The organism is Litchfieldia alkalitelluris (genome assembly GCF_002153425.1).
Classification (GTDB): domain Bacteria; phylum Bacillota; class Bacilli; order Bacillales; family Salisediminibacteriaceae; genus Evansella; species Evansella alkalicola.
Map to the genome: position 1 here is coordinate 4,014,095 of NZ_KZ119600.1, position 57,671 is coordinate 4,071,765.

The following is a 57,671-nucleotide window of genomic DNA, read 5'->3' on the forward strand; positions in this document are numbered from 1 at the left end:
CACCATTGGACCAAGACGCTCTCCGTCCCACTCATTGCCTGGAATGGGTTCAATATTCAAGACTAATCCGTTCTCCCTCGACTCTAAGACTTGGATTTTATCTCCGGTAAACTTCAAGGATTTCGATTTATATCCACTCCGAATTTCTGGATCATAGGCACTTCGAATTCGATCTTTTGGTTTTTCTTTTTTTGATAATTCTTGGTACTGGGGTTGTCCCTGTTCGGCCCCTTCGTGCTTATCCTGATCAATTGATTTAGTGTTTTCCTGTAAAATTTGATAGAGAATGGCTTGAAGTTCCAAACAACGAAGTTGTTGTTTTGATTTCTTCCATGTCCAGAATATAGGTTTTACTTTTTCATTTTCTAGCCAATGTAACAGGCTATAGGCTTCCACCACCAGGCGACTAAATAATACCAATCGTCGCTTTTCAGGTATTTGATCCGAGAGTGGCTTCATAAAGCTTTTGAGTGCACAATCCTTTTGAAGATAGGTATACAGCTTTGGATATGTACGTTCGATGTGATGAATAATTTGAAGGATTCCTTGTTGGATTAAGCGATACGACCCTACTTTGGCAATGTTAGCATACGTATGAAAGGAATCAATAAGCCAACGATCATCTTCTTTCCCCCACAGCCCTTTGTCTAAAGCTTGGGAAAGAATGTGGTGGTGACACGCATCAAATAGGGCAGAACCCATGCGATCTCGATCGAGCCCTAAGGTACTATGGTCGAAACCGTTAAAAGCAACGGGCACTCCCAAAAAACGTTTTATATGTAGATGATAAAGAATGGCCACTTCCATTTCACGATCAGAGTAATTGTGATAGCGTTGAGCAAAATGAATCTTTAATTTAAGAGAAGGAGCATAAGGACGTTGTCCTTTAGAGGAATACAAGGATGCACAGAGTTCATCTGCAAAGGAAAAGTCAATCACTTGTTCTACTCGGCTCCAGAAAGGATGGGAAGGGACTGAAGAGAAAACTTCATAATCTGCGAAAGACAACTGACCAAATGTTTTATATTGAATATGAGCCATCACGATCACTCCATATATAAGATTTGTCTTAATTTTACCTTAGATATGGAGGAAAGTGATGAGTTAATGAAAAAAGTATGTGAAATAGGAGATTATTATGAGTTAATCGACAGTCTCTATTCTCCAAGTAATTAAATAACCTATCCAGTTCTTTGCACCTAAAATCCATCTTATTCATTTGATAACCTCCATCTGAATGTATGATTTGCGACGACGAATAGTTCATATCAAAATTTTTTAAGGAGGTCCCCTAATATAAGTGGTATACGGTTATATAAAGCTAAAAATATGAAACATTTGATTTCAATCTCCCTTTTTAAATACTCAAAATAATTATAACAGAAAAGAACGGTACTTGCGTTTTCGTAAACGCAAGTACCGTCCCTCTGTTCACCTCTTTTTGCACCCTCTGTCGAGTAGCCAGTTTCCAATTGGGGTTTTGGAGGTTGGCTTTGGGAGAGTGATGTAGTGGAAGTTCCCACCTTCCAGCTACGGTTGTAAATATAAGTCTGATTTATTTATAGGAGAAAATCCTTTGATAGATGATCCATCAAACATAATCTTCCCCTCCTTAATGTCTTTTAGTTGTTCTGCTGTAACTGTTACACTCTTAATCATGCCTTCAATATCAACAAACTGTAGGTGTATCAACTCTACGCTTTTAGCCTTTATGACTTCTTCATCTGTCACCATTTTACTTGTGGATTTCACAGGACTTTGGGTTGCAGTTATCATTTTTTTCCATTTCCCCTTCCCACATATAAGTTACCTCCATGTTACTGCAGTCGAAAGCACCTGTGGGAAATCATGTGAGAAAATCTGCTACAGAAAATGAAGGGACGGTTCTTGCGTTTACAATTGTCTGACAATTGTAAACGTAAGAACCGTCCCCTTGTTCACTGGCCCATGCCCACACACGTCACTTTCAAGCAAAGTTCCGTCCTTTTCCTGAATCCGTTATTTCGATTAGCTCCTCTGGATATGGATTAAAAATCGTCTGCGAAGCAAGATACGCATTGTTAAAACGGATCACCCACGACTGCAAAACACCCATAGGACTACTTAACGGAACTGTATGATGGCGGTACTGCTCGATCAATCCTATGAAATACTTTTTTTCACCATCGCTCAAATATGAGGAGAAATACCCCATCACATGATAAAGGACGTTAATATATGCCGTAAACGCAGTTGGTTCAGCCAATATATCGTAAAGCTTCTCCCCATACAGAGCAAAAAGCTCTTTGCTTCCTCGCCTCTCATGATTAGCAACAATTCGGCCCAATTCCTTTAGCTTTAATTGATCATATGCCATGAACAAATATTTATTTTTTGTATGGAACATTAATAGATCATTGTAGTTGTGTTGCTCTTTAAGATGTCGAAACCGTGCTATTGTAAATAGTTTGGTCAAGAAATGCTCTCTGATGGAAAAATTCTTTAACCGACCTTCGTCTTCAACAGCAAGATGGGAAAACCTTTCTTTGACTTTATCTCCAAATATGCCACCTTGTTTTCTCACTGTATGAGGTTTATCTACACCTGCCATTAGTTTTGCATCATTAATGGCACAGCTCGGAGACCGATTTTTTAAGATAAAGCCGTCTACATTTTGTAATCCAGCCAGAAATACGTCAGAAAAGGCTGCCATTTTATCCGTTAGATCAGCTCCTGTTTCAGGTTGAATAAGCTTGAACCCCCTCCCTTCCTTAACTAGCCTAATCGGTTTTCGTGGCGTTCCGAGACCTATTTCCACCTCAGGACAAACAGGAATAAAAGTGACTAACTGGGCAAGCTTCTCAATAAATTTATCAGCAATCACATCTCCATTGAAGCGACAAGCATCGAATCCTAAACATTTACTAACAACGACAACAGGTTTTTCCCATTCATTCATGACAGCACCTCTTCTGTAGCTTTTACCTTTGCCAATATTAAAACAATTGAACGTTTATATTATTGCGTTTAACTTCATTTTTTATCAAAAACCTGCACGTCGTCTCCCTGCTGTTGCAGGAAACAAGCTCGCGCTGCTTCTCCTCCTTAACTCCCGATTGCCCTCATGATAATGCCCTTCCTTTCGATGTTTTGCCATAATCAAATTGGACGTGATCCTTGCTGATTCAAATATAGTAGGTAATCCGCTGCCTGGATGTGTCCCTCCACCTACTAGAAATAGACCGTTTATTTCCTTCCACTGATTATGTGGCCTTAAATACATCATTTGTTTTAAGTTATGGGCTAGATTGAAAGTAGCACCTTTATAAATGGATTTATTCGCTTCCCAGTCATGAGGCGTTACCACTTTTTCCACTTCAACGGATTTCCGTAAATCAGTGACTCCAGTTTTCTTCTCTAACTGCGACCAAACTAAATCGCGAAAACTATCTTTTTCCTTCTCCCAATCAATCTCACTACCATTATTAGGAACTGGTGCAAGGATATAAAGGGGACTTTTCCCTTGTGGTGCCAATGTGGGGTCCGAAACAGCGCATTCTGAACATAAATAGAAGGGTCATCTGACAGTGTCTTCGTTTCGGTAATCTCCGCCACATTTCTTTTATAGTTTCAGCAAACAAAATCGTATGGTGACCCATCGGCACTTCCTTGTCTACCCCTGCATAAATCATAAAGGTAGAACAAGAGTAATCTTTTTCCTCCAGTTTCACATTCGTATATTTTTTCCTATGCTTCTCGCCCACAAGTCTAGAGATACCATAAGCAAAGTCTGCATTCATAACCACTTCGTCTGCCATCACCTTATCGCCACTTTCCAACTCCACTCCACGAACCTCTTTCCCTTCAAGGATTAACTTACTAATAACCCCCGTATTAAGATGAATTTCTCCACCGTTATCAATGACTGCTTTCCCTAACGCTTCTGTAAGCTTATTCAAGCCACCTATTGGGTGAAAAATTCCATACTCATATTCCATAAAGGATAGAATGCTAAAAGCACCTGGACATTTCCAAGGAGACATCCCTAAATACTTTGATTGAAACGTAAAGGACAGGAGAAGTCGATCGTCGTGAAAGTAGTTAGACAAGACATCGTACAAGGTTTTTCCTATATCTAAAACAAAGGGACGGTTCTCGCGTTTACAATTATCAGACAATTGTAAACGCGAGAACCGTCCCCATGTTCACTGGCCGATGTTCACTGTCTTAAATCAAGTTCTTTATTTAAGCGATCGTTCTCTATTTTAAGCTTTCCATTTTCCACCTTCAGTTCCCTAATCACCGCTTCTAACTGATCTATTTCCTTTAATAGTGTCGCAGCTCCTTGTTCACTCTCACCACTCTCATTTTCATTGCTGCATGCTCCTAAAAAGACTAGAGCAAAGATTATAATTATTATAATAATTCCTCGTTTCATTTTTAACCTCCAACGATACTTTTCCTATTTAACTATTGATATATAAGCAACTTTACTGAAAAAGGGACTCTCCCCAATTATAGTTTCGGAGAGAGTCTATTAATTAATTTAGAAAAAAATCTATTGACTTAAAGAAGCTTAGTCTATACTTATAAACTTATGAAATGACAACACGTCGTCTTGTTGCATAAATTACTATACCTACAGCTAATAAGAATATACCTATTAATAAAATATTGTAGTTATATGTTGCTGTATCTGGTAGCTTTTCTTCTGTGTTTTTAGAACTTTTATCCTCAGAAACCTTAGTCCCTTCAACCTCTTTTTGTTGCTCTGGTTCTTGAACTGAATCTTCTTCTCCCGGCTCTTGACCTGGATCTTCTTCTCCTGGTTCTTGACCCGGATCTTCTTCTCCTGGTTCTTGACCCGGATCTTCTTCTCCCGGTTCTTGACCTGGATCTTCTTCTCGCGGTTCTTGACCTGGATCTTCTTCTCGCGGTTCTTGACCTGGATCTTCTTCTCGCGGTTCTTGACCTGGATCTTCTTCTCGCGGTTCTTGACCTGGATCTTCTTCTCGCGGTTCTTGACCTGGATCTTCTTCTCGCGGTTCTTGACCTGGATCTTCTTCTCGCGGTTCTTGACCTGGATCTTCTTCTCGCGGTTCTTGACCTGGATCTTCTTCTCGCGGTTCTTGACCTGGATCTTCTTCTCGCGGTTCTTGACCTGGATCTTCTTCTCGCGGTTCTTGACCTGGATCTTCTTCTCGCGGTTCTTGACCTGGATCTTCTTCTCGCGGTTCTTGACCTGGATCTTCTTCTCGCGGTTCTTGACCTGGATCTTCTTCTCGCGGTTCTTGACCTGGATCTTCTTCTCGCGGTTCTTGACCTGGATCTTCTTCTCGCGGTTCTTGACCTGGATCTTCTTCTCGCGGTTCTTGACCTGGATCTTCTTCTCGCGGTTCTTGACCTGGATCTTCTTCTCGCGGTTCTTGACCTGGATCTTCTTCTCGCGGTTCTTGACCTGGATCTTCTTCTCGCGGTTCTTGACCTGGATCTTCTTCTCGCGGTTCTTGACCTGGATCTTCTTCTCGCGGTTCTTGACCTGGATCTTCTTCTCGCGGTTCTTGACCTGGATCTTCTTCTCGCGGTTCTTGACCTGGATCTTCTTCTCGCGGTTCTTGACCTGGATCTTCTTCTCGCGGTTCTTGACCTGGATCTTCTTCTCGCGGTTCTTGACCTGGATCTTCTTCTCGCGGTTCTTGACCTGGATCTTCTTCTCGCGGTTCTTGACCTGGATCTTCTTCTCCCGGTTCTTGACCTGGATCTTCTTCTCCCGGTTCTTGACCTGGATCTTCTTCTCCTTCTCCTGGCTCTGGTTCTTCATCTCCTGGTAATGGAGCTTCAAAATGAGACTGGAATAGCAATGTAACTTCATCGTTCAAGCTTTTTCCGTCATAATCTCTTAATGTTTCTTCAATAACAAATGTATAATCTACATCCGATTCTAGAGTTATACTCGGTTTCCAAATCACATACTGCGAAAGACTTACAGTTGTGTCTGGTTCGTAATACCCTGGTTCACCACGGACTTGACGGTAACCTTCGTATCCTTCAAATATGAAGCTGCCATCCACGACTTCTCCTGATTCATTTTGCACATACATACCTTTATTCATATAACTCTCGTTCATTAAACGATCAAATTCTACAATAATATATTCATAATTTTCTTCCGTATTTAGTTTATGCTTCACACCTACCACCTCTGGATTGGAGGTTCGAACTAAAGGAATATTTAACTCAGTTTCTTCAGGTGGTGTTACGACAATTCTACTTACGTATTCACCGTAGCCCTCTTTATTAAAGATAACACGCCATGAACCTTGTGTTACATCCCAACCATAACGACCATCTACGTCCGTAATCTGAGGATTCACTTGTCCAAAGAATTCGGCATTCCAAGGAATCCAGCGTCCATCAACATCTTCTTCAACAATTGCCTGTACACCTGATAAGCGATTGTCCATACTACCTTCAAATACATATCCTGAAGGATCGATAAGGACGATTACTTCCATTAAAGGTAATTTAATTTCACGTTCCCCTATAAAATAGCTCATTTCAAACATCTGCTCACCGTATGAGCTCCAGCCTGGAGGGAACTGACCTACAAAACGATTGCCATACTTTTCTAAATCATATGTTTCACCGATAAAGTGCATTTCAACTTTATCCACTTCATCACCAAAGGTTACTTCTACATCAATCGGTGTAAATTCTACAATGGCAAATGTAGCAACACCTGTATTTGGATTTAAGGTTACAGCGTCATTCCAGCCTGCATGGATTTCCACGTTATCAATAGAAGGAATAGTAGGCTCATAGCTTACATTTACTACTTTAGAAGAATGAGTGACAGCTTCCCCTCCTTCACTATCTATAACTCTGGCTCTCAATGAATGTTCACTTTCAATCCCCTCACGTACAGGTAATTCAACATCCATATACCACCAGCGCGATTGGCCTAAAGTTGTTGTACCAATGAGTGTCGTTCCATCAAATACTTCTATTGTCGCCCCTGGTTTTGCACGTCCATATAACTTCAAGTCTTTACTTGCAGTCACTTCAGGTGCATTTAAGGTAACTGATAAAACATTTGTAGTAGCAGATAAAGTAACAGTTTCATCTTTAGATACTAAGCGGGATAGTACTGTAAATGATGCTAAGTCTGATACATTACTGTCTAATCTTGCTTGGAATCGTATCACACCAGTTTCGTCTGGATCAAGGTCACCTAACTGAATTTTTCCATTAACAAAGACTGCATCTCTTCCATTTAATGTTAATGATTCCTCTACAACTGCTAGTTCTTCTGGTAAAACTAGTTCAGCGTAAGCATCATCTAATGTACCCGAACCGTTATTTTTATAGTCCAAACGATAGTTAACACTGTTCCCTGGTGTTACTACTTGTATATTAGAAGACAGCCTTGTCCCATCTCCACTAAAGCTTCCAGTCTGATGTACAAGTGTATACGTGTAATTTGAATCATGTACAGTAACATCTTCAATCTCAATATTCGGGTAGTTAAAGCTCTCTGTTGTTAAACGATACGTTTCATCTCGAATCGCAGAGAAGCGGAAATTACCGTTATTATCTGTACGTGTTCCGTAGCTGCTCCAACGTTGCCCTTCCTCATACAAGTATACAAACACGTTTGATGCACCGTTACCGTATTCGTCCAACAGGCGCCCTTCAATAAACTTCTCCTGAATTAGTTCGATTGGCTCTTCAATCACTGTCAAACCATTTTGGTTTAAGTCATCTCTTGAAACTGAATAATACTGTGTTTCATAACCCTGTAAATACACTTCAATCGAATAATCTTTATCATTCGATAGACCATCAACGATAAATTCTCCACCATTCCCAGTCGTTGTGTACGCCCAAAAGCTATGATCATTACTAGTGACATAAACATTCGCATTAATGACAGCATTCCTTAATTCATTCAAAACAGTTCCTTGAACAGATAACCCCGCTTTTAGCGATATCTTGAACGTCCCATCTTTTTCAAGGAATACACTATTGCTTGAGAAGGATTCATATCCATCCGCTCGAACATTGACTGTATATTGCCCTTCAATCCAATCGTCTAATTCGATTACGCCGTCTTTATACTCTTCATCAAAACGTTCATATCGACCATACTCATTTTTGGTATCATTAGCGATTGCTCGATTAAAGATATTCACATACGATAAGGATTCTATTGGATTCCCATTCTTATCCTCAACAGTAATTTTTGTTGCACCCACACGATACTCTTCCATTTCAACTTCAAGTTCAAAGAGGTTGGTATCTTTTCCAACAGTAACATTAAAGAAAGAATCTTCATATCTTCCTTCTCCAAAAACAATTATTTCGTATTCACCAACAGGAAGATTGATTTCTGTCGAAGAATTGTTCCATGTTCTGTATTGACCTTGGTTATTGATATATCCGTATTGGAAAATGTCCCAATTGCGGGATTTTTCATCTATTCCTTCAATCAATACTTCTAGTGGACGATTAATAATTTGTCCATCACTACCTGTAAATTGGAATGTTACCTGTTCGTAGTCTTCTTGCGGTCGCAATGTTCGAATATAGGTAAAGTAAAAATCACTTCGCCTCTCCTCTTCTTCAAAAACTACTTCTACAACTACTTCATACCAACTGTTAGAAGCTAAGTCATCAAGTTTATACTCAGTAGCATCATTAGACAGTTCTGCAACGAGCTCATAATCTGAATAGACATTAATATTTTTTACAAGGTCTAAATTCCCATCAGTCTCCCAACGAATAAGTGCATGACTATCACTTATGTCATGTTGAAGGTAGTAAAGAGAAACTCTCTCTTCTACAAAAACATCGTAATATATATCAATGTCAGTGCCTTGGTTATGCAAGTTTCTAAGAATTGCAAGAGTCGATTCATCCTCGTAATCTAAATTAGTTCCATGTAAATATAGATCCGACAGCTGATCATACTCAGCAATTGCATCGATACTAGTTATTGGATTGTGTGATAACCATAAAACTTCTACATTTGGTAGTTCACTTAATATATCTATATTAGATATATAGTTACTATCGAGATCTAAATAGTTTAAGTTTATTAAATTTTTTAATGCACTAATATCTTGAATATTATTTCCATAAAGGTTCAAATCATTTAAATTTGTCAAATCTTTGATTGGAGATAGTTCCGTTATATTATTCCAACCAGCAAATAACGAGCGCAAATTAATCGCGTGCTCTAGGCCATTTAAGTTTTCAATTTCATATCCAGTTAGGTGCAAATACTCAACTTTTTGCAAATCACCAACCATAAGTGGGCGTTCCTTTATCCACAGATACTCCTTTATTGCTGCTTCTAAATTAGCATCTGGGAAATCAATAGATACCGCTGCCCCTTCTTCATATGTCCAAACGTCGGCATGTCCATAATATAGTGTTTTTGAACGAGAATCATAAGCCTCTACGTATACATCATAATATGTTCCTGGATTTAAGTCTGAGAAAGTATAACTAGTGTCCGTCGTCGTATCTAGCAATTCACCATTTAAGCGAATTTCAAATGGAAGTTCACTAGGAACTATATTATCCCAGATTAGAGTGAACGATGTTTCGTTAATGTCCGTATTATAAACATCAAAATACGCATATTCATCAACAAAGCGTTCTATAAAAACTTCGACTCCATTCTGCTTTAATTCCTCTAAAACTCTGGCGACTTGCGCATCTCCTCTTGTATCAAGTCCTGGTTCCCCCAAACTGACATAATAGAGATTACTTAGTGATAGTAGGACTTCGATTTCAGTGATTTCGTTGTTATACAAATATAAATAACTAATGCTAGGATGGTTTTCAATGAGCATAAGATCTTCATTTGTCAATCCACTATTACTAATTTCTAAATCATAAAGGGAGGTTAAATCTTCTAGAAAACTCCAATCATCAATATTTGCATTACCAATGTATAGTCCTTCTAGATTCTTAAATAATCTTAAATCATGTAAGGAATGAGGTTGTCTATCCTCAGAAATATTCAACCACCAGACACGCTCAAGATCACTCTCATATAGTTCGCGATGAGTGATGTTTACTCTATCTTTTATATAATCATTAAAGTTATCATTATTAAAATCTACTACATCACCTGTTGGTTCAGGCCTTGTTCTAAACCAGTCATAAGTTTCCGCTACTATTGAGTTTGTTTCAACATCTATTAATTGAATTTCTACCTCATATTCTGTGTTCGGAGTCAATCCTGTAAAATAATAGTAATCGTCATCTACGTTAGTAGGGTTAATTATTTCTCCATTAAAAACAAAGGAAAGACCATTAAATGAAGTTGATTCATCAATGTAAACCTCTAATTCTACAGTACTTTCAGACGCATTAAATAAGTATGCGTAAACTAAGTCAGTCGTATAAATGGTTCTAATATATCCATCGACTAAATTACCTTGGTTATCCTTAAATAGTACAGACACAAAATAAGCTGTATTTGGTGTTAAATTTTCAATTTGATATCTTTCACTATTATAAGGAACCTCTTTAACTTTTCCATCAAAATGAATTTCAACTATTTCTACATCAAATAAGTCAGAGTAGCTCCAATCAATGTTTACTCTTGTCGCTTCTTTATATATGTCTACATCACTATCAGAGTACATAGATATTTGGATTTCTACTCCATTGTTTCTTAATTCATTAATAACATTTAATGAGTTCTCCAAATCTGTAAATCTAATCCATTCAAAGCGAACACTTTCTAATAAAGGTAACTCAAGTAATACAGAAATGTCATCAAATGTATTGGAGGATAGATTTAATGTCTCCAACTGTTTTAAAACACTTAGTGGTGATAAATCTGTAAAATTGTTACCTGCAAGTTCAAGGTGCATTAAATTTGGAAGCCACTTCAAATCTTCTAAACTTTGAATATCAGCATAATTACCATATAGAAAAGTAAGGTCTTCAACATCACCATCATACAAATCACGGTCAATATTTATCTCCTGTCGAATAGCTTCTTCTATATTTATATCAACGAAGTCTATTTTTTCTCCAACAGGTTCAGTAGCAGTTCGAACCTCATATTTAACTGAAAATTCCTGTTCTAAAAATCTATCGGTGTATCTCAGTTCAATGTCATAATAATTCTCTGGTTCAAGTTCATAAATGATGTATTCACCATTACTTGTTCCTACATATTTTTCATTTAAATACACATCAAACTCTGGGTAGTAATATTCACTATCGTTCATTGTTATAATAATCGATTCCTCAGTTACTCTGAAATCAGGATAAATTCGATCAAACAATATTACCGATGTACCATTTACAACAAATTGTTTTAATACATCGATTGTCTCTTCTGAAAAATGGTCTAAGTTTATATCTTGGTATCGAAAATCAAGGTATTCCAAATTCAGTTGAAGTATTGGTTCGATACTAGATAATCCATTATTTCTAAGAGTAAGTCGTACTAAATTATCAAGATTTTCAATACCTTCAATAGTTGATATTTGTGAATGGTTTATTTGAAGTACTGATAAGCTTGTCATTTTAAAAATATTTTCAACATCAACAACATCAGATCTCCATATGTTTAGATAATTAATAGATGTTCCTTCAAGTCCTGCAAAGGATACTGGGACATTGTTTTCTTCAACATTAAGATATATTAAATCCCCTAACTCTGATAATACTGATAAGTCAGAAATATTTGATTCATATATAAAAATCTCATAGACATTTAAAGCATATTCAATTCCTTCTAAGCTTTCCACATCACCATATATATCTAACCATTCTAATTTAGCTAAACCCTCTTTAGTTATAGGGTCATCTTCTGATAACCTTAAATGATTACGTAAGATATTTTCTAATTGCCTATCAGGAATTGTGATTTCCTCATCGGTGGTAGTATCATGTGCCACATTTAAAGTTTCTACATTTTTTATGTGTGGATTTAGCGCATCATCCTCAACGCTTTCATTATTGACATCTGAAGGGTAAGTCCTAACAATTATGTTTTTCTCTCTAAGTTCGTCGAGAAGATGTATACTTTCCAAATCATTTATATTTGATTCTGAAATATACACAGCAGATAAAGATGGTAGTTCCAATATTATGGTAAGATCCAAAATTGGATTATCTGCTACATTAAGCAGTTTTAGGTTTTTTTGCGTAGTCAAAGGGGTTAGTTTAGTAATAAGGTTGCTAGACAATTCTATCTCTTCTAGGTCAAGACCTCGCAATGGGTTTATATCAGTAATATAATTATTATTCATATAAATATTTTTTAAATTTACTGCGTGTTCCAGACCAGCAAGACTTTTAATATTCTTACCAGAAATATCAAGAGTTTCTAACCCAGATAGATCCTCTTCTGTAATTATAGAATCATAAGTAATCGCTAACTTTTCTTTAATAACATTCTCTAAGTTACTATCAGCGAAGTTCACTTTATTTGTTTCGAGTTCACTATCGTTTTTCACTTCAATAGTTTCTGTTGCCAATAATGATTCTCCATAAAATAAATTAAAGGTATTAATGCTGTTCACTTGATCAGGCTCCACTCTGTATGTGAAATGAGTGACCCCTTCTAGGTCTGAGTTAGAATCTACAATTACATTTTCAAGGCCACTTACCTGCCCACCATTATTGGTTAATGTAAAAATGTTAGGGTTTATTTCATCCCCGCCCCAACTCCAATTAACTTCAACTGTGTTTTCATGTGAGGCAACTGTGAAGTCAATTAGATGATTGGAAGCATCAAATTCTGCTCTCTTTTCATCAGTACCACTCTCCGCTGTTACTGTTGCAGGTATTAGTGGGATAAAAAATTGAAAAACTAGTAAAAAAATCATAAATTGCGCAAACCATTTTTTCCTGTTCAAATCAAAACCCTCCTTTAGTTTTAGTTCTTTTTACACACTCATTTTTTATTATATACATATCTTTACAGTAAAGGTAAGATTTTAATGAAAAAATAGTTGAATTATGTAGAAAATACCTATTTTTAGGAAAGAAAACAAAGGGACGGTTCTCGCGTTTACAATTGTCTGACAATTGCAAACGCGAGAACCGTCCCCATGTTCACTGGCCCATGTTCACTCACTCAAATTCATACACCGATTGTTCTTCTTCATTCGGAAATACAATAACAGCCTTTTCCGGGTTATAAAGCTCTTCCCATTCGTCATTATCATTGAAATATATCTCGATAGCAAAATCAGTAGACTCATAGTATCCGTATGTTTCCTGAATCAAATCATCAATAAACGCCCCCTCCTGCTCCTCACCAATAAGTCCAGCTCCTTCCACAAACAAGGTTACGGTTTTGGCCAACGTACTTTTTTCCTCAGAATGGCCCAATCGTGAACCTTGACCATAAATACCATCATTACTCGTGCCATTGTGTATCCCCTGGGCCTGAATAAATGTAAAGCTATCATCAGGATAACCTCGGAGCGATTCTCCATACTTGTCTCTAAGGCGTGTCACAAGATGACCTGCTAGATCAGTAACAAGCCCCCGAGCCAGACCGTCCAAATACTGAACCTGCCCCCCTTCATGATAGTACCCTATGGCATGCTCAGTTAAATAACGCCCTTCCTCAACCGTTGTGAATAGCACCGTTACTGGCGTGTCAGGCAACTCCCCTCGAATGGCCTCCACTACTTGCTCCAGAAACTCCTCCTCATTATTATTACTATGGATAAGAAAGGAGGCTTGCAAGAGCTCGCCCTCGTAGAACTTGCCAGCTGGAAAAATAAAGTCGAGTTCCTCGAAAAACTGGTTTTTCAACTGCACCACTTGTTCAACTGTAAATGCATCCTCCACCTTGATAGCATCATAGGGATAAGTAGGACTCGGCAAACGGGTTCTGACGAAACTATCACTTACTGGTAGCAACGGCTCAAATCCCGTCTCAAAATTAGAACCAATGCGATGTGCATCAATCCCATCAATCAAAAAATTGTTCACATGAATGAAATCCAAATAATTATAATCATCGTCATGGGAAACATCACCCATTCCCTCATCATCAAAACTTGAGTCCTGCCCCTCTTCCTCAAGATAAGGAACTTCCCCAATCATATTCCGTATCAACTCTTCCTTGTTTTCATCAGTAGCCTGCTCCTCCACAGCTTCATCTGTTCCATCTCCAATTCCAGCCTCCATGTCGCCTGCATCTCCAGTATCATCACCCTCTCCTACTAAAGGAGATGATCCTCCCTGCTCTGGACCCGTAGACTGACCTTGTTCAAGAACGGTTTGTATGGAAGGTAGCACTAACAGTAAAATGATAGCTGCTGCAAGGGTGATTGGCACGATCGGCGTTAGGCGCCCCCACCTCTTGTTGGCAAGAACATCTTTGTCCGAACCCCAGCCTCTCCTGTCACTCCTGTCTTTGATATTCGCCATAACCTTCTTTTTATCTACATCGTCGTAAGGATTGTTGGAAAAAATCGTGGAATCTAGTGACCTCTGTAAATCCTTTTTAAAGTGAGTCATACGAAATCCCCCTTTTTTCTAATAAAACTTTCAATTTTTTACGCCCACGCTGCAAGCGACTTTTTATCGTGGAAACATTTAGATTCAATACTTCACTCATTTCCACCATGGATAATTCCTCATAATAATAGAGAATAATCGCTTCACTGTATTTTGTCGGTAACTCCAAAACAGCCTCTGCCATCTCCTTGTTTCTTGAACCTTTCACAAATGTAGCTTCAGGCGTATCTTCCTTTGAAGGTGGACTGAACTTCTCCATCATTCCCGTGATGAACACTCGCTTTACATATGTTTTCCGCAAATAATCTTTGCATTGATTCATCGTTATTCGATAAATCCATGTTTTAATGGAAGCTTTCCCCTCAAACGAATCTATTTGGCGAAAAACTTTGATCATTACTTCTTGAACAATGTCCTCTGCCGTACTCCAGTCCTTCACATAAGTAAAAGCTAGATTCATCAGGGGTTTATAATACGCATCTATGAGTTCTTCAAGCACATGATCAGCGCCCTTGTCTTCAAATTTGAAATCTCCATCTCTATCCACTTTGTCCATCAGCAATTATAGTGCCCCCTTCCAAAAATTGATCACTGTTTTCCTGACTGTTTGCTGCTAACTACATTTTAGACGAAACACTTCCAAAAATGGATGCAAAACGAAGGGACGGTTCTTGCGTTTACAATTGTCTGACAATTGTAAACGCAAGAACCGTCCCCATGTTCACACTGGCCCATGTTCACTGGCCCACTACTTCACTTCAATCACTTTCCCGTACTCCTTTTCGTAATGGATTCCTCCGATGATCAGCGTATCGACCTTATCTGTAGTAGGGAAAATCATCGTTCTCACCCTTATATATGTTCCATCTTCTAGCTTGCGATGAGTATGACCTTTCGTGGTCTTTAGCTCTGTTCGCTCACCACTCTCACTAGCAGCAACAAATACACGATCAAGTAAAAACGTTTCTTCTGAGGCGATGGTGATCTCCACTTGCTCTGGCCCTATTGCAACGTATTCCACCCAAAGCTCTTCTCCCCCTACATCAACGACCACGTTTTCATCAACCAACCGCAAATCTATCTCCTGATTCAATTCTTTATACCCAACAAAGCTATCAACATGCAGTTCAATGGAAGAAAACTCATCCGGCAAACCTTCATAATTAATCTCAAAATTTGTTTTTCCAGTCCAGGAAGAACGTTCGCTTCCTCCAGTTTGAGGAATGGTTTCCCCATCCACAACCAGTTTCACACCACTTAACCTAAGAGGAATGCGGCTAAAATTGCTTACATCAAGAGTACCAGTTACGGTGGTAGACATTGGTGAAGCAGTAATGCTTTTAAATTTGACCTCCCCTTTATCCATCGCTACCGTCTGATTAATTCGTTGCTTCACGACAGATTGAATTGCTTCATTTGGTCGGTAACGGAAGGTCAAATCCCCCGTGATGCGTTCTTCCGACTCGATTGCATAATGCAGCGTCAATTTTTTCGCAAAAGGGCTTGGAGGATCGAAGGAAACGATACCTTTCTTCTCCGTATTGTCCTTATTCACAATGCCCCTAGACCATGTGGCATGATTATTCGTCATCCAACCAGTCAGTTTGTCAGGGTAAAAAAACTCGAATGCCCTGTCCAAACCGCCAGTTGGGTCTGTCAATGTATAGTAAACAATCGCTTGATTATCGTCAGTCATCATACCATCAATGACCAACGTCGTCGTATCATTGAGCATGACCGATTCCCCGATGATTTGACCCATTCCGAGCTCATTCACTTCCTGCAATGAACCTTCCGTAATGTCATCAAAACCAATCATTTTTTTCCCATAATAAGCAAAGGCGTTGTAGTTCATGCCAACCCCAACGGCAAGTACAAGAAAAATAGAAGCTGCGATGGACAGCCATTTGAATGGCGTTGGTCTCCTTTTTTGATCCAAAGCAGAACGTAACCTCTCTTCCAACTGAGGCGGGGCCTGCAAATCGCCAATATTCTTCCGTGTTTTCTTCAGTTCGTCCTTAATATTTCTCATTTACTTCCCCTCCCATCTGAACCTTCAGCTTTTTCAACCCTTGGAAAACTCGAGACTTAACGGTGCCAATCGGGACACTTTTCAACTCTGCGATAGACTCGTAATCCATATCCAATAAATATTTCAAGCGGATCGCGTCTGCCTGATCCTCACTTAAGGTAGCAAGCATTTGCTGGATGTCCAACTGCTGCTCCCGCTGTTGAAAAAAATTGTCCGTGGACTTTTCCGCGGTTTTCATCTTTTCTACGTTCTCCATGTCCTCAACAAAGCCCCATCTTTTCCGCTTCCGTAAAATATCTTTGCAGCAGTTCACTAATATTGTTTTACTCCATGAATAAAAGGCATCTTCCTTTTTTAAACGACCAATTTTTTCATATAAGATGACGATCGTATCCTCCATGGCATCTAGTGCGTCATGCTCGTTGCCCAAATATGTATACGCCAGCCGATAATAATCGTCTTTCTGATGCATGATGAGTTGAAGCAGCGCCTCTTTGTTGCCCTTCTTCGCCTTCTTCACTAACTTCGTAACATCCATACCTTCACCCCTTCCACTAAGGCAAACGAAAAATTCATTTATTATTTTGATTGATTGTTATGAAACTCTTTTAGTACGCGATAATTTCAGCGTTTCATGTTCTCTTACCTATATGAGTATTTCATCGGCAAAAAAGTTCATTTTTAAAGGGACGGTTCTTGCGTTTACAATTGTCTGACAATTGTAAACGTGAGAACCGTCCCCATGTTTTTATTGTAATGCTGTTCTTAAAGTTTCAATGTTTTTCCTCATTAGACTAAAGTAATCTTCCCCAGCTTCCACTTCTTCTTTTGTGAGAGACTCTAGGTTATGAAGCCATAATGCCTCGGCCCCAACTTCTTCACGAACTGTTTCTGCAATGTTTGCAGGAATATTTTGTTCAAACATAATATGTGAAATTCCGTTGTCCTCAATGTAATCTATCAACTCTCGAAGTTGAGCAATGGAAGGTTCATTAGTAGGTGAGATACCTGTAATACCAACTTGATGTATGTCGTATCGGTCTTCCCAGTATCCATACCCAGCATGAGATACAACTATTGTATCCTTTGTAATTGATTGACTCATGTCAAGAAACTCTTGATCCAACTCTTCTAACTGCGCCTTTAACTCTTCAAAATTCTCATTAAACACACTTTCACCATCTGGTTGTAACTCAACAAGTGTCTTCTTAATATTTTCTGCAATTTGAATTGCACGGATTGGATCTAACCATACATGAGGGTCTTCTTCGCCGTGCGAATGTCCTTGATCGTGCCCGTGGTCATGATCCCCATCATCTTCATGGCCGTGATCATCGTCATGCCCATGATCGTGATCGTCGTCATGACTGTGGCCGTGGTCATCTTCATGCCCGTGACCGTGATCGTCGTCATGTCCGTGGCCATGATCATCTTCATGCCCGTGAGCGTGATCGTCGTCATGTCCGTGTCCATGATCGTGGTCATGATCGTATCCAATTAGTTCAATGCCATCAGCAGCAGTCAAAACATATACATCATGAGATTCTACTGAATCCTTTATTCTTTCAGCGAAAACTTCAAATCCTGCACCGTTATAGATAAATATATCCCCCATAGCAATATCCATCATTTGGTTAGCTGTAGGTTCAAAAGAGTGTGCATCTACCCCAGCAGGAATTATATTTTCCACTTCAACGTATTCCCCACCAATTTTATTTGTGAAATCTTCTAGTGGAAAAAGAGTTGTATACACCTTCAAAGGATCAATAGGATCTTCCTCCGCAGCAACAGGCTCTTCTGTTTCAAGATCTTGGCCAGCCTCGTTTTCTTCAGCCTCTGAAACATTTTCTTCTTGCCCCGTATCTTGCCCACAAGCAGTAAGTATAAAAGCAAATAAAACAATAAATAAAACTAGTATTCTCTTCATGTTTTTCCCCTCTCTTTTTCCGTAATCATTCCGTTTTACAACGTCTACGGAATACTATATCGTAATCTTTACGTTTTGTAAACAGTAATCGTTACGTTTTATAATTTTTTTTCGTTCATTTATGTCCTACATTAAACAGGTACAAGAAGAAACTGTATTGACGTGCAAAAAGACTTCTTGATATATTTATTCCATTATTAGATAGACTCCTATGCAATAATTTATTGTTCCTTAAAGGGTAATTTCCCACAGGAGACTATTCTGCCACCCACGGCAAAGGAGACACTGCGAAGAATGAATAGATGTCGCACTTGTACCTTGCGTGAAAGCGAGTAGCCTGCAGCAGCGAACCAATTACATAGTGTCTAATTTCACTGTAGACTCTAAAAATTGTATGGCGAACCTTACCTAACTAGTACAATAAGTTATAAGCATTAAAGACATGTATCGGGAGGGCTTTGTTTGAATCCGATTCCCATAATGAAAAAACTGAAAAACTTATCCAGCATCCACTACATTTATGTAATAGTAGCCATTCTTTTTGGTGCTTCCTTTCTATTTGTTAACAACAACTACTTTTTATATGAAGATCCCATCGCAAAGGTTATTGAAACTAGTCATGTAGATACAACTGAGGCGATTGATAGTTTTGGAAATGAGGATCAATTGTACACGCAACATATAACTGGCCTAATAAAAAATGGAGATCACCAAGGGAATTTGATCCATTTAACGAATCAGTATTCCATGTCTGGGGCCTATGATCATAAATTTAATGTTGGAAATGATTTATTTGTATCTATTCATTCAGACAACTTGGAGAATGGAGAATTTACAGGAAGCATCAGGGAAGTGAAACGGGACAAATACGTGCTTGTAGTAGCATGGATTTTCATCTTTGCATTATTGCTTGTTGGGAAAAAACAAGGTTTATTCTCTTTAATTAGTTTGCTTGTCAACGCGATTATCTTATCTTTTATATTGGATATTTACATTGGAACCACAGGGTTAAGCTTGGTATTTCTATGCATACTCAGCGCCGTTTTTTTTACAATAACCTCTCTATTATTTGTGAACGGATTTAATGAGAAAACTTATTCGGCTATCATCGCTACATTGCTGGCAACTTTAATAACAATGATCATTACATACCTCACCTTGTGGGTCACATCCAGTAATGGCCTTTATTATGAAGCAATGCAATTCCTAACTCGACCACCTCAAACGGTATTTTTGGCAGGCATATTAATTGGATCTTTAGGTGCAGTGATGGATGTAGCCATCACCATTTCCTCTTCATTATTCAATTTATATGAGAAAAATACTAATATATCTACAAAGGCACTTCTTTCATCAGGAATGGAGATCGGAAAAGATATTATGGGTACCATGACAAACATATTATTTTTCGTATATGTTAGTGGCACTATCCCAGTAATCATTCTATATTTCAAAAATCATTCCATGTTAGGGTATACGTTATCCATCAATCTATCACTAGAGTTAGCAAGGGCAATTGCAGGTGGCATTGGTATCGTACTTACCATCCCCATCGGTTTATATATCACTGTGGGCTTCATTAACCGAAAGAGGGTGAGGTCATGAATACATTATTATTAATGACCATCATTTTATTTATCCTCATGAGATTAGTTGGGGGAAAAAAAGGAACCAAGTCTTTTATCGCATTGTTTTTAAACTTCGGTGTCCTACTCGTTACTATTATCTTAATGAGTAACCCTTCATTCAACTTGATCATTTTAACATTCATTGCATGTTTGATTATAAGTATTATCAATCTTTTTTATGTAAATGACATAAACACGAAAACAAAAACTGCATTTATTTCCACCCTCATTACGATCACGACCTTATTTATTTTTATTCTTATCATAACGGAAAAGGCAATGATTCAAGGCTTCGGGGGAGAAGAAATACATGAAATCAGTATTTTCTCCCTTTATATTGGCATTGATTTTGTCAAACTTGCCAGCTCAGTTATTGTGATGAGTACGATCGGTGCAATCATTGATATAGCCATTTCCATCTCTTCACCGATGCGAGAGCTATCCATTCACCAGCCTACTATTAGTAGAAGCGATCTATTCAAGTCAGGATTAAGTATCGGACGGGATATTTTAGGTACCAGCGTTAACACTCTATTCTTTGCTTTTTTCGGAAGCTATTTGGCTTTATTAATCTGGTTTAAAGATCTTTCCTATAGTTTAAGTGCGGTTATAAATTCAAAGATTATGAGTGCAGAAATGATAACCATATTATTTGCGGGCATTGGGGTAACACTCGTTATACCAATTACCTCCTTCATCACTGCCTACTTTTTAGTAAAAAAAGAAAGGGGCTAGGACAGCCTCTTTCTTTTTTATAAACGTAGGGACGGTTCTTGCGTTTACACGGTCAAGTATCCTAACTTGGTCATGTGGCATGGTATGGTGTGCATAACACTCCCACCTCTTCGTTTCATAGCTATTCGTGAACGCAAGAACCGTCCCTCTGTTTCCCTCTGTTTTTTATAAAAATTGCAGCAACATGCTCGCAATAGTAAAGTAAATAAATAATCCGACAATATCATTTATCGTTGTAATAAATGGACCTGAAGCAATAGCAGGATCGATTTTCAATTTATTTATGATAAGTGGTATCACTGTTCCAGTTAATGTTGATATAACAACAGTTGCAAAAAGGGATACTCCGATAATTAGCCCGAATATCATATTTCCTTGTGGAATAAATGTGGCGATCATCGAAACTAAGACCCCACATACAATACCCATTATTAATCCAGTTGCGGCTTCCCTTTTCAATAACCTCACAATTTCTGTTCGTTGAAACTTTTCCAGGGCGAGGCCTCGTACAACGATAGCTAACGATTGAGTCCCTGTGTTTCCAGCCATATCTGCAATTAGGGGGATAAAAATAGCTAGGATTGCTACCTCAGCTAACATCCCTTCAAAGCTTCCTATGAGGCCTGCCGTTAACATTCCAATGAACAACAATAAAATTAGCCAAGGTAATCGCTTTTTTGTAGCTGTCCACGCTCCGACATTTAAATCTAGCGCTCCCTTAACTGCAGCAAATTGTCCAATATCTTCCGTATTTTCTTCCTCAATAACATCGATAACATCATCGACAGTCACAATTCCAATGATTTTTTCCTCACTCGTCACGACAGGCACAGCTAATAAATCATATTTCTTGATAATGGTAGATACCTCTTCTTGATCAGCAAACGCCGAAACGGAGATAACTTGCTCTTTCATAATATCCCCAATCATCACTTCTTTGGCCGATGTAATTAATTCACGAAGAGATAAAATTCCGATTAGCGTTTCTTCCTCATTCGTAACATAAAGGTAGTAGATCGTTTCTGCCCCAAGTCCTTCTTCTCTTAAACGGTCCATCACTTCAGCTGCAGTTTCCTTTGGTGACAAAGTAATAAATTCAGTTGTCATAATGGAACCTGCTGTATTTTCTTTATAAGACAGTAGCAGTTTAATCGTATTGGCTTCTTTTTTGTCCATTTTTTCAAGTAAATATGAGGCAACACTATCTGGAATATTTCCAAAGAAGTCTGTAACATCATCGGCTGGAAGCTCGTTTAACATGCTTAATGCAAATTCATCTTCCAGTTCTGAAAAAACAGTTTTTTGACCCTGCAACTCTATCCCCTGAAAGATCTCTGCGAATTCAGGTGGCTTTAAATAGCGGTATACTTTTTTCCTCTTTTCTTTACTCATGAGTTTAAAGATCTCCACTTGATCTGTTGGATGAAGTTCTAAAAACTCTTCGCGGAAATTTTCAGCATCATTATTTTTTAAATATAAAAAAAGGTAGTAGGTAAACTCTTCACGATTCTTAAAATTCAATCTTTTCTTCATGGTACCTCCTCCTTTCTCACTGTCTTATAGATGCTCCACATCTACGGTTAATACGTAATCAATTTTTTTAATGAGGTAGTAGATTTCTGTTGTATATTGCTTTTCAGGAGCAGAGATACGCAAATCAATCTGTTGATTTCCATTCTCTAAATCCCTTAATTTAATATCTCGTATCGTAATATCACTTTTTTCGTTTTCATTTAGACCTTGCCCTTTTCTTTCAATCGTTTTGATTAACTCTGTCATTTTAAAATTTGGCTCCATAACAATTTTTACAGAGACATCTCGTTCCCTTAACGTTGCTGGACCCACTGACTTAATTACTCCTGGTAAAAAGTTAACGGCAACTATTAGCAAAACTACGGCAACCAACGCTTCAAAATAAAAACCAGCACCTACAGCAATACCAAGACCTGAAGCAGCCCAAATCATCGCAGCACTAGTTAGCCCTGAAATAACATCATTGTTCCGCCTCAATATCACTCCTGCTCCAAGAAAACCAACGCCACTTACTATTTGTGCCGCTAACCTCATTGGGTCCATCGCATTGTAGGTTGGCGTTGCAAAAAGCTGGAACGATTGAATAGAAACAATAGTGACAAGACAGCTTGCGACACAAATCACCATACTCGTTTTTAAACCTAAAGGCTTGTGCTTTAGTTGTCGGTCAATACCAATGAACATGCCGAAAAACAAAGCAATAGATAACTTCATGAGAATTTCTAATTCAAATGCCATCTGGATCACCCCTCACTGCTAGTATTAACTTAAGTCTTTGCTCTAAAAAAGACACCCTCAATAAAGAAGGTGCCATTGTAAACGTGGGGACGGTTCTTGCGTTTACACGGTCAAGTAACCTAACTTGGTCATGTGCCATGGTATGGTGTGCATAACACTCCCACCTCTTCGTTTCATAGCTATTCGTGAACGCAAGAACCGTCCCTCTGTTTCCTACTTTGGTAAATAATCCAGTAAAGCTGTTGCTATGGAGAAGTAAATAATTAAACCTAAAATATCGTTAACGGTTGTGATAAATGGTCCAGATGCAATGGCTGGGTCTAGCTTTAATTTAGTAATCGCAACAGGAACAACTGCCCCAATAATTGTTGCAACGCTTAGTGTTAAAAATAAAGATGCACCTACGATAAAGGCAAGAATGTAGCTTCCATATAAGAACGGAATAAGAATCATTAACACGATTGCACAAATAATCCCTAACATAACTCCTGTTCCAAATTCCCTTTTGATCGTATGAATCAGACCTTTTTTTTCAAAAGATCCTGTTGCAAGGGAACGTACCATTACAGCAAGAGACTGTGTACCTGTATTCCCAGCTGAGTCCATAATGAGAGGGATAAAGACAGCTAATAACACGATTTCTTCCAATGTTTCTTCAAATGTTCCGATCACACCTGCAGTAATGAGTCCGAAAAACATGAGCATGATAATCCAAGGCGAACGCTTTCTAGCTGCTGAGAAGGAGGTAATGTTAACATCTGTTGCCCCTTTGGCCGCTGTAAAGTCATCAAAATCCTCTGTTGCTTCTTCCTCTAAAACGTCCATAATATCATCAACTGTGACGATACCGATTAATTCGTTTGTAGTAGTCACAACTGGAGCAGCTAGTAAATCATAGTCTTTAATTAGCTGTGCGACCTCTTCTTGGTCCGTGTGAGATTCAACGGAAACCACTTGTTTACTCATTAAGTTTTCCACAGTCTCATTTAGCGGTGCGACAATTAAGTCCCTAAGGGAAACAACGCCCACTAGCTTGTCTTTCGGGTCCACAACGTAAAGGTAGTATACGGTTTCTGCTTCAGGGCCTTCCTTTCGAAGTAGCTCCATCACTTGGGCAGCGGTTGCCTTCGCATTAATGGAAATAAACTCTTTAGTCATGAGCGCCCCAGCTGATTCTTCAGGATAGGACATGAGCTCAATAACTTCATCTGCTTCTACTTTTTCCATCGCATTTAAGATGTCTTTCGCGTGAGGCTCGTTAATTTCTCCTAAAAAGTCAGCTGCATCGTCCGAAGGCATATAGTTAAACATTTTTGCGGCATAAGCTTTATCTAGTTCTTTCACTACTTCCTTTTGCTCTTCCACTTCTAGGCCTTGGAAGATTTCAGAAAACTCTTCTGCTGATAAATACTCATAAAACATTGGCCGTTTATCTTTATATAAGTCTTGGAACAACTCCACCTGATCCGTTGGATGTAGCTCTAAAAAATGCTTTAAAAATTGATCTTTATCTTGATTTTTCAGCGACTTAAAAATTGTATCAAAGTAATTTTCGCGGTATTCTTCATTTAATCTGTTCATCCAAACTGCCTCCTTTTTAACCTGCGTATACGAATGGAGTTACTATAAAAGATTCCTCAATATATTAAGGTTATACTTATTATTTTCATATACCCCACTCACTTACAGGCAAACAATATAACAAGGATTAGATTTGGCCGATACCAGTTAAGTGGTGGTAATGGCTATTCTTGTTCTTATTGTTTTTGGTTCTTTGCTTATTGTTTTTTGTTCTTTGCTCATTGTTTTTAGTTACGAACACCATTTTTTGTAAAAAACTAGAATAGGGGTCACTATCCATTTTCCATTACCACCTCCGTTTTAAAATATAAAAAACCCACCTCGAATGAAGGTGGGTATATATATATCCAAATTAACAGCACCACAAATACAAATACACAAAAATGCATAGAGATGCCATTCAATTACCTCCATTCGTAGAGCTTTAGCACTGTGCGGCATAGGTTTATAACCAGCTACGTTAAAAACCACCTTATGTCGATGGTTTCTGTTGACCCATTGGCGTCTTTGGACGTTTTTGGGCAGCAGCGTATCTCCTGCACAGGAGCCTCACCTAACGAGGTTTATATTTAATTTATTTACATTGAACACAATACAGGAGCAAAAAAATAATGTCAACACTTTTTTGGTGAACATGGGGGATAAACATGGGGACGGTTCTTGCGTTTACAATTGTCTGACAATTGTAAACGCAAGAACCGTCCCTTCGCTCACAAGCTTCTCAAGAAGTCCTCTGCTTCTCTAGATGATTTGAGAATGATAACGTTCTTTTTTGTAGAAATACCTTCCAGTTTTCTCATTACTTCCGGTCGTTTTGCAATTGGATAATTCCACACCCACTTAAGGAAAAGGGGATCAAGTTTTTCTGGACAATTAGCACCCATATCTGGTCTTGTTTTCTTTCGATACATGATTTGCCTCTTCAACACCCGATATGTACAGACCCACTTTGAATAGTCTAGAAAAATTATCGTGTCTGCAGCTTCTATCCGCAAATCCATGGTGCTTCCGAAATTTCCATCTACAATCCACTCTTCTTTTTTCAGCAACTCCTGCTGGATTTCTACCCACTTATCTCTTGGCGTTTCCACCCAACCTGGTTTCCAATACAAGGCATCTAGATGTACCACTTCAATTCCGAGATGCTGCCCAATTTGTTTAGCCAAAGTAGACTTTCCAGCCCCACCTGATCCGATTATCGCTATTCTCTTCACGTTACACCTCACATTTATAGTCCTCCATGAAAAACAAAGGGACGGTTCTTGCGTTCACACTGTCACTGATTCCTAATATGACTCCTGTTGAACCACAAGAACCTTTTATTAGGTTCATAGTCAATTCGTAAACGCAAGAACCGTCCCGCTGTTCACCTTTCACTATTTCTGGCGTTCAAAAACATACAGTTTCCCATTCTCAGGACGAGAAATTTTCGGTCCTTTGAAACCTCTCCTCAGAAGCTCTCTTCGTAAAAAAATAATGATTCCACCATGACTAACGACAAGGGTGTTATCCCCGTTTTCTATCACTCGATCAAGAAACTGGTTAAGTCTTTTTATGACACTCGTTCTCGTTTCAGGCTGTGACTTATGATTTACATACCAAGCAATTCTACCTGCAACAAGATGAAATGAAAGAGGGAGTTTCCACTTACTAGGAAGGCATGGGGCAACTGGGATCTCCCTTAAATCCTCTAAATAAGTAATCTCCCGTTGATAGATGGATTCAGCTGTGACTTGCGCCCTATAAAGATCACTAGAAAAACAATTTCCCCACTCCCCATCACTTATTTGAACATCTCTAGTAATGACCTCTGATACATCATATTCACTTGCCCAATTTCTCAAGCCTTCAGCATTAACCCTCCCTTTTGGATATCCTAATTGAACCTCAAAATGCCGTACTAATCCAATTTTCATATCTATCTCCTTAAATTTATAGATAACCTATTTTTTGTAAAAATGGTGATACAGAATCGAATCTAGGGAACGAATATGTAGTTTTACTATATTTCATCAATAGTAATTGCACCGTCTTGTCCCCGTTCATTTATGTAATGCAAAAACAGCGGGACGGTTCTTGCGTTCATACTGTCACTGAATCCTAATATGACTCCTGTTGAACCACAAGAACCTTTTATTAGGTTCATAGTCAATTCGTAAACGCAAGAAGAACGAAATCGCTCCGCGATGGCTAACCCATATCTAAAATTGTTCAATAAAAATACAAAAAAAGTATGCTCCTTTTGTGGTATTGTTTTAATCGCCAAACCAAAACAATAATCCCAAAAGAAAGGCATACTTTTTCTAATGAAGATTATAACATGGACTATTAAGAAAAAACATCTACATATTTTTGACAAATCAAGAGCACCTCCCTTGATATGAGTTTCTTTAAATTACTCATTTTAAGGAGGTAATCTAATGAACAATTATAAAGAAGTTGTAGATTTATACTTTGAATTAAAAGATTCGCCAGAATCTACCCGAGAATCCTATTGGAGACGGATGAAGTTATTTTTAGATTTTATCGAGAAGCGTGGTTTCTCTATTGAACAAATTACTTTAGAACATATCCAACAATTTATTCTATATCTAAAAAAAGAACGCCACCTTAAGCCTGGGACTATTAATAATTATATTTCGGCTATTAGGTTTTTCTATACTTATGTATTAGAGAAAGAATGGAATTCACGAAAAGTACCTAGAATGAAACGTATAAACCGTCTCCCTATCATTCTGTCAAAAGAAGAAGTCATGACCCTTATTCATTCAACTACTAATTTAAAACATAAAGCGATGTTAGTTTTAATTTATGGAAGCGGATTACGAGTAAGTGAAGTGGTCAAACTTAAAATTGGAGATATATCTAGTAAAAAAATGTGGATACGAGTGGAAGGTGCTAAACACGGTACGGATCGATACACTATCCTATCGGACTTTGCACTTCAAACTTTGAGAGAATACTTCAAAAGCTACTTCTCACGTAAATCTTACTCAAGAGAAGACTGGCTGTTTCCTGGTTCAAATAAAGATTGTCATATCCATGTTAAAACAATAAAAAACACAATGATTAAATTAAGAGATAATTTAGGAATGGATTCAAGAATTTCAGCTCACACCTTAAGGCATTGTTTTTCCACACATTCATTAGAAGATGGGGTTGAACTAGTTTATATCCAACAGATGTTAGGTCACAAAAACCTTGAGACAACGTCTAAATATCTTCACATGACATCTAAAGGGTTGATGGGGATTAAGAGTCCATTGGATCCAGGTGACTCCTAATATGGCACTTACTGTTCAGAACTTATTCCAATCCACCTATCATAATTTTAAAGGACAATATAAACCGTCTTTTAACCAACTAAAAGTGGTAAAGAGCATTATAAATTGTAGAACCTCAGCTTTAGGTACCTATACTTTTTCATGTGAATCTAATGGTTGTGACCATACGGTTGTTCGTAACTATTCCTGTAGGAATAGGCACTGTCCTATGTGCCAAGGAGTGAATAAAGAAATCTGGGTAGACCAAAGGAAAAAGGACATATTAAATGCCCCATACTTTCATGTGGTTTTTACCATGCCTGAACAATTGAAGAGGATAATCTATCATAACCAACAACTACTCTATGATCTTATGTTTAAATGTGTAGCTGAAACTTTAATGGAATTATCGGAAGATGAAAAATATTTAGGCGCGCAGATTGGTTTTCTTTCTGTGTTGCATACATGGGGGCAAAACTTACATTATCACCCCCATATCCATTCCGTTGTATTAGCTGGTGGACTAAACAAACTGAATCAATGGAAACAAGCTAGTAAAAAATTCTTTATTCCTGTTAAGGTACTGTCTAAAAAATTCAGAGGGAAATTTCTTTATTACTTAAAACTTTACTATCAGAAGGAAGTTTTAAGCTTCTTTGGAGAGTCTGCACAATATAAAGATCCAAAACAATTTCAGAAACTAATAGATTCGTGTTATGCATTAGATTGGTACAGTTATACGAAAAAACCCTTTGCAGGACCGCTGGAGGTAATGGAATATCTAGCTCGTTACACACATCGTATTGCCATTTCCAATAAAAGACTAATATCGGCAGACAAGGCTAATGTGACATTTCGTGTCAGAGATTATAAGGGTAATAAGAAGAAACAAGTTACTATGACTTCCGTTGAATTTATGCGAAGGTTTTTAATGCATGTGCTCCCGAAGGGATTTGTGAAACTCAGGTACTATGGATTATTAGCTAATAGAATAAAAACAGAAAAACTAACACTTTGTAGATCATTAACAAACAGTCCGATTTATAAATCTATATTTGAAGGTTTAAGTTATATTGAGGTATTATCGATTATTTTTAGAAAAGATCTCACTTTATGCCCAAAGTGCAAAAAGGCTCATTTAAAGTCCAGCTTATCAGGAGATACCTCATAAACTGTCTGAATAGAATAGAATTTAAAAAGCCCCTTAAGTGGGGAGGGGGGAGTTATGTTCAAATTTAACAAAACACCATTCAAATTACCCAGCTATAGCTTTTATTAGGAAAAAAATCAAAAATCAAGGTCAAGTTCAAAAGATTGAATCCCCAAGGGAGCTGGTGCGGAGTATCGCGACTTCATTCTTCTGGGGCAATCAAAAATTTTGCGGATATGATGATTTACATAAACAGATCAAAGCACAACTAGTAGTTTAAATTACTAGCTGTGCTTTCTTTCGCGCAAAACTTCCGATTGACCCCTTTAAGAACCGTCCCGCTGTTCACAAAAGTAGTAGCCTGTACTAGTTATTTATGTAAAGGTATGTCTAACAATTTTTCATAACCGTCCTTATCCACATCGAGCTTGTATACTCTAAGAAAATCCACCACAAAACTGGGGTAAGGTGTTAAATCCTTCTTTGCTTTTTCTTCCATCATTTTAAGGGAAGTGGGCGTGAGTCCTCCCTGCATAGCTTTTCCGATTGTTAAATGTGGGACATACGCCTCCATTTCAAAATACTGTTTAATCAAGTTTCCCGATGGCGCGATGGTTTGGACAATTTTGTGATGTAAATCATGTAGTAACCTAGAATCATTAATACTCAAATATAAAATATTATCACCAAAAAAACTTGGTTCACCTAGCGACACTTGAAAACTTTTGAAATTGCCGCATACCTCTTTAACTTTACTTATCCAAAACTTATCTGGTGTTAATCCCCCTTGCGCTTTCAATGTGATATGTGGTTCTACCTTTAACTCACTCACCCATCTTCTTTGAAACTGCTCAATACGAATCAACACTTCTTTTGGCGGTACAATTCCTATGAAATACTTTTCTATCAATTCATCAACCCCTATCAAACAGAGTACTGCTACTTATTTTAACAGAAAATTCAATAAATACGAACGCAAGAACCGTCCCTTCGTTTACGACAACAAAATGGTATATTATTAGTAAAGAAACGAACGTGTGACATTAGCTGGGGAGTGGTTTTTATGAAAAAGATTAAAGAACGATTGGGAGAGAAAGATATTCGCGTTTTAAAGGGGATCATCGGGCTGGAGCTACATGGCGTATTAAGCCCCACACTATCAACGAAAATGGGTAGCCATACATATACACTCTATTGGTCTATTTCCTTTTCGTTTAATAGGTTATTGAAAAAATCGTTTGTTAACATTACCAATGATTATAGGGAAAGCGATGCAGATGAAGATTATTGGAGATTAGATGTAAAGGAAGCAGCTGAACCAGAAAATATCAGTTATCACTATGACGAAGAGTTAAGCGACAAAGCGTTGGCAGGGCCTTTTTCCACAATAAATATTTGGTCAGTAATAAAAAAAATCTCTGTTTATTCCAAAAAAATGGTCAATGATGAAGAACATCTGGAGTATGATGCCGTCCTAGTTTTTCATTTAGAAAATGGTCAACAATTAGGGTTGACACACGACCTCATGTTTATAAAACTTACCTACGATTCAGAGCGAATCAAAGAAATGACAAAACATTGCTACGAAAGACTTTGCCTAGAGTAAACGCAGGGACGGTTCTTGCGTTCACACGGTCAGTGGTTCCTAACTTGACCCTTGACCACAAATTGAACCACATTAACCTTCATTCTTATAAATAACAATTCGTAAACGCAAGAACCGTCCCCCTGTTCACTCCCCCGGGCACACACTCACTTGATAATTTTCAGGAGGAGATGATTCATTTCATCTACGGATTTTTCGAATCCACCCAAATACCATTCATAAATAACACCTAATATGGCATTTGTGTGATATGCAACTACGAATTCAAAATCTCCACTATCATCTTTCCTACTCCCCTCTACCATCTCTATTGAATTCTTAAACAAGGATTTAATTCTCTTGAAAAACATTTCATAGTACACAAAGTGCGAATTACTGTTAAATATAAATTGATAGACTTCTCTATTTTTATAGACGTGCTCAAATACATAGATCATTTGCGGCTCTAATTGTTGATCAGATTGAAAGTGAAGGTTCGTCGTTTTTTGCAATGATTCCTCCAATTGATCTAGCAGCTGCGCAATGAACTCCTCAAAATAATTCGGCACATTTTCATAGTGCAAGTAAAACGTTTTTCGAGTGATTCCCGATTGTTCACAAAGCTCAGTTACCGTAATTTGTTCAAGAGGCTTATGTTTCAGTAAGTCAAACAATGCTTTTTCCAAACTTTGCTTTGTTTTGATAACTCGTAAATCCATCTCATTCATTAACCCGCCTCCTCCTTATCAAACACGCCGAGCAGTATAACATAGCGTAGCACACAACTATGAATTAAACCCCTCGTGACACAGAAAAGTCATATATATAATTTTCATCAAACAGTCATAGAAAAAACACAGACAGTTTTATTATACATTTGTATAATAAAACTAACTTATTACCCATATATTCTACCAAACTTAGTATTTTATACAACAAGACTACTAGAATTCTGCATTTTTTCCCAGGAAATAAGTTGAAGATTGACTATTAGGAGGGATTAATGATGAAATGGAACGAAGAATTTGATGTTGTAGTTGTTGGTAGTGGCGGTGGTGGACTTGTGGCAGCGATCACGGCCGCTCACCATGGATTAAAGCCTGTCATTATTGAGAAAACAAAGGAGTACGGAGGAGCCACAGCATTATCAGGAGGCGGCATTTGGGTGCCGAATAACCACGTGTCGAAAAAAGCAGGTGTTAAGGATAGTGAAGAAGAAGGCCTTACTTATATGGAAGCTGTCATTGAGGATAAAGGGCCAGCCTCCACGTACGAAAGAAAAGCTGCTTACGTGAAAAATGGGCATAAAATGGTGAAATTTCTAGAAGATTTAGGTATGAAATGGGTACCAGGAACGAAATATCCTGACTACTACCCTGAGGCACCTGGCGGAAAAGTTGGTCGCGTGGTAGAAGGAGAAATTTTTGATGCAAAGAAGTTAGAAGACTATGAAGAAAAATTGAGAACTGGTGATATGGAGGCACCAATGCCCCTATACTCTGGCAAGGTATCATCAGTTCCAGTTGCTTTTACAAATATGAAGGACTTCTCGACACTTGTTGGAATGGCCTTGAATGGTATGAGACACAAAGTTCTTGGGCGCCACGCCATCTCCATTGGTGGTGGTCTCATTGCCCGATTCATGCGAATTGCCTTGGACTTAAACATACCAATTCAATTGGAAACTCCTTTAAAGGACTTAATGATGGACGATAATGGGGAAAAAATCGTTGGCGTTCAAGCTGAAAAGGACGGAAAACCTTATTACATCAAGTGTAAGGCCGTTGTTTTAGCCAGCGGTGGATTTGAAAGAAATCCAGAACTCCGCAAAAAATATCATAACATTAATGGGGATTGGTCCTCCTCTCGCACGGAAAATACAGGTGATATTCTCAAAATCGCAGAAAAGTACGAACTCGATACTGCATTGTTGGACGACGCCTGGTGGGGGCCAGCAACAGTAGATGGGAATGGGCGACAGAAATTTTTAGTATATGAGCGCTCCATGCCCCACTCCATCATTGTTGATCAAGATGGCGAACGATATTTCAATGAATCTGAATCCTATACTGATGCAGGTCACGCTATCTTGGAGCGTCAGGAAAAGACAGGTAAAGGTATTCACTCGTGGATGATCATGGAAAGCAGGCATCGAAACAGGTATTTATTCGGTGATATGCTACCGAAACGAACGCCACAGGAAGCAATCGACAGTGGATTTTTAATTAAGGCCGATACTATTGAGGAGCTTGCGGAAAAATGTGAGATTCCTGTTGAGCAATTAAAGGGAACGATTACTAGGTTTAACGGATTTGTGGAAGCCGGTGTAGATGAGGACTTTGGACGTGGGAAATCCGCATACGACCGATACTACGGGGATCCTACTTATGAATATCCGAATCTAGGAACCATTGAAAATGGACCTTTCTATGCGTGTAAAATTTACCCTGGTGACTTAGGAACAAAAGGCGGTATCGTTGCAAATGAAAATGGTCAGGCATTGAAGAATGGCCAACCAATTGAAGGACTATATGCAACTGGAAACTGCTCCGCCTCAGTGATGGGACGTGTTTATCCTGGTCCAGGATCAGCGATCGGTGGAACAACCGTATTCGGGTATATCTCAGCGAATCATATAAAAGAAGAGCTATTCTAGTAAAGTTCGGGGACCCAAGTTCGGGGACCAGGTCCCCGAACTTTTTGTGTCTGTTCATAAAATTGTGTGGGACCAGGTCCCCGAACTTTCTGTGAACTCTTTCCTAACTATCTTTTCTACTCTTCAATTCCTCTATAATGTAGATCATTTCCATTTTAATATCTGAGGCTTTTTCAAATTCAAAAGCATTTCTGGCGAATGATAAATCCTCAACTAATACTCCATAACGCTCTTTTAGTTCCTCAAATGACTGTTCTGATAAATTCAAGATATTTTTAAGGTTAGGACTACCTTTATACATTTTATCTCTCCTTCCAATCATGAAGATAACTTACTTTTAAGCATTGATATCCCTTGATACCTATTAAACTCCTTTCTCTTTTTTATGATTTATTTGCTTTTATAATAGACTACTTATATAAATTTAAGGGCTATAGATATTCATCCCATTAATAATAAAAGATGAATACCAAAAAAACAGATATTCATCTCATATCAGTTTTATTCGGCAACCGGCTACCTTAGTATTACAACTTTAGGCCCCTGGCTTTGCGTCCTTATTTTTCAATAAGTTTGCTATTATCACTAAAACATATGAATTTAGTATGGACTGTGCTTACTTCTCTATCAAAATACATAAAACATATGTATATACATTTCGACACTTTTTGGCAATAACCTTCCTATTATTGAAATATCAGTATAAAGGTAATAGTCGATTATACCCAGTGAACATCAGAGCCCCTTTTGCGCTCAAAACGCCACGTAAACGCAAGAACCGTCCCTGCGTTCACCCCGCCCCTCCCGTTCTCCGCCCCCTCTGCCACACCCCCACCATCATCAATTTTGGTACAATTAACCTAGTAGAGATCATTACCAATATATAAAAATAAGAATATGGAGGACTAACATGGACAAGGTATTATATAGTGAGTTAAACCCTAGTGAGTTTAGAAAGCGCCTGAGTGAAGCACCAATTGCCTACCTACCACTTGGAACACTAGAGTGGCATGGAGAACATTTACCGTTGGGCTCTGATAGCATACAGTCACAAGGTTTCTTTGAACTGCTTGCCAAGGAAATCGGGGGAATTGTTTTACCACCATTGTTTTTAGGACCTGATAATAAAACCGAGATAGCTGGGAAAGAGCTTTACGGAATGGACTATTTTGAGATTGATCCAGACAGGGAGAATAAACAACCTCACCTGAAGGAACAGTTAGACGGCAGCGCCTATTGGGTACCAGACGAGACCTTCACCCTCCTACTTGATGCAACGTTAAAGCAACTCAAACGGGCAGGGTTCAAAATTGTGGTTGCCCACGGGCATGGCCCATCTACACACCACTTTATAAAAACAATTCCTCAATGGAAGGAAAAATATGACTTAGAATGTTTCGCCTGTTGGGGAAGTGAGCAAGATGAGGAAGGGCTCGGTCTAATGGTGGATCACGCTGCCATGAATGAGACATCTATCTTGATGGCTCTGAGACCTGATTTAGTTCAGTTAGAAAAGCTCCCACAAGACCTACATGAGTGGCCGCTCGGCATTGCAGGTCAAGACCCACGCACTAATGCTAGTAAAGCGCTTGGTGAAAAAATCATTTCCCTCCAGCTAAAAAGAATGATACATATTTTGAAAGAAAGGTTAAAATAAACACCGCTAAAGTTAGCTCTCCCCTCTTAATATTGAGGTGTGCACATTCTTGCTGCTTTCATAATCAAACGAAAGGACGGTTCATACGTTCACGACTTAATCGTGAACGCAAGAACCGTCCCTCTGTTTCCCCCTCATTGTCATGCTGTGTTCAAAGCCGTACCACAGTATTCACATTCTCCACTGTCACCAACAACCATATTGTTAGCACCACAACCAGAACATGATACGGACCTCGGCTTAGGTGCTGTAAATGCTGTTTCTGTAGTTGCTGCAACTTCATTTTGCACACTATTTTCTACACGATCCTGCTCATTATTGATCTCTTCATCAATGATGAACTCCACTCGATCCGTTTCTTGATTTAATCTAGCATTTGGTAAAAAGTTTTTCTCCATCAATTGATGAATGTCAGTCCTAACTTGCGCTGGATTCAACTGACCACGACGTGCAATTTCATCGACTGTCCGTAAATGTTCATTAATAATCCATTGGATATATTGTTTTGTCTTCTTACTTTCCAGACGCAGTTTTTTACCATAACGATATAAGATAAAACCTGGTAGGAAAAAGAATATGGTAGAAAAAATAAATACTTCAAAGCCCGCTTCCGGATCGGCTACTGAAGCTATTGCTAATAATGCATAAAAAACGAGAATAATAATACCAACAATTCGAATTAAATTACCTGCTTTAAGCATGAGTTTTCTAGATTTTGCAATTCGCCAGATTAATAATCCAATTCCAACTGGCCAAAACACGATAAATCCAATAATAATTGCCCACCATTGTAAATAAAATGGCACCTTCATCCTCCACACCCCACTTCATTTTTATGAAAAACATGAATCAAGTCTACTTAATCAGTCGAAGCTCCTGATTTCGAAAGTTGATCGTATGTCGGATCCGATCTACATTCTTAGTTAATTCCTCAATTGCTTCTGCTTCGATACCTTCACTGATGATCCCGCGTACACGTTCCTTTAAATCCAAGAACATTTCCTCTATGGAATCCTCCACAGCAAGTACAGCTTCGTGAGAGATCGGGTCACTATATCGAACATCTTCCTCTAAAGAATTTAATTTATTCATTAGTACCTTTACTCCAGCTTCTCCTTCAAACCCTTGAAGCTCCATTTTCACATATTGAATGTGGACTTGAAGTTGCTTCAGTCGGTCTACTTGCCTTCCTACACTGCGATCTCTTTTATTAACAAATTGAGAAAACCCTCCAACCACAGTTAATCCAAAGAAGAAAAATATAAGTGCAATGATGTGAAAGGAAACGTACACTGTCGTTGAAAGGAGTGAACCAATGACAACAAGTCCTAAGACGACAAGGTCATAAAGAATGATTGTAGTGGAAGTGTTCATCATTACAGGATATTTGGCCTGTGAACCCACTTTTCTTTCCTTCATTTGCATCATAACGATACCGATTGTAAGAGCAATGGCAATGATTATTGCTAAAACAGAAGTCCAAAAGTATGTTCCACTAAAATCTACACCAATGAGATTAAATAAAATGATTAGCGTTATAAGTGCAACGACATGAAATAAAGCAAAGGATATTGACGTAAAGAATCGAAATTGTCCCATTCTATCACCCTCCTATTTGTGAACTACCACATTCTGGGCAAAACTTTTGTCCCGGCTCAAGAACATGTTGACAACTTCCACACTTTAAAACCATGGAATTCCCGCATTCTGGGCAAAACTTCATCCCATCATGAACGGAGGTCCCACATTGTGAGCAAGCCTTTGGAAACTTGATTCCACAACGCCTACAAGATGTACTATCCACTTCATTGTCTTCTCCACAATTTTCACAAGGGTGATAAGGATCTCCACATTTCGAACAAAACTTAAAGCCTTTTTGAATAGTAGAATCACATTTCACACAGGTAGCTTCTTGAGGCACGTCCGCCACAGCTCCCTCTTCCTCTACTACTTTATTGTTTTCCACCTGCACCTGCTGATGAAAGTCGTTACCACAGGAACCACAAAATCTTACATTCTCAGGATTGGCAGCCTGGCACTTTGGACATGCCTTTTCATTCGAAGTCTGCATATTCCCTGTTATACCTGCCATGGAATTACCGAAGGCACCGCCGACTCCTACTCCCATACCTAATCCAATTCCTGCCCCCATCATACCTGCTTGATTACCACCTTCATTTTTAGCAGCATGCTCAAGGGTATCAAAGGAACGTTCCTGCTGATAGTTATAACCAACAATATCCATCTCTGCCCGCCTTGCTAATGCAGACTTTAATCGCCCAACTGCTTCGTCCTCTTCTGGAATATTAATAGAGTTTACATAAAAATTAAGGACATCTATTCCATAAATCTCAAATTGCGGTTTCAGCTTTTCAGTGAGATGGTCTGAAATCTCAGAAATGTAGGCATTAATATCTAAAATACTTATGTTTTTATGTACTAGATAAGAGGAAATCAGATCCTTAATCTTTGTCATTAACAGACCCCTGAAATACTCCGTTAATGTTTTCCTATCTAACGTATTCATCGTACCAACAAGTTTAATTAAAAACTTTCGTGAATCAACGATCTGTATCCCAAATTGTCCAAAGGAACGGACTGGGACAAATATTTTATATTTAGGGTCCTGTAACTGAATTGGTTGACTCGTTCCCCATTTAATATCTATCGAATGTTTCTTATTTACATACCACACCTCGGCAGCAAAAGGGGACCTACCTCCAAAAGGTAGATTAACTAGTTTGTTTAGTAGAGGTATATTCTCTGTACTAAGTGTATGACGACCTGCAGTAAATAAATCTAAAGCCTGCCCTCCACGGAATAATATAGCTTCCTGTGATTCATTTACAATTAGTTGTGTCCAATTTCCGAGCTCTGAGGAAGGGTATTTCCATGCATAGACGTCGTCCCTACCATCGTATTTAATTACTTCAACAACTGCCATACCTATTAGTCACTCCTTTCTATCATTTTAACAATCTACATTGCTTCCTATTACTTGTGAAAAATAGAGTTTTGTTTCTATGTACCGCGGCATTCACAACCATTAAATATGAGTCTTTTTCACTATCACTAATTAACTATTTAATTTTAATTATAGCAATATATGGCTGCCCTAACAATGATTACTTAACCAGACTTTTCTATCTATTTTAGTTGTTCAAAGTGCAGTATTTACAACGAATAGGTAAATAGCTTTGCTACATTTAATACCTTGCTTTTATACTTGCTAGGATGATACTTGCTGTTTGGGGTTATACGGTCATAATGGCAGAATTTATCCTTTTTTGTAGGCTTATGTATAAAACTATCATATAATTAAAAAGCTATTACTTTTTACCTATACATATATTTATAAAACTTTCTTGGAGGTAAGCAACATGATCAACATTTTTATTATCTTAACTGTTTTATCAATCATTGCCCTTTTTATTTCACTCATTAAGCCAGCATTTATCATAAGATGGGGACCAGTAGAAAAGCGTGGTAGATTAAGAGCACTTTTATATTTTGGGGCACCAATTTTACCACTATTATTTCTCATCTACGGCGCGTTCATCTCATGGATAATGATGTTGCAAATGCTAGGCATGCTTGTGGGGGCAATCGTCCTTATTGTTATACTAGCTGCATTGTTTCTCGCACCTGCTTTTTTCATACTAGGAATGGTTAAGCCAAAACTAAGCTTATGGTGGCAAAAATCCACACCAACACGTAAGCGAGTCAGTTTGTTATATGGTGGTGCATTTGCGGTCTCCCTTACAGCGATAATCGTGATTGGCCTAGTTGGTGATGATTTTGACATAGATGCAATCGGGGGTTCGTTCGAGTCAGATGAAGGAATCATTTACGGTGTCTATAGTGGAGATCGAAATGACAGTGGCGATAAACACGGTGTTGGTACATTAACCAACAACTCTGGATTCTTTACAGGTCATTGGGATAACGACATTAAATCTGGTCCCGGGGAAGAAAGTATGAACTTAGGTGTATTTTTGCAAAGCCACTTCGAAGGATACTGGGAAAACAACGAAAGATCTGGATACGGTGTAGAAACGATAAAATTCTTATGGATGACCGTAACATATGAAGGGGATTATGTAGATGGACTCCGTCATGGCCATGGCAAGTTAGTAGACCGCAAAGGAAACATTTACGAAGGGGAATGGGCTTATGACCAACCGAATGGGTATGGTGAGGCAATTCTATCTAATGGTGAATCCTACGTTGGGGAATGGAAAGATTGGGAAAGGCACGGTGAAGGAACGCTACTGAAAGATGGAGAAATCATTCATCAAGGAACTTTCATAGAAGATAGATTTCAAGATTAGTAAACTCAGGGACGGTTCTTGCGTTCACGATTCAACGTGAACACAAGAACCGTCTTTTTTTAAAAGAAGCAATTTGAAAATTAACTATTCTAGCTCCGCATCAATCCGCATTGAATCAAACTCCCACCCAAAATATTATACTTTCGCATAATTTCCGTCCTACCAACTTCTTGATAAATTTAATATATCTATGAATTTATTAACTTAAATACATAGGGAGAGCAAATAATTCAAAATACAGAAAGGAGTTGAGTGAAAGACATGTTTATGAGTATGAGAAAGCGAAAGCTCTGTGACCGCAATAAACACCCCTTCTTTTACATTCTTTTGTTGGCACTTGGGATTGGTTTATTTGGCATAGGAGTTAATGTTAATGCAAATGACTCAGGGACTGCAGACGAGCCTATTCAAGTTAGCACACTAGAGAAGCTCGATGACATTCGCAATGACGAGCCAGGACTTCATTATGAGCTCACTAGGGACATTGATTTTTCTGAAAGCCCATGGAGTGAAGAGGAGAGCTGGGAGCCGATTGGAACCGATACTACGCCTTTCACTGGATTTTTCAACGGAAATGGTCATGCCATCCAAGGCATGACAACCGATTCAACACAAGCCGAGAAAGCACTGTTTGGAGTGACGGAAGGCGCTGAGGTAAAAGATGTCGTATTCACTGCTGATGAGGAAGAGGCTAATAATTTGAATGAAGAAGAAATTAGTGATTCCGAAATTGAACATATGGAGAGCACAAATGACGAAGATTCTGTAGGAGAAGAGGAAGAGCTTGATGCTAATGAACCTACTCTTGAAGTGACACCATTTTCCAAACGATACAACCACCCATATGCCCTTCCTGGTGAAATAATTAGTATCAATGTGGAACTTAATACAGACAACTCGTGGGAAAACGTCAGCGAAGATGCTATTTACACTGTCAATGACGATGAGATTGTGAGCTTTATAGATGTCACTCATGTATATGGGGATGTATATCATGCTAACTTTGAGGTAAACGGTTTTGGGGAAGCTGAAATTATCGTTGAGTATGGGAACCTTACAGAAACTGTTAATTTTATCGTGAGGGAATACCACTTTGCCATTACCTCTGGTGAGGAGTTCGTCTTTCATGTATACGAAACGTTGTGGTTAGAAGATTCCTCAACCTTCTTAAAAACACCAGACGGTCATACAGAAGGGGGTTGGATCATTGCCACGTTGCTAGATGAAAGTAATATACCTGATTTTTCTGCAGATAAAAAAATAGTCGGTGACGTTGTCCATTTTGATGCCCATATCTATACGTACGGAGACTTTGGTATAAGTGACTACGTCCTCAAAATGGGCTACGATTCTGAGTATGATGCAGATGATGTGGACATCTATTATTACAATGAAGAAACAGAGGAATGGGTAGCCACAGGAGCTATAGTGGATGAATCGTCTAATCAATTGATACTAGAAGTTGATTCATTCTCTATTTACGGCGTCTTTGCAGAGGTGCAGGAGAAAGAGCCAGATCCGGAACCAGAGCCTGAACCTGATCCTGAGCCTGAACCAGACCCTAAGCCAGATCCAGATCCTGAACCAGATCCAAACGGCGATGATGAAGACGGAGAAGATCCTCCAAATACAACAGAGGATGATGAATCGGAGGAAGAAGCACCCTCATCAAGTGAAACAATAGAAGAAAAAGAGACGGAAGGCGATGCACTACCTAACACGGCTACCAATTTGTTCAATCTACTATTAGTAGGAGCACTACTGGTTTTATCAGGCTTCGGAATCTTTTTCTATACAAGAATGGGGTAAAACTTAGGGACGGTTCTTGCGTTCACAGTGTGAGATAAACAGGCGGTTCTGCCGTTCACCAGATGTGGTATTTTGTCGAATTCCCTTTATTATGCTGATTTTTACCCGATTCACAATCTTTTTGCCCATACCACAAACATTTTTACCTGATTCACAATCTTTTTGCCCGTTTCACAAATTCACAAACAAAGGGACAGACTTTATCCATAGCGAATAAACTCAGCTAAACTCAGGGACGGTTCATACGTTCACGACTAAGTCGTGAACACAAGAACCGTCCCGCTGTTTACCTCAACTATTCTAGCGGATCTCCATATAATAGCGATGCTGGTTACCTTGATCAGTAAAATATATCAAGCCGTCTTCGATTAAAATTTCTCTAGAGTGAATCGTATTGAGATTCGTTAACTCGCTACCATCTTTTCTTATTTTATATAAATAACCCCCATTGGAATAATTACTAAAAAAGAGCCACTCGCCGTCAACTGCTATATCATATGCCCTCACATTAGCAATCTTTTGATTAAAACCACTGCTCAAATCCATACGGAGTAAACTTTCATCATCTGTATAATAGATGGTTGTCCCCACCCGCTCTCCACTTTCAATCTTATTAAAGTAAGAAAACCGATTACTATCCGCACGTGGAAGGTCACCAGTATCCCAAGAATGATCTTGCGCCAGAACATGATCGCTAACTAGGAAATATTTATATCGGACCTGCCCTGCTCGATCAGGTACAGGATCATTCCATGTCGCATCAATATGGAACCATTCTCCATCCAATTGGACTAGACTCCATGCGTGTGGCTCCCCATTCCCCTTTCCAGTTACATATCTCGTTTCAATCCCTGCCTCACGCAGCAATAAATTCAACGCTTTCGTATAGCCATCACAAACAGCTGTACCAAGGATAAGCGCCCCATAAGAAGTGTATGACTCATCAGGGATTGTCCCATTCAAATAATTGTCATAATCATATGTAGTATTCAAGACAATGTAATCATGCAACGCTAATATTTTTTCCAAATCAGACATCCCAGGTTTAATTGCCTGTTCAATAATTTGACTAACCTTGTTTTCTAATACGGTAACAGCCTCACTTATAGATTCTCTGGAATACTTGTAGTTAAACTCTAGCGTTCCATTCGTCCAAAAACTACTGTCTTGATGTTCAAAATAAAAGATTTCCGGATTGTCCTCTAACACTTGCATTCTCACTCCAAAGACCTCATCACTATCCAAACTATATGCTCCAACATTTATCTGCGTTTTCATCTCTAGCAGTGCCTCTAATATTGCTGCATATAGACCATCTTCTACTGTTGCCAAAACTTTAGTAGTATTCGTTGCATCAGTTGGACCGGCCGAACCAACTACACCGGCCGTTTCTTCAACCAGATTATTTTCTGACTCCAACTCTGTGGTGGCCCCTATCCCTTCCAACAAAATAGCTTCTTCATCAACTGTAAGGTCCACCTCACTCGTTGGCACAGTTTCTGGATAAGAAGAACTTATGAAAGATTTTTCGTCAAAAAATAGACTCGCAGCTTCTCCCATATAGTGTAAACCTACCAAAACAGTCCCTAGTAATATAAGAAGTACATAGTATTTACCCCGTCCCATTTTCCCCTTCTCCTTTACAAAACAATAAAATGTATGCCCTACCATTATTTTACCACTAATGAAGTAAACAAAGGGACGGTTCTTGCGTTCACGTAAACGCAAGAACCGTCCCTTTGTCACCTATCTAGGGGTGGATTTTTATTCTAAATCGTTAAACCTTGATTTACACACTCTTTGAAAAGCTTGAAATCAGTCCCCACATACCGAATACAGCCTTTCTATTAGAAGGACGCTTAAGCTTTTTCAGTAGTTGAGGGGCTTTTGGCATTACAAAAAAACTGTACTGACTACCCTCATAATCATAGTTTAGTGTTATTAAATCAACTGATTCTAATTTCCTAATTTCACGGCTCACCTGAGGATATTCACAAATTTGGTTTTTGTCCGCCCCATCTATCAGCTTCAAAAGTACTCTTTTTTCTGACCTATTTAACTTATTCAAAGTATGATAAACTATACGTTCTTCCTCAGGTAGTGTATTTAAGTCCATCTTTACCATAGAAATTCCCCCTAGTTTAGTAGATTAAATTAAAACTATAAAACATTATTCATAACAATATATGTATAGACCGTTATTCGTTATATAGTACTTTTTACTAATTATACATGCCTACCAACACTAAAACAAGGAATAAATGGTATTAATTTAGGAATTTTATCATTTAGTAAATATTTCTACTTTTTATATAAATTAAATAAGAAAGTAAATGCCGAGAATTCAAAAGTAGTCTAAAAAACAGCGAATAAAATCAGTAAAATCATGTCTAGTTTTGTATTTGTTCAATATTTCCATTATTCACTTGTTATTAACTGATATTCTACTTATAGTAGTTTAATTCTATATATAGACAGCTAGTAAGCATCCATAATAAAATACTAGATCTATTTACATAGGTATTTTGTCTCCAAAAATAAATCGTTCCGTTCTTAATAATGAACTAGTTTTGTGAACGCGGGACCGGTTCTTGCGATCACAGTGTGAGATAAACAGGCAGTTCTACCATTCACGAGATGCGGCATTTTGTCGAATTCCCTTTATTATGCTGATTTTTACCCGATTCACAAACTTTTTGCCCGTACCACAAACATTTTTACCCGATTCACAATCTTTTTGCCCGTTTCACAAATTCACAAACAAATAAACAGACCTTATCCATAGCGAATAAGGTCTCCCCCCTATTTTCCCATCACCAAATTGACCAAAAATCCAGATTCCACACACCCACAATCCACAAAACCACCTACTTTTCATAGTTTTCCAGCCTAACTCGCACCAAAATGTAGAAAATTACCCTTGTTCACATTACTTTTACACTAAATAAGTAGTATTCTGAGTAGAGAGAGTTAAAATAAATTTTTTACATAACCGACGTTAAGTATTTAAGGAGGACTTGCAGATGAAAAAGTTTGTGCAAAATGAGGAATTCCAATTAGGAGTCTGTTATTATCCCGAGCATTGGCCTGAGGAACTTTGGGCTGACGATTACCGACGTATGAAGGAGATGCACTTCTCCACTGTGAGACTGGCGGAGTTTGCATGGGCCATTTTTGAGCCTTCAGAAGGGGAGTTTTCCTTTGAACTTTTTGATCGAGCGATCGATTTAGCCCATGAGCACGGACTAAAAGTAGTTTTAGGAACACCTACCGCTACCCCACCTGCGTGGCTGACACATAAATATCCAGAAGTGTTAAATTCGACGCAAGAGGGGGTTCAATTTCAGCATGGGCTTAGAAGACATTACAATTATAATGCAGAAATCTATCATCAATTTTCTGCGAGAATCGTTCGGAAAATGGTCGAACATTACCGAAACCACCCTGCAGTCATTGGGTGGCAGCTTGATAATGAGTTTAACTGTGAAGTCGATGTTTTTTACTCAGATGCAGACCACAAAGCATTTCAAAACTGGGTGAAGAAAAAATATGAGACGTTGGATAATGTGAATCAAGCGTGGGGAACAGTATTTTGGAGTCAAACATACACGAGTTGGGAGCAAATACATTTGCCGAGACCTAACCCATCTCAGTCCCAAAATCCCCACCTCGCGTTGGATGAAAAACGGTTTATTTCTGATAGCACAATTGCTTATGCGAAGCTTCAGGCCGACATCATTCGAGAGGTTGCACCCCATCAATGGATCACAACGAATGGGCTGTACGGTCACATAGATAACCACCAAATGACAGAGGATCTACTCGATTTTTTCGCGTATGACTCGTATCCAAACTTCAGCACGATTTTTCCAGACAAGGGAAAAAATCCGTTATTAGATCGAAAATGGGGCTGGAATTTGAGTAATGTGAGGAGTGTCTCCTCAACCTTTGGCGTGTTTGAGCAGCAATCGGGGCCAGGTGGATGGGTGAATCGCATGCAACAGCCTTCCCCCAAGCCAGGCCAGATGAGGCTGTGGACGTACCAATCGATTGCCCATGGCGCGGATATGCTTCTTTATTTCCGTTGGAGGACGGCGACGATGGGCACGGAGACGTATTGGCATGGCATTAATGATTATCATAACCAGCCTAACCGCCGAGTGGACGAGGCAAAAACAATTGGGCGCGAGCTAAACCAGATTGGAAATGACCTGCTTGGGGCCGAGTATCAGGCAGAGGTGGCCATCGTCCGAGATTATGACAATGAATGGGATGGAGAATTGGATCTGTGGCACGGCCCCTTCTCCGACAGAAGTAACACGGCATGGTTCAAGGCCCTTCAGTACAGCCATGTCCCATCCGACGTAGCCTATATAAACGACCACACGACGCTGGCGGATCTAAACCAATATACTACGTTGATTTATCCGCATCCCGCCATCATGACAGAGAGAACTTCCGAACTTTTGGAAGCGTTCGTGAAAGCTGGTGGAAATGTGATTTTCGGCTGCCGCACTGGCTATAAGGATAAGACCGGGCAATGTTACATGAAGCCATTCCCTGGTGTAGTGAGCGAGCTTTGCGGAGTGACGGTGGACGAGTTTTCTCTTCACAATGCAGAACACCCAGCACCTTCTGTTAAAACTAGAGTCGGAACGTTTCAATCAGACGGTTTCAGTGAGGTTTTGCAGGTTCAATCTGAGAATGCTGAAGTAATAGGAAGTTATTCTGAATCACATGTTGTTGGTAAACCAGCTTTGGTGAAAAATTCAGTTGGTAATGGAACAGTGTATTATTTTGGTGGTGTTTTCACAGAAGAATCCGCGAGTTTTCTACTAGAGGAATTACAAATTACATCTCCAGTAGAATCGTGGCTTGTCCTCCCTCAAAAAGTGGAGTTAGCCATCCGAAAAGACCAAAATGGAAAAGAATTTATTTTCCTATTAAACTATTCAGATTCAGAGCAAACAATTCAAGTGAAAAATATGCGGACGAACCTCTTAACAGGTGAAGCGTTGCAAGGTGAAGTTGTCATGGAACCATACGGAGTTGTAATCCTGTAAACGCAGGGACGGTTCTTGCGTTCACAGGGTGGAGACATGTAAACGCAGGGTCGGTTCTCCCGTTCACGAGATGTGGTATTTTGTCGAATTCCCTTTATTATGCTGATTTTTGCCCGATTAACTAAACTTTTTGCCCATACTACAAACATTTTTGCCCGATTCACAATCTTTTTACCCGTTTCACAAATTCACAAACAAAGGGACGGATCTCTCCGTCTCCGTCCCAACCTCGCCAGCGCAACCCTCTACGTCCCACGTCCCGCGCTCGACCTATCTCTTTTTCAACACCACTGAATTCTTAAAGGTGCCTATTTTTTCAATATAGATCGTTACAATGTCACCATCTTTAAGTGGACCTACACCATCAGGAGTACCAGTAGCAACAACATCCCCAGGCTCCAACGTCATGATGTGGGAGAAAATCTCTAATTGTTCCGCAATACTTACTATCATATTTCTTGTATTTACTTTTTGTCGTTTTTCATCATTCACAAATAGAGACATCTCAAGATCTTGGGGGTCTCCAATTTCGTCGGAGGTAACGATCCATGGCCCCATTGGAGTAAAGGTATCAAAAGATTTTCTTAAACACCTTTCTTCTACCTTATCTTCCGTAGGCCTTAAACTAACATCATTTAGGCCAGTATAACCAAAAATATAGTCATGTGCGTCTTCCCTTTTTACATTTTTTGCTTTTTTACCAATAACAAAGGCCATTTCCAATTCGTGATCAATTCTTCGATCCTCATAAGGCAGCTCAATCACATCTGATGGTCCAATAATTGATGAGTTTGCTTTAAGGAAAAAACCAAGTCCCCTTGCTGTATGCTGAACATTCATCTCTTTTTTATGTGATAAATAATTTACAGGTGTGGCAACCACTTTACCAGGGCGTGAAACTGGTTGTCTTAATCTAACATCACTTAATGGAATCACCCGAGCAGCGTCGCTGTATGCGTTTTCAATTTTCTTCTTGTATTTTTCATAGTTTTGTATAAGTTCAACCATTGGACAATAAGGCTTCATATCTCCAAAAAGCAAAGTTCCAATATCATAGATTTGGTCATCCTTTAATAACCCTAGTTGAAAATCATCAAATAATAGAAATTTCATATGCTATCTCCTTAATTTACGAATGACATATATACTTTTTCATCAAGTCACTACGTCTTACCATATTCGCATCTTCGCTCAACGCATCTACCTATATTCGCATCATCGCTCAACGCAACTTCACGTCACGAAGTCCTCACATCTTCAAATCTTCGCAGCGCGCTGTCCGGCCTCAAAATTTCGCATCTCCACACCCTCACCTCATCAAGGTGAAAACGTACTTGTAACAGTTTGATAACCATTGTCTTCTTTATACTCTTCTTCCATCTCTAAACCTAGCAAATCCATTACTGGACGATCATTGATAGAAAATAGGTACGCGTTCTCCTCACCCGTATTATGATGCTCATGCCAGTTCCAAGGTGGGATAACAAAAAAGTCCCCTTTAGACCATTCAAATTTCTCTCCATTTATGACGGTGTATCCTGAGCCACTTTTCACATGATATATGACACTGTGTACATGTCTGTGTGCTTTCGTGTGCATATTTCCTGTTAATTTTTGCATCGTACAACCGATTCTTTTATCTGCCGATTGACCATTGATTGGGTTTATATAGTCAACTGCATAACCATCGAAGGCATCTGATTCAAGCCGCGTTAATTCTTCTAATCCCTTTTCAATATTATTCCATTTGTAATTGATCAATGGTGAAGGATAACCACTTGTTCTATTACGCTCTGATACTGGACGGACTCCTGTTGCAGCAAACCTCGAGATCGTTCCATCTGGCACGCCTTTTACAGGATAAGTATCTTCATCAAATAATTCAAAGAAGGAACCACATAAATTTTTAACCATTCCCACATCTAAGCCGTCCATCCACAGCATTGGTTCTGTTCCTTCGTGCCCATGATCATGCCATGTCCAAGCTGGCGTTAGGACAAGATCGCCTTCATTCATATAGGTTTTTTCCCCATTTACAGTCGTGAATGCTCCATCCCCTTCAATAACATAACGTATTGCTCCTTGAGAGTGGCGATGAGATGGCGCAACTTCTCCTGGAAGAAGTAATTGGATCCCGGCATATAGCGTTTCTGTTGCGAAACCTACTTTGTCACTTAATGAAGGGTTTTGTAAGTAGATGACTCTTCGTTCTGCAGCTCTCCCTACTTTTAATAGTTCACCAGATTTGATTAAATTTTCACGAATGACGTCCCACTTCCAAAGGTAAGGTTTAATCGTGTGTGTAGGCTCTTTTGTAACCATTTCACCTAAGTTTTCCCACAAAGGTCCTAAGTTTGACTCTTCTAATGTTTGAGACAACATTTGCAACTCATCAATACCATTTTTTCCCGCTCCAGCTCCCGATTCCACTTGCACTCCTCCTATCATTACTTTTAAGTTCATTTCTTTTGATAAAAAAATTGTTCAAACGCTTAACCATAGTAAAATCTATGCTTTTGTTGAAAAAAACTGTATAAGCTCTTAAACATAGTAAAATCTATTCTCATACAACCCTAATGGTAAGTGACCCTTTTCAACAATTTCGATTAATGGGATAAAGTGATTCGATTGCCATTCCTCTAAATCACCAAGAATCTCCCAAGCACTAGCTAAAGTCGTAATGTACATTGCTGCACCAGTAAAGAAACTAATTGTTTCTTCACCATACTGTTCTAATTGCTCAAACGCACCATCGAATGCCCCATGAAAAACTTGCTCAGGAATTGTATCATTTATATAGTTTAGATGTTCATCACGCCCTGTTTCCCCCATAGCCTCTTTCATTTTAATAGGTATTTGATTCAAACTATTCCACAAAGGACTCGCTTCCAATTTCATTCCTTCTAAAAACTCTGGTAGTTGCTCTTTACTTAATCGTTTAATCCTATAGTCCTCTACGTCAAAATTACTAGTAAACTTATGGATTAAATCTCTTATTTCATTTTGGTCATTTTCCCCACCTAAATTTTGATACCACTTTATTCGAGAATAGCGTTCAACTAAAGTCTCTAAATTGCTAGTATTAGGGCCAAAGAGATCTGTTTTTCTACTATCTGTATCAATATTCATTCACCCATCTCCTTTCCAAAGTATTTTCCCTAAAGAACATTCCCATCATGAACGATGAAATCTATTAGCTATTTTTGTTCCTCTATATTTACCGCAACCTACAGAAACGCCGATCCAACAAAATCTAAATTTCCAGTAACCTACAGAAACGCCGCCCCAACAAAATCTATATTTTCAGTAACCTAACCTATAAAAACGGCGAAACAGGCTTCACTCTAAATTTTTCCTTATTCCCTTCCACTAATTGCGCAATCTCTTCAAACTCCCACCTGTCTTCCTCAGTAGAAAATACTTCGGCAGGTTTAGCATAATCCCAAACGGAAAGTTGTTTACCTGCAATCCCAAAGCACTGGCCCGTAACACCAACACCTTCGTCTGATAGTAAATATCCAATCAGTGGTGCTACTTGATTTGGAGTCCTACTTTTTAATTCATCAAGCTTCTCTTCTCCCATGACCTTCAACAAGACTTTTTCCGGAATTTCCTCAGACATTTCTGTCCAAGCAGTCGGAATAACAGCGTTTACTTGAATATTTTTATTCCGTAACTCTTTGCTCCAAGTTAAGGTCATACTCAAGAGACCACCTTTGGAAGCTGCATAATTGGTTTGTCCAGGATTACCAGCAAGACCAGATGCTGCGATCATATTAATAATACGACCGTTTCCTTGCTGGACCATCGAAGGTAATACTTCTTTTGTGCAAAAAAAGGGTCCCTTTAAATTCGTATCAATGACATTGTTAAACTCACTTTCTTCCATGTTTAGTAGCAAATTGTCCTCTGTTTTTGCAGCATTATTAATCAGTGCATCAATTTTTCCAAATCTATTAATTGTTTCAGATATTATTCGTTTAGCACCTTCCCTAGTCGCCACAGTCTCATGGATGCCTAAAATCCTACCACTATTGTCTTGGAGTCTACTCAAAGCTTTATCAACACGCTCCATAACTGAATCTACAATAACGACGGTTGCGCCTTCATCTAGGCAATACTTTGCTATTGCATACCCTATCCCTCGCCCACTACCTGTAACAATAATTACCTTCTCCTGTAAATAAGTAATAAAAATCACCCCTACCTACACCAGTTAGAAAAGCTCATTTGAAAAGGCTCAATTCCAAGTCTTATCAAAGCAACAAAGTTTACGAAACCCTCATTTGAAAAGGCTCTTTTCCATGTCCTTTATCAAAGCAACAAAGTTTTCGAAAAGCTCATTTGAAAAAAATCCGCACCTTAAATTTCCTCAAAAATTCAGGTGCGGATCTTCATTATTTTGCTAGGACTGGAGAAAATTCACCTGTTATTTCTTGATATCCTTTATTTTTCGTATATGCCTCTTCCTTTTGAAGACCCAGCTTTTCCATAATAGGAATATCATTGGAACAAAATAAAATGGCTTCCTTAGTAGATGTATTAACATGCTCATGCCATGCCCAGTTAGGAATGACTAAATAATCACCTTTGGACCAATAGTACTGAATGCCGTTAATAACGCTGTAACCTTCTCCTTCATAAACATGATAAATACTTGAACTAGTATGTCGATGCGCTTTTGAATGAAAGCCAACAGGTAGCTTTTGAATCCATGCACCCATCGTTGGATTAGCCGTTGTCCCAGTTGATGGATTAATATACTCGACTGCAATTCCATCATAAGGGTCTGGTTCAAAATCACTTAATCCAGTAAGGGCTGCCTCCGTTTGCGCCCATTTATATGATCCAACTGGAGCAACTTGCGTTGTGCGATCTGAAATTGGACGGACCATTCCTCCTCGGTATCTACGTGCACCATAGTTATCAGGTAATGAAGGTTTTTCCAAACCATCAGGATGACCTTCAAAGAACGTTCCAGCCGCTGAATAGATAATTGGAATATCTAATATATCCATCCAAATCATTGGTTTATCCCCTTCATGACCGTGCCCGTGCCATAATCCACCTGGCGTAATTAGAAAGTCTCCTTCTTCCATATAAATCTTTTGACCTTGCACGATAGAGTAGGCGCCACTTCCATTTGTAATGAAGCGCATGGCATTTTGTGTATGGCGATGGGAAGGAGCTTCCTCCCCAGGTAAAATAAGCTGAACAGCAGCATAGAGCGTATTAGTTGTTGATGCCCAACCCCAAGGCTGCCTACCTTGAAATCCTGGATTCTGGAAAAATATCGCTCTTCTTTCCCCACCTCTTTCAGGTGTAAAAATTTGTGTTGCCTCTTCTAACTTCTTTTCTAGCACTTCCCATTTCCACAAGTATGGTACTGCCTCTGGTTTTGGCTGTTTATGCATTAAGTCTGGTATGGCATTCCATAGTGGTCCTAAGTGATATTTTTGAATTTCCTTATTAAAGTCTTGAACTTCCTTACTGTTAAAAAAAGGATTTGCTTCTGCCATCATGTCATCCTCCTTTATTAATTACTTGATTTTAACTCCTTCAGATTTCGTTCAATTTGGCCTAAATGATTTTTTAAATGATCTGTAATAAAATGTTCTACTAAAAAAGACATTGGTTTTACCCCGAATTTAGGATTTCGATGAGGAGCTTGCAACTCTAAATCCTTATCACTTACCTCACTCCAACGATCATTAGCATCATTCCTTGCTTTTTCAATCCCTTCTAGAATGTCCGCCACCTGTCGTTTAGGGGCATTCGCCACTGCAGAAAGCCTTGCTTCGTCTTGAAGCCCCCTCCCCCATGAAGTATCAGGATCTTGAATGACACGAATTAATTCTTTCGTCCAATACGTGATAACCTCTTCCACATGACCAATAATTTCTATTACAGACCAAACGTCTTCAGCAGGTTTATAATGTATCTCATCATCACTTAATTGTTTAACTCTATTAACAATCCCATCGATATGATTATTCATTTCTTGTTGATAATTTTTTACTGAGGGCATTATACTCCCTCCTTCTTACGAGCATTCACTTCTGCTTTTACGGTATTTTCTAAGGCGCCAATTTTATCAATTTCGATTCGCACAACATCCCCATCTTTTAGGAACACTTGTGGATCTCTCGCAAATCCAACACCGCCTGGAGTACCTGTACAAATGACATCCCCAGGTTCTAGCGTCATAATCTCTGAAAAGAATGCTACTAAATGATTTACATTAAAAACGAGATTGGAAGTATTGGAGCGTTGTCTTTCTTCCCCATTAACCGTGAGTGAAATGTCTAAATCATGAGGGTTTGGTATTTCATCCTTCGTCACTAACCACGGCCCCATTGGCGCACTTCCATCTAGCGTTTTTCCTTGTAACCATTGAATAGTCCTCCGTTGTAAATCCCTCGCTGTAACATCGTTTACAATTGTATAACCTGCAACATAATCTAGAGCATCCTCTTTCGAAACATTTTTTGCAGTCTTACCAATGACAAAGGTAAACTCAGCCTCATAATCTAAATTTTCTGTGAATTCAGGGTGCGGAATATTATCTTCAGGACCAATAATTGCATTATTAAACTTGGCAAAAACTACTGGGAATTTTGGTAACTCACGCTTCATTTCTAAAATATGTTCTCTGTAGTTGTGACCTACACATATAATTTTATTAGGCTTAAGTACAGGTGCCTCTAGCTTTACATCTTTTCTATCAAAAACAATTTTAGGATTACTAACTTCATTTTCCAGAGCATAATCAATAGCTTTTGAGGCTTCTTCTAAACTTTTATCCCCTCCTTCTAACAGTTCAATCATATTAGAAGGTACAAATGCCTTACTCACTTCCTCAACCCTTGATACACCTTGTGATTTCAACATTGCGACATATGCATGATTTAAATCTATTACTTTATCATTTACATAAGCCCCAGTCCGTACATTATCTTCTTTGCGGAAAGTTACTAACTTCAATGAAAAATCCCTCCTAATTATTAGTCAAAACCTAAAGCCTTTAAACGAGACTTTCAGTATGATTAATTGCATTTCGAATATCATTTGGAATTGTAACTGCTTTCATATTTTCACTGCTCATATCACACCAAACACGAACTTCATATCCGCCAGCTACTTTTTTCCCATCTTTATAAAAATCGTGGTTAATTGTAAAAACTTTATTTTTCATTTCAATTATTGTTGAGTGGATGGTAACGATATCATCGAATAATAAAGGAGAATGAAATTGACATTTCGCTTCAACGATCGGCATTCCTATTTTTTCTTTCATAACTAAATGTGAGGTTGGATGCCCTAAAGCAGTAAAATAATGATGTGTTGATTGATCCATCCATCGGTAAAAGTTTGGATAAAAAACAATTCCAGCAGGATCACAATCTCCGAAGTTTACTTTAGTTTGATACTCATTTCCCCTGATACTAGATTTCCCCATAACTCTCCCTCCATTAATTCAGTAAGATCTTCTCTATCTATTACAAAGGCTTTGGAAAACATTGATGCTTGATCTTCGTGCTAGATACTTTCGCTACAATCAACCTGCCCCTTTAACAGAGCTATTCCAATAATTTAGTTTAGTACTTCGTTGTTAATTCTGGTGGACCTGATTTGGGTCCATATGGTCCTTCATCTAACCATCGTCCTAATCGCGGAACGATCGGTGTCAAAGAAGCTGCTAATTCACGCTTCATATTCATATAAGAGGAATTTCCTTGTAAATGGATTAACGCAGTTGTGGAACCGTTCCTATTCCATTCTGCTGCTATTCTTCTTTCCTTTGCCGCTAATTGTATCGCCTTATTTTTTTCCTCCTGATCATCCGTCAAAAGGGCTTTGTTAATTCCCTCCACTGCAATGATCGAATCTGGCACTCCAGAATTTAAACCACGGGCACCAAAAGGAGCAAATAAATGGGCTGCCTCACCTGCGAGAAGTACTTTACAGTTTTCATCTGTAAAAGAATTAGCAACAACTTGGTGGAATCGATAACTTGATACCCATGTAATCCTTTCTGCATATTTAGGATCCATCACATTAGGTAACCACTTCTTAACACCTTCCACCTCTGTAAAGTCATCAGGGTTATCACCTTCTAATAACTGCAAGTCTACTCGCCAACCACCTTTAAATGGAACAAGCATCACATTTCTACCACCCATTGCTTGATGTTGATAATGAAAAACCCTTTCTAATGGTAACGGATTTTCTTCATCCTCCTTCACATCTACAACGAGAAATGTGTCTTCTGTACGAGGTCCCTCGAACTTCAACCCAACAGATTCACGTACTTTTGAACGTGCACCGTCAGCTCCTATGACATATTCCGCTTCCCATCTATCACCAGATTCTGTAGTAATAACAGCTCCAGCGTTATTCGTACTTACATCAGCGACAGGAGAATCCCATACAAACTCAACGCCTTCCTTGATACAAGCTTGATACATAAAGTTCTCAATATTATCTTGATGCAAACTAGTGAATGGCGGCAGTTTTGTAGGGTGGTTCATATCTGTTACACCGTAATTTCTCATATAAACTTCTTTTCCCCTAAAAAAGGTTCGTTTTATTGGCCAAGAAACACCATTTCTTGAAAGGGTAAATCCTAGGCCAGGTGATATTTTTTCTAAGAGTGTTAATGTTGCTTTATGAATGTAAATTGCCCTACTTCCTGGACGTGGCCTATCTTTTGGTTCCGCTTCCAAAACTGTTGCGGGAATCCCTTTATTCCTTAAAGCAAGCGCTGCTGTAAGTCCAACAGGTCCAGCTCCAACGATGATTACTTGTCTTTTTTCTACCTTACTCATTTCGTTCTCCCCCAAACTGAATAAACATGAATGACTAGTAAACTATTTTTACTTTCCTGTATAAACTGGCTTTCTTTTTTCAACAAATGCTTCAATTCCTTCTTTACGATCTGCTGTAGCAAAGGCATTTCCAAAGCACATGGCCTCAAGTACTAATCCTGAATCTAAATCCATATTCGCCCCTGAAGTTACTGCCTGTTTCACCATTCTCAAAGCTACAGGAGGTTTTTGTGATAGTTTTTCTGCCCATTCTACCGAGGCCGAAATAACTTCATCCGCAGGTACTACTTTGTTAACTATTTGTAGCTCTAATGCTGTATGGGCATCGAACATTTCACCGAAATAAAGTAATTCTTTTGCTTTCCCTTGTCCAACCACCCGCTGCAATCTTTGAGTACCACCGCCGCCAGGAATAATCCCTAATCCAACCTCAGGGAATCCAAGTTTTGCTTTCTCAGAACAAATTCTTAAATCACAGGCTAACGCCAACTCCAACCCCCCGCCTAAAGCTAAACCGTTTAAAGCAGCGATCACCGGTTTTGAAAGATTTTCTATCTTTGAAAAAGTAGCTCGCGAAACTTCATTCATATTCATTATTCCAACAGTATCTAAGTCCTTCATTTCATTAAGATCCGCTCCCGCGACAAATGCCTTTTCTCCGCTTCCAGTAATGATGATGACATGGACATTAGAATTCTCTTCCAACTCCTCCATCATTTCATATAATTCTTTGAAAACTTGGGTATTTAATGGATTAACTGGTGGTCTATTAATCGTAACAGTAGCTACTTTTTCGTTTATTTCACAATCTAGTAATACATAACTCATCATTATCCCTCCGTAATTAACTGAATTGAATTAAATAAAAGAGTGTAAAATTTCAAGTTTTATATGTGTTCTAAGACCTCCCTTACTGTTCTCTAACGTTGTTATGGTTAGGAATAATTCCTTATGTTTATTATAAAAAGAATCATTTTAGAAAAGTACCTACACTATGGAGGAAACTTTCTTTATTATTCCAACAAGATGATTGATGAAACGACTTTAATACTTTCGCTCATAAGCCGTTTTACAATTCAGTTCAGTAGGATTTAGGTCATGAGGATTAATGTATCAGTTCATTTACATTTTCTTTTGCTTCAAATAATGCAAAATATCTTCTGCAATCATTTCTTTTCCTTCCGTCGCCAAAGTGTGACTATGATCTTGGTAGAAAATTGCCTTTGCACCAGGGATAGCCTTTGCCGCTATCAAAGAAATTTCAGCTGAAATAACGTCATCATAGCAGCCACAAAGTAACAGAATCGGGATATTAAACTGACTTAATTTCTGAGCAAGTTCCTCATTTGTTTTACATTCTGGGAATGGCTTCTTCACCTTTATTTGCTGCTCTTCTATTGTCATATTAGATTTACCCTGAGCAAGGTGCTTCTTTATTTGTGCCTGCCTTTCCAAGCGGACAGGATCATTTGTTGGTACCATATAAAAACGAGGACCTTCTCCACGTACAGTCTGCAATCTTTGTTTTGAAAACTCGCCTCCAGAACGATCATGTGGTACACCTACAACTGAAATAAATGCTTTCAGTACATCTGGGTATAAATCACAAATATACCACCCTACTCCTGCACCATGGGAAACACCAGTGTAGATAAACTGATCAATTCCTTTCTGTTTTGCGAATTGAACAATATCATCTGCCCATGTCGGAACCCATTTTTCACCTAAATCTTCAAAAACATGAGTTGACTTTCCATATCCTCGTAATTGAACTTTATAAACTTTATAACCAGCTTCTGCTAGGATCTCTTGGTACGATCCTTTGCCATGATAGGATTCTGCAGAAATAATCACTTGATCTCCATCACCGAATTCTTCATAAAACAATTCAATACCATTTACGTTAGCTATAGGCATTCCGTATCCCACCCTGTATTTGTTGTTGGATTTCCAATTAGAACCACCCCTTCACTATTGAAAAGAGGTGGTTAGTTTTAAACAATCTCTACAATGTATAGCTCTTATTCAAACCGTGCAGAATGAGGTGTCCATTCTGAAGCATGACCTTCGTTAATTCCCGTATCTACTACAGATACATGGAGTGGAGCAGGTTGACCAGTCACATAAACATATGTCCCCAATGCGTATTCATATACAGCTAGTCTCTGTAACTCCTTAGACAATTCTTCTACCTCAGCAGCGTCCGTTGCACTCTTGATTTGGGCATATAATTCTTGCATATCATCATAGTGAGCAAGATTATGACCAAACGTTGTAGCTTGTGGTGAGAAGTTCCTTGGCATGTATGTCGCAAGATCATGGTCACCACGGGTATTATACTGAATCAGCCCTTCCCAAGGTTGTTCCATAGCAGCGATTGTTAATTCTCTATACAATCCGTCCTCGATTGCATTAAGTTCAACTTCAATTCCTACCTCGCCTAAGTAGCCTTGAACCGCCGTTGCATATTGCATCATGGTAGGTGAATTGGAAACATTTAAAATCGTTTCAAATCCATCTCCGTAACCAGCCTCCGCTAAAAGTTCCTTAGATTTATCTGGATCATAAGTGATTTCAATAGATTCGTTATAACTTGGTGCACCAGGAACCCCCCATTGGTTAGACGCAATTGCAAATCCATACTGAAGATTGTCGACGATCG

Annotated in this window: 46 protein-coding genes, 1 pseudogene and 2 riboswitches (1 of these 49 cut by a window edge); of the genes and pseudogenes, 10 read left to right on the forward strand and 37 right to left on the reverse strand. The window is 38.7% G+C overall.

Annotation, left to right across the window (positions count from 1 at the left end):
* The 12 genes and pseudogenes from BW724_RS19055 to BW724_RS19110 form a co-directional block, all read right to left on the reverse strand.
* A partial coding sequence (locus BW724_RS19055) for a transposase (protein WP_205160375.1) occupies window positions 1-1,041 on the reverse strand: 1,041 nt, incomplete at its 3' end.
* A gap of 492 nt (window positions 1,042-1,533) precedes the next feature.
* Window positions 1,534-1,776, reverse strand: a pseudogene (locus BW724_RS19060) (glutamine synthetase); the annotation flags it as partial.
* 190 nt (window positions 1,777-1,966) lie between these two features.
* On the reverse strand, window positions 1,967-2,938 hold the full coding sequence (locus BW724_RS19065; protein WP_088076714.1) for a YbgA family protein: 972 nt from the start codon (window positions 2,936-2,938) through the stop codon (window positions 1,967-1,969).
* An 84-nt stretch (window positions 2,939-3,022) separates the two neighbouring features.
* Window positions 3,023-3,514 carry a phytoene desaturase family protein gene (locus BW724_RS24470; RefSeq protein ID WP_088076715.1) on the reverse strand — a complete coding sequence of 164 codons (492 nt, stop codon included), beginning with the start codon at window positions 3,512-3,514 and terminating at the stop codon, window positions 3,023-3,025.
* A complete protein-coding gene (locus BW724_RS24475; RefSeq protein WP_176371474.1) occupies window positions 3,465-4,100 on the reverse strand; it encodes a phytoene desaturase family protein in 636 nt (211 codons plus the stop codon). The genes BW724_RS24470 and BW724_RS24475 overlap by 50 nt, the downstream gene beginning before the upstream one ends.
* A 98-nt stretch (window positions 4,101-4,198) precedes the next feature.
* Window positions 4,199-4,417 (reverse strand): hypothetical protein, encoded by a 219-nt coding sequence (locus BW724_RS19080; RefSeq protein WP_088076717.1) that lies wholly within the window; start codon window positions 4,415-4,417, stop codon window positions 4,199-4,201.
* 157 nt (window positions 4,418-4,574) lie between these two features.
* Complete coding sequence (locus BW724_RS19085) at window positions 4,575-12,872, reverse strand: leucine-rich repeat domain-containing protein (protein ID WP_088076718.1); 8,298 nt, start codon at window positions 12,870-12,872, stop codon at window positions 4,575-4,577.
* Window positions 12,873-13,089: 217 nt separating this feature from the next.
* Window positions 13,090-14,493, reverse strand: coding sequence for a hypothetical protein (locus tag BW724_RS19090; RefSeq protein WP_088076719.1), 1,404 nt, complete (start codon window positions 14,491-14,493; stop codon window positions 13,090-13,092).
* Entirely contained in the window at window positions 14,480-15,049 is a 570-nt protein-coding gene (locus BW724_RS19095; RefSeq protein WP_235849095.1) for a sigma-70 family RNA polymerase sigma factor, read from the reverse strand. Before BW724_RS19095 ends, BW724_RS19090 begins: the two co-directional genes overlap by 14 nt.
* A gap of 192 nt (window positions 15,050-15,241) precedes the next feature.
* Window positions 15,242-16,525 carry a DUF4179 domain-containing protein gene (locus BW724_RS19100; RefSeq protein ID WP_088076721.1) on the reverse strand — a complete coding sequence of 428 codons (1,284 nt, stop codon included), beginning with the start codon at window positions 16,523-16,525 and terminating at the stop codon, window positions 15,242-15,244.
* Window positions 16,512-17,063: an RNA polymerase sigma factor gene (locus BW724_RS19105; RefSeq protein WP_088076722.1), complete on the reverse strand. Its 552-nt coding sequence runs from the start codon at window positions 17,061-17,063 to the stop codon at window positions 16,512-16,514. Before BW724_RS19105 ends, BW724_RS19100 begins: the two co-directional genes overlap by 14 nt.
* A gap of 210 nt (window positions 17,064-17,273) precedes the next feature.
* Window positions 17,274-18,452, reverse strand: coding sequence for a metal ABC transporter solute-binding protein, Zn/Mn family (locus BW724_RS19110; protein ID WP_088076723.1), 1,179 nt, complete (start codon window positions 18,450-18,452; stop codon window positions 17,274-17,276).
* A gap of 480 nt (window positions 18,453-18,932) precedes the next feature.
* Between BW724_RS19110 and BW724_RS19115 the strand changes: the two genes are divergently transcribed.
* Both BW724_RS19115 and BW724_RS19120 read left to right on the forward strand, forming a co-directional pair.
* Window positions 18,933-20,057 carry a YibE/F family protein gene (locus BW724_RS19115; RefSeq protein ID WP_088078069.1) on the forward strand — a complete coding sequence of 375 codons (1,125 nt, stop codon included), beginning with the start codon at window positions 18,933-18,935 and terminating at the stop codon, window positions 20,055-20,057.
* Complete coding sequence (locus tag BW724_RS19120) at window positions 20,054-20,815, forward strand: YibE/F family protein (protein WP_088076724.1); 762 nt, start codon at window positions 20,054-20,056, stop codon at window positions 20,813-20,815. The genes BW724_RS19115 and BW724_RS19120 overlap by 4 nt, the downstream gene beginning before the upstream one ends.
* A 165-nt stretch (window positions 20,816-20,980) precedes the next feature.
* Here BW724_RS19120 and mgtE (BW724_RS19125) read toward each other — a convergent pair whose 3' ends face one another.
* The 5 genes from mgtE (BW724_RS19125) to BW724_RS19145 form a co-directional block, all read right to left on the reverse strand.
* Window positions 20,981-22,348, reverse strand: a complete 1,368-nt coding sequence (gene mgtE, locus BW724_RS19125; RefSeq protein ID WP_088076725.1) for a magnesium transporter — start codon at window positions 22,346-22,348, stop codon at window positions 20,981-20,983.
* Between the two features lie 24 nt (window positions 22,349-22,372).
* Window positions 22,373-23,086: an MgtC/SapB family protein gene (locus tag BW724_RS19130; RefSeq protein WP_088076726.1), complete on the reverse strand. Its 714-nt coding sequence runs from the start codon at window positions 23,084-23,086 to the stop codon at window positions 22,373-22,375.
* Window positions 23,087-23,299: 213 nt separating this feature from the next.
* Window positions 23,300-24,667, reverse strand: coding sequence for a magnesium transporter (gene mgtE, locus BW724_RS19135; RefSeq protein ID WP_088076727.1), 1,368 nt, complete (start codon window positions 24,665-24,667; stop codon window positions 23,300-23,302).
* 402 nt (window positions 24,668-25,069) lie between these two features.
* Window positions 25,070-25,235, reverse strand: a riboswitch (M-box (ykoK) riboswitch).
* Window positions 25,236-25,377: 142 nt separating this feature from the next.
* Entirely contained in the window at window positions 25,378-25,881 is a 504-nt protein-coding gene (locus tag BW724_RS19140) for a DNA topology modulation protein (protein ID WP_088078071.1), read from the reverse strand.
* A gap of 162 nt (window positions 25,882-26,043) precedes the next feature.
* Window positions 26,044-26,583 (reverse strand): histidine phosphatase family protein, encoded by a 540-nt coding sequence (locus tag BW724_RS19145; protein ID WP_088076728.1) that lies wholly within the window; start codon window positions 26,581-26,583, stop codon window positions 26,044-26,046.
* Window positions 26,584-27,087: 504 nt separating this feature from the next.
* Here BW724_RS19145 and BW724_RS19155 point away from each other — a divergent pair.
* Window positions 27,088-27,951 carry a tyrosine-type recombinase/integrase gene (locus BW724_RS19155; protein ID WP_088076730.1) on the forward strand — a complete coding sequence of 288 codons (864 nt, stop codon included), beginning with the start codon at window positions 27,088-27,090 and terminating at the stop codon, window positions 27,949-27,951.
* 1 nt (window position 27,952) lies between these two features.
* Complete coding sequence (locus BW724_RS19160; protein ID WP_088076731.1) at window positions 27,953-29,101, forward strand: IS91 family transposase; 1,149 nt, start codon at window positions 27,953-27,955, stop codon at window positions 29,099-29,101.
* A 349-nt stretch (window positions 29,102-29,450) separates the two neighbouring features.
* Here the strand turns inward: BW724_RS19160 and BW724_RS19165 are convergent, their stop codons facing one another.
* Window positions 29,451-29,990 (reverse strand): 2'-5' RNA ligase family protein, encoded by a 540-nt coding sequence (locus tag BW724_RS19165; protein WP_088076732.1) that lies wholly within the window; start codon window positions 29,988-29,990, stop codon window positions 29,451-29,453.
* 153 nt (window positions 29,991-30,143) lie between these two features.
* Here BW724_RS19165 and BW724_RS19170 point away from each other — a divergent pair, with 153 nt between their 5' ends.
* Entirely contained in the window at window positions 30,144-30,686 is a 543-nt protein-coding gene (locus tag BW724_RS19170) for a hypothetical protein (RefSeq protein WP_088076733.1), read from the forward strand.
* A 146-nt stretch (window positions 30,687-30,832) separates the two neighbouring features.
* Here the strand turns inward: BW724_RS19170 and BW724_RS19175 are convergent, their stop codons facing one another.
* The gene (locus tag BW724_RS19175) at window positions 30,833-31,393 is read right to left on the reverse strand and encodes a TetR-like C-terminal domain-containing protein (protein WP_088076734.1); all 561 of its coding nucleotides are present in this window, start codon (window positions 31,391-31,393) and stop codon (window positions 30,833-30,835) included.
* 278 nt (window positions 31,394-31,671) lie between these two features.
* On the opposite strand from BW724_RS19175, the gene BW724_RS19180 reads away from it, so the two are divergent.
* A complete protein-coding gene (locus BW724_RS19180) occupies window positions 31,672-33,321 on the forward strand; it encodes an FAD-dependent oxidoreductase (RefSeq protein ID WP_176371475.1) in 1,650 nt (549 codons plus the stop codon).
* A gap of 103 nt (window positions 33,322-33,424) precedes the next feature.
* Here BW724_RS19180 and BW724_RS19185 read toward each other — a convergent pair whose 3' ends face one another.
* The gene (locus BW724_RS19185) at window positions 33,425-33,622 is read right to left on the reverse strand and encodes a hypothetical protein (protein WP_088076736.1); all 198 of its coding nucleotides are present in this window, start codon (window positions 33,620-33,622) and stop codon (window positions 33,425-33,427) included.
* 203 nt (window positions 33,623-33,825) lie between these two features.
* Window positions 33,826-33,909, reverse strand: a riboswitch (cyclic di-GMP riboswitch).
* A 322-nt stretch (window positions 33,910-34,231) separates the two neighbouring features.
* On the opposite strand from BW724_RS19185, the gene BW724_RS19190 reads away from it, so the two are divergent.
* On the forward strand, window positions 34,232-34,978 hold the full coding sequence (locus tag BW724_RS19190) for a creatininase family protein (protein ID WP_088076737.1): 747 nt from the start codon (window positions 34,232-34,234) through the stop codon (window positions 34,976-34,978).
* 140 nt (window positions 34,979-35,118) lie between these two features.
* Here BW724_RS19190 and BW724_RS19195 read toward each other — a convergent pair whose 3' ends face one another.
* Genes BW724_RS19195 through BW724_RS19205 form a run of 3 tightly spaced genes read right to left on the reverse strand, consistent with a single transcriptional unit; the run spans window position 35,119 to window position 37,922 of the window.
* On the reverse strand, window positions 35,119-35,784 hold the full coding sequence (locus BW724_RS19195) for a hypothetical protein (RefSeq protein ID WP_088076738.1): 666 nt from the start codon (window positions 35,782-35,784) through the stop codon (window positions 35,119-35,121).
* Between the two features lie 49 nt (window positions 35,785-35,833).
* Window positions 35,834-36,577 carry a hypothetical protein gene (locus tag BW724_RS19200; RefSeq protein WP_088076739.1) on the reverse strand — a complete coding sequence of 248 codons (744 nt, stop codon included), beginning with the start codon at window positions 36,575-36,577 and terminating at the stop codon, window positions 35,834-35,836.
* 4 nt (window positions 36,578-36,581) lie between these two features.
* Window positions 36,582-37,922 (reverse strand): SPFH domain-containing protein, encoded by a 1,341-nt coding sequence (locus BW724_RS19205; RefSeq protein WP_088076740.1) that lies wholly within the window; start codon window positions 37,920-37,922, stop codon window positions 36,582-36,584.
* Window positions 37,923-38,358: 436 nt separating this feature from the next.
* Between BW724_RS19205 and BW724_RS19210 the strand changes: the two genes are divergently transcribed.
* Both BW724_RS19210 and BW724_RS23335 read left to right on the forward strand, forming a co-directional pair.
* Complete coding sequence (locus BW724_RS19210) at window positions 38,359-39,309, forward strand: MORN repeat-containing protein (RefSeq protein WP_088076741.1); 951 nt, start codon at window positions 38,359-38,361, stop codon at window positions 39,307-39,309.
* A gap of 261 nt (window positions 39,310-39,570) precedes the next feature.
* Window positions 39,571-41,118: a hypothetical protein gene (locus tag BW724_RS23335; protein ID WP_140355016.1), complete on the forward strand. Its 1,548-nt coding sequence runs from the start codon at window positions 39,571-39,573 to the stop codon at window positions 41,116-41,118.
* A 300-nt stretch (window positions 41,119-41,418) separates the two neighbouring features.
* Here BW724_RS23335 and BW724_RS19220 read toward each other — a convergent pair whose 3' ends face one another.
* Together BW724_RS19220 and BW724_RS19225 are read right to left on the reverse strand one after the other, a co-directional pair.
* Window positions 41,419-42,744 (reverse strand): transglutaminase domain-containing protein, encoded by a 1,326-nt coding sequence (locus BW724_RS19220; protein ID WP_176371476.1) that lies wholly within the window; start codon window positions 42,742-42,744, stop codon window positions 41,419-41,421.
* Between the two features lie 163 nt (window positions 42,745-42,907).
* Window positions 42,908-43,243, reverse strand: a complete 336-nt coding sequence (locus tag BW724_RS19225; protein WP_088076743.1) for a hypothetical protein — start codon at window positions 43,241-43,243, stop codon at window positions 42,908-42,910.
* An 898-nt stretch (window positions 43,244-44,141) separates the two neighbouring features.
* Here BW724_RS19225 and BW724_RS19230 point away from each other — a divergent pair.
* A complete protein-coding gene (locus BW724_RS19230) occupies window positions 44,142-46,181 on the forward strand; it encodes a beta-galactosidase (RefSeq protein WP_088076744.1) in 2,040 nt (679 codons plus the stop codon).
* 270 nt (window positions 46,182-46,451) lie between these two features.
* On the opposite strand, the gene BW724_RS19235 is transcribed toward BW724_RS19230, so the two are convergent.
* The 12 genes from BW724_RS19235 to BW724_RS19290 form a co-directional block, all read right to left on the reverse strand.
* Window positions 46,452-47,294, reverse strand: a complete 843-nt coding sequence (locus tag BW724_RS19235) for a fumarylacetoacetate hydrolase family protein (protein ID WP_088076745.1) — start codon at window positions 47,292-47,294, stop codon at window positions 46,452-46,454.
* Window positions 47,295-47,498: 204 nt separating this feature from the next.
* Window positions 47,499-48,563 (reverse strand): cupin domain-containing protein, encoded by a 1,065-nt coding sequence (locus tag BW724_RS19240; RefSeq protein ID WP_088078073.1) that lies wholly within the window; start codon window positions 48,561-48,563, stop codon window positions 47,499-47,501.
* A gap of 159 nt (window positions 48,564-48,722) precedes the next feature.
* Window positions 48,723-49,310, reverse strand: a complete 588-nt coding sequence (locus BW724_RS19245) for a hypothetical protein (protein ID WP_088076746.1) — start codon at window positions 49,308-49,310, stop codon at window positions 48,723-48,725.
* Window positions 49,311-49,497: 187 nt separating this feature from the next.
* A complete protein-coding gene (locus BW724_RS19250) occupies window positions 49,498-50,382 on the reverse strand; it encodes an SDR family NAD(P)-dependent oxidoreductase (RefSeq protein ID WP_088076747.1) in 885 nt (294 codons plus the stop codon).
* Between the two features lie 196 nt (window positions 50,383-50,578).
* On the reverse strand, window positions 50,579-51,700 hold the full coding sequence (locus tag BW724_RS19255) for a cupin domain-containing protein (protein ID WP_088076748.1): 1,122 nt from the start codon (window positions 51,698-51,700) through the stop codon (window positions 50,579-50,581).
* Window positions 51,701-51,717: 17 nt separating this feature from the next.
* Complete coding sequence (locus BW724_RS19260) at window positions 51,718-52,209, reverse strand: DinB family protein (protein ID WP_088076749.1); 492 nt, start codon at window positions 52,207-52,209, stop codon at window positions 51,718-51,720.
* Complete coding sequence (locus tag BW724_RS19265) at window positions 52,209-53,165, reverse strand: fumarylacetoacetate hydrolase family protein (protein WP_088076750.1); 957 nt, start codon at window positions 53,163-53,165, stop codon at window positions 52,209-52,211. The genes BW724_RS19260 and BW724_RS19265 overlap by 1 nt, the downstream gene beginning before the upstream one ends.
* A 40-nt stretch (window positions 53,166-53,205) precedes the next feature.
* On the reverse strand, window positions 53,206-53,640 hold the full coding sequence (locus BW724_RS19270; RefSeq protein WP_176371477.1) for an acyl-CoA thioesterase: 435 nt from the start codon (window positions 53,638-53,640) through the stop codon (window positions 53,206-53,208).
* A gap of 139 nt (window positions 53,641-53,779) precedes the next feature.
* Window positions 53,780-55,009 (reverse strand): FAD-dependent monooxygenase, encoded by a 1,230-nt coding sequence (locus BW724_RS19275; protein WP_088076751.1) that lies wholly within the window; start codon window positions 55,007-55,009, stop codon window positions 53,780-53,782.
* Between the two features lie 48 nt (window positions 55,010-55,057).
* Window positions 55,058-55,837 (reverse strand): enoyl-CoA hydratase-related protein, encoded by a 780-nt coding sequence (locus tag BW724_RS19280; protein ID WP_088076752.1) that lies wholly within the window; start codon window positions 55,835-55,837, stop codon window positions 55,058-55,060.
* 294 nt (window positions 55,838-56,131) lie between these two features.
* A complete protein-coding gene (locus BW724_RS19285; RefSeq protein WP_088076753.1) occupies window positions 56,132-56,926 on the reverse strand; it encodes an alpha/beta fold hydrolase in 795 nt (264 codons plus the stop codon).
* A 104-nt stretch (window positions 56,927-57,030) separates the two neighbouring features.
* Window positions 57,031-57,671 carry the end of an ABC transporter substrate-binding protein gene (locus tag BW724_RS19290; RefSeq protein ID WP_176371478.1) on the reverse strand. It continues 1,006 nt past the right edge of the window, so only the last 641 of its 1,647 coding nucleotides appear in the window; its start codon lies beyond the right edge, outside the window — the gene reads right to left on this strand; it ends in the stop codon at window positions 57,031-57,033.

What these genes read in the sequence shown, in the direction of transcription:
- BW724_RS19280 (WP_088076752.1), bottom strand. Translation starts at nt 55,837, where the DNA reads ATGAGTTATGTATTACTAGATTGTGAAATAAACGAAAAAGTAGCTACT.
- BW724_RS19220 (WP_176371476.1), bottom strand. Translation starts at nt 42,744, where the DNA reads ATGGGACGGGGTAAATACTATGTACTTCTTATATTACTAGGGACTGTT.
- BW724_RS19100 (WP_088076721.1), bottom strand. Translation starts at nt 16,525, where the DNA reads ATGAGAAATATTAAGGACGAACTGAAGAAAACACGGAAGAATATTGGC.
- BW724_RS19105 (WP_088076722.1), bottom strand. Translation starts at nt 17,063, where the DNA reads ATGGATGTTACGAAGTTAGTGAAGAAGGCGAAGAAGGGCAACAAAGAG.
- BW724_RS19190 (WP_088076737.1), top strand. Translation starts at nt 34,232, where the DNA reads ATGGACAAGGTATTATATAGTGAGTTAAACCCTAGTGAGTTTAGAAAG.
- BW724_RS19230 (WP_088076744.1), top strand. Translation starts at nt 44,142, where the DNA reads ATGAAAAAGTTTGTGCAAAATGAGGAATTCCAATTAGGAGTCTGTTAT.
- BW724_RS19285 (WP_088076753.1), bottom strand. Translation starts at nt 56,926, where the DNA reads ATGCCTATAGCTAACGTAAATGGTATTGAATTGTTTTATGAAGAATTC.
- BW724_RS19205 (WP_088076740.1), bottom strand. Translation starts at nt 37,922, where the DNA reads ATGGCAGTTGTTGAAGTAATTAAATACGATGGTAGGGACGACGTCTAT.
- BW724_RS19155 (WP_088076730.1), top strand. Translation starts at nt 27,088, where the DNA reads ATGAACAATTATAAAGAAGTTGTAGATTTATACTTTGAATTAAAAGAT.
- BW724_RS19275 (WP_088076751.1), bottom strand. Translation starts at nt 55,009, where the DNA reads ATGAGTAAGGTAGAAAAAAGACAAGTAATCATCGTTGGAGCTGGACCT.
- BW724_RS19225 (WP_088076743.1), bottom strand. Translation starts at nt 43,243, where the DNA reads ATGGTAAAGATGGACTTAAATACACTACCTGAGGAAGAACGTATAGTT.
- BW724_RS19115 (WP_088078069.1), top strand. Translation starts at nt 18,933, where the DNA reads ATGAAAAAACTGAAAAACTTATCCAGCATCCACTACATTTATGTAATA.
- mgtE (WP_088076725.1), bottom strand. Translation starts at nt 22,348, where the DNA reads ATGAAGAAAAGATTGAATTTTAAGAATCGTGAAGAGTTTACCTACTAC.
- BW724_RS19170 (WP_088076733.1), top strand. Translation starts at nt 30,144, where the DNA reads ATGAAAAAGATTAAAGAACGATTGGGAGAGAAAGATATTCGCGTTTTA.
- BW724_RS19270 (WP_176371477.1), bottom strand. Translation starts at nt 53,640, where the DNA reads ATGGGGAAATCTAGTATCAGGGGAAATGAGTATCAAACTAAAGTAAAC.
- BW724_RS19110 (WP_088076723.1), bottom strand. Translation starts at nt 18,452, where the DNA reads ATGAAGAGAATACTAGTTTTATTTATTGTTTTATTTGCTTTTATACTT.
- BW724_RS19120 (WP_088076724.1), top strand. Translation starts at nt 20,054, where the DNA reads ATGAATACATTATTATTAATGACCATCATTTTATTTATCCTCATGAGA.
- BW724_RS19175 (WP_088076734.1), bottom strand. Translation starts at nt 31,393, where the DNA reads ATGAATGAGATGGATTTACGAGTTATCAAAACAAAGCAAAGTTTGGAA.
- BW724_RS19200 (WP_088076739.1), bottom strand. Translation starts at nt 36,577, where the DNA reads ATGGGACAATTTCGATTCTTTACGTCAATATCCTTTGCTTTATTTCAT.
- BW724_RS19210 (WP_088076741.1), top strand. Translation starts at nt 38,359, where the DNA reads ATGATCAACATTTTTATTATCTTAACTGTTTTATCAATCATTGCCCTT.
- BW724_RS19160 (WP_088076731.1), top strand. Translation starts at nt 27,953, where the DNA reads ATGGCACTTACTGTTCAGAACTTATTCCAATCCACCTATCATAATTTT.
- BW724_RS19065 (WP_088076714.1), bottom strand. Translation starts at nt 2,938, where the DNA reads ATGAATGAATGGGAAAAACCTGTTGTCGTTGTTAGTAAATGTTTAGGA.
- BW724_RS19130 (WP_088076726.1), bottom strand. Translation starts at nt 23,086, where the DNA reads ATGGCATTTGAATTAGAAATTCTCATGAAGTTATCTATTGCTTTGTTT.
- BW724_RS19240 (WP_088078073.1), bottom strand. Translation starts at nt 48,563, where the DNA reads ATGTTGTCTCAAACATTAGAAGAGTCAAACTTAGGACCTTTGTGGGAA.
- BW724_RS19260 (WP_088076749.1), bottom strand. Translation starts at nt 52,209, where the DNA reads ATGCCCTCAGTAAAAAATTATCAACAAGAAATGAATAATCATATCGAT.
- BW724_RS19080 (WP_088076717.1), bottom strand. Translation starts at nt 4,417, where the DNA reads ATGAAACGAGGAATTATTATAATAATTATAATCTTTGCTCTAGTCTTT.
- BW724_RS19235 (WP_088076745.1), bottom strand. Translation starts at nt 47,294, where the DNA reads ATGAAATTTCTATTATTTGATGATTTTCAACTAGGGTTATTAAAGGAT.
- BW724_RS19255 (WP_088076748.1), bottom strand. Translation starts at nt 51,700, where the DNA reads ATGGCAGAAGCAAATCCTTTTTTTAACAGTAAGGAAGTTCAAGACTTT.
- BW724_RS19090 (WP_088076719.1), bottom strand. Translation starts at nt 14,493, where the DNA reads ATGACTCACTTTAAAAAGGATTTACAGAGGTCACTAGATTCCACGATT.
- BW724_RS19185 (WP_088076736.1), bottom strand. Translation starts at nt 33,622, where the DNA reads ATGTATAAAGGTAGTCCTAACCTTAAAAATATCTTGAATTTATCAGAA.
- mgtE (WP_088076727.1), bottom strand. Translation starts at nt 24,667, where the DNA reads ATGAACAGATTAAATGAAGAATACCGCGAAAATTACTTTGATACAATT.
- BW724_RS23335 (WP_140355016.1), top strand. Translation starts at nt 39,571, where the DNA reads ATGTTTATGAGTATGAGAAAGCGAAAGCTCTGTGACCGCAATAAACAC.
- BW724_RS19180 (WP_176371475.1), top strand. Translation starts at nt 31,672, where the DNA reads ATGAAATGGAACGAAGAATTTGATGTTGTAGTTGTTGGTAGTGGCGGT.
- BW724_RS19095 (WP_235849095.1), bottom strand. Translation starts at nt 15,049, where the DNA reads ATGGACAAAGTGGATAGAGATGGAGATTTCAAATTTGAAGACAAGGGC.
- BW724_RS19245 (WP_088076746.1), bottom strand. Translation starts at nt 49,310, where the DNA reads ATGAATATTGATACAGATAGTAGAAAAACAGATCTCTTTGGCCCTAAT.
- BW724_RS19145 (WP_088076728.1), bottom strand. Translation starts at nt 26,583, where the DNA reads ATGAAAATTGGATTAGTACGGCATTTTGAGGTTCAATTAGGATATCCA.